This is a genomic window from Streptomyces sp. NPDC002669, assembly GCF_042889165.1.
GTDB lineage: Bacteria > Actinomycetota > Actinomycetes > Streptomycetales > Streptomycetaceae > Streptomyces.
Genome location: NZ_JBIAQQ010000043.1, coordinates 1 through 49260, shown reverse-complemented (window position 1 = coordinate 49260; position 49260 = coordinate 1). Strand labels below are relative to the sequence as shown.

The 49260-nt window shown below is 73.9% G+C and carries 19 protein-coding genes and 1 pseudogene; 16 read left to right on the top strand and 4 right to left on the bottom strand.

The window, feature by feature from the left end; all coding sequences use genetic code 11:
- The 11 genes from ACFYW1_RS36715 to ACFYW1_RS36665 form a co-directional block, all read left to right on the top strand.
- Nucleotides 1–4765 (top strand): amino acid adenylation domain-containing protein (locus ACFYW1_RS36715; protein WP_389003674.1); only part of this gene is annotated, 4765 nt, incomplete at its 5' end.
- Nucleotides 4762–24048 (top strand): non-ribosomal peptide synthase/polyketide synthase, encoded by a 19287-nt coding sequence (locus tag ACFYW1_RS36710; RefSeq protein WP_389003671.1) that lies wholly within the window; start codon nt 4762–4764, stop codon nt 24046–24048. The genes ACFYW1_RS36715 and ACFYW1_RS36710, both read left to right, overlap by 4 nt.
- Nucleotides 24049–24098: 50 nt before the next feature.
- A complete protein-coding gene (locus tag ACFYW1_RS36705; protein WP_389003668.1) occupies nt 24099–25406 on the top strand; it encodes a cytochrome P450 in 1308 nt (435 codons plus the stop codon).
- Nucleotides 25403–28942 (top strand): amino acid adenylation domain-containing protein, encoded by a 3540-nt coding sequence (locus ACFYW1_RS36700; RefSeq protein WP_389003665.1) that lies wholly within the window; start codon nt 25403–25405, stop codon nt 28940–28942. Before ACFYW1_RS36705 ends, ACFYW1_RS36700 begins: the two co-directional genes overlap by 4 nt.
- The gene (locus ACFYW1_RS36695; RefSeq protein WP_389003662.1) at nt 28939–32103 is read left to right on the top strand and encodes an amino acid adenylation domain-containing protein; all 3165 of its coding nucleotides are present in this window, start codon (nt 28939–28941) and stop codon (nt 32101–32103) included. The genes ACFYW1_RS36700 and ACFYW1_RS36695 overlap by 4 nt, the downstream gene beginning before the upstream one ends.
- A 28-nt stretch (nt 32104–32131) precedes the next feature.
- Nucleotides 32132–32926, top strand: coding sequence for an ABC transporter permease (locus ACFYW1_RS36690; protein WP_389003658.1), 795 nt, complete (start codon nt 32132–32134; stop codon nt 32924–32926).
- Nucleotides 32927–32933: 7 nt separating this feature from the next.
- Entirely contained in the window at nt 32934–34325 is a 1392-nt protein-coding gene (locus tag ACFYW1_RS36685; protein WP_389003655.1) for an MFS transporter, read from the top strand.
- A gap of 7 nt (nt 34326–34332) precedes the next feature.
- Nucleotides 34333–35652 carry a cytochrome P450 gene (locus tag ACFYW1_RS36680; RefSeq protein ID WP_389003652.1) on the top strand — a complete coding sequence of 440 codons (1320 nt, stop codon included), beginning with the start codon at nt 34333–34335 and terminating at the stop codon, nt 35650–35652.
- A 6-nt stretch (nt 35653–35658) separates the two neighbouring features.
- Nucleotides 35659–36621 carry an ATP-binding cassette domain-containing protein gene (locus ACFYW1_RS36675; RefSeq protein WP_389003649.1) on the top strand — a complete coding sequence of 321 codons (963 nt, stop codon included), beginning with the start codon at nt 35659–35661 and terminating at the stop codon, nt 36619–36621.
- Nucleotides 36622–36634: 13 nt separating this feature from the next.
- Nucleotides 36635–37870, top strand: coding sequence for a cytochrome P450 (locus tag ACFYW1_RS36670; RefSeq protein WP_389003646.1), 1236 nt, complete (start codon nt 36635–36637; stop codon nt 37868–37870).
- Nucleotides 37871–37947: 77 nt separating this feature from the next.
- Complete coding sequence (locus tag ACFYW1_RS36665) at nt 37948–38403, top strand: YbaK/EbsC family protein (protein ID WP_389003643.1); 456 nt, start codon at nt 37948–37950, stop codon at nt 38401–38403.
- A 34-nt stretch (nt 38404–38437) separates the two neighbouring features.
- Here the strand turns inward: ACFYW1_RS36665 and ACFYW1_RS36660 are convergent, their stop codons facing one another.
- Genes ACFYW1_RS36660 through ACFYW1_RS36650 form a run of 3 tightly spaced genes read right to left on the bottom strand, consistent with a single transcriptional unit; the run spans nt 38438 to nt 41291 of the window.
- A complete protein-coding gene (locus ACFYW1_RS36660; RefSeq protein WP_389003640.1) occupies nt 38438–39097 on the bottom strand; it encodes a response regulator in 660 nt (219 codons plus the stop codon).
- Nucleotides 39094–40287 carry a sensor histidine kinase gene (locus ACFYW1_RS36655; protein WP_389003637.1) on the bottom strand — a complete coding sequence of 398 codons (1194 nt, stop codon included), beginning with the start codon at nt 40285–40287 and terminating at the stop codon, nt 39094–39096. The genes ACFYW1_RS36660 and ACFYW1_RS36655 overlap by 4 nt, the downstream gene beginning before the upstream one ends.
- Nucleotides 40287–41291, bottom strand: a complete 1005-nt coding sequence (locus tag ACFYW1_RS36650) for a hypothetical protein (RefSeq protein ID WP_389003634.1) — start codon at nt 41289–41291, stop codon at nt 40287–40289. Before ACFYW1_RS36650 ends, ACFYW1_RS36655 begins: the two co-directional genes overlap by 1 nt.
- Before the next feature lie 302 nt (nt 41292–41593).
- On the opposite strand from ACFYW1_RS36650, the gene ACFYW1_RS36645 reads away from it, so the two are divergent.
- From ACFYW1_RS36645 to ACFYW1_RS36635, 3 genes are all read left to right on the top strand, one after another.
- On the top strand, nt 41594–42664 hold the full coding sequence (locus ACFYW1_RS36645; RefSeq protein ID WP_389003631.1) for a methyltransferase: 1071 nt from the start codon (nt 41594–41596) through the stop codon (nt 42662–42664).
- Nucleotides 42661–44601 (top strand): ABC1 kinase family protein, encoded by a 1941-nt coding sequence (locus tag ACFYW1_RS36640; RefSeq protein WP_389003628.1) that lies wholly within the window; start codon nt 42661–42663, stop codon nt 44599–44601. The genes ACFYW1_RS36645 and ACFYW1_RS36640 overlap by 4 nt, the downstream gene beginning before the upstream one ends.
- 97 nt (nt 44602–44698) lie before the next feature.
- Nucleotides 44699–45223 (top strand): PadR family transcriptional regulator, encoded by a 525-nt coding sequence (locus tag ACFYW1_RS36635; RefSeq protein WP_389003625.1) that lies wholly within the window; start codon nt 44699–44701, stop codon nt 45221–45223.
- 359 nt (nt 45224–45582) lie between these two features.
- On the opposite strand, the gene ACFYW1_RS36630 is transcribed toward ACFYW1_RS36635, so the two are convergent.
- A complete protein-coding gene (locus ACFYW1_RS36630) occupies nt 45583–47742 on the bottom strand; it encodes an MMPL family transporter (RefSeq protein WP_389003622.1) in 2160 nt (719 codons plus the stop codon).
- Nucleotides 47743–48035: 293 nt separating this feature from the next.
- Here ACFYW1_RS36630 and ACFYW1_RS36625 point away from each other — a divergent pair, with 293 nt between their 5' ends.
- Nucleotides 48036–49058 (top strand): polyprenyl synthetase family protein, encoded by a 1023-nt coding sequence (locus ACFYW1_RS36625; RefSeq protein ID WP_389003619.1) that lies wholly within the window; start codon nt 48036–48038, stop codon nt 49056–49058.
- A gap of 29 nt (nt 49059–49087) precedes the next feature.
- Nucleotides 49088–49260, top strand: a pseudogene (locus ACFYW1_RS36620) (methylmalonyl-CoA carboxyltransferase); the annotation flags it as partial.

The window sequence follows — 49260 nt, the reverse complement described above, 5'->3', positions numbered from 1 at the left end:
GACGGTGGCCGCGCTGGACCGGGTGCTGGACGAGGCCGCCCGCGCCCGCACCGCCCTGGTGCCCGTGCCCCGGCCGGAGACCGTTCCGCTCTCCTCCGCCCAGCGCCGGCTCTGGTTCCTCAACCGGTTCGAGGAGAACTCGGCCGCGTACAACGTGCCGATGGCGGTCCGGCTCTCCGGCGACTTCGACGTGCAGGCGCTGCGGCTGGCCCTCGGCGACGTCGTGGCCCGCCACGAGGCGCTGCGCACCCTCTTCCCCGACGAGCAGGGCCAGCCGCGGCAGCAGATCCTGCCGCCGCTGGTGCCGGAACTGCCCGTCCGGACCGTCGAGGAGCAGGAGCTGTCCGGCGAACTGGCCTCGGCCGCCAACGCCGGCTTCGACCTGGGCCGCGAACTTCCCCTGCGCGCCCAGGTGTTCCGGCTGGGCGAGCGGGACCACGTCCTGCTGGTCGTGCTGCACCACATCGCGGCCGACGGCTGGTCGCTGGCCCCGCTGGCCCGGGACCTGTCGGCCGCGTACACCGCCCGTGCGGCGGGCGACGCCCCCGAGTGGGAGCCGCTGCCGGTCCAGTACGCGGACTACACCCTGTGGCAGCGCGAGGTGCTCGGCGACGAGACCGAGCCCGACAGCTCGCTGGCCCGCCAGCTCTCCTACTGGCACGAGGCGCTGGCCGAGCTGCCGGACGAGATCACGCTGCCCGTCGACCGGCCGCGCCCGCAGCTGCCGAGCCGTCGCGGCGAGAGCGCCGCCGTGCGCATCCCCGCCGCGCTCCACCGGGACCTGGCCGAACTGGCCAAGGAGTCCAACGTCAGCCTCTTCATGGTCATGCAGGCCGGTGTCGCCGCCCTGCTGACCCGGCTCGGCGCGGGCACCGACATCCCGGTCGGCTCGCTGATCGCGGGCCGCACCGACGAGGCGCTCGACGAACTGGTCGGCTTCTTCGTGAACACCCTGGTGCTGCGCACCGACACCTCCGGCGACCCGGGCTTCACCGAGCTCCTGGACCGGGTCCGGGAGACCGACCTGGCGGCGTACGCCCACCAGGACGTGCCGTTCGAGCGGCTGGTCGAGGTCCTCAACCCGACGCGTTCGCTGGCCCGGCACCCGCTGTTCCAGGTGATGCTGTCGTTCCAGAACGCGGAGTCGACCGAGCTGACGCTGCCCGGACTGGACGTCACCACGCTCCAGATCGGCCTGGACGCCGCCAAGTTCGACCTCTCGTTCAACCTGGAGGAGCGGCAGACCGCCGACGGGGAACCGGACGGCATCGGCGGCATGATCGAGTACGCCGTCGACCTGTTCGACCCGGCGACGGCCGAGATGATCGCGGACCGCCTGGTCCGGCTGCTGGCCGCCGCCGTGGCCGGCCCCGACCGGCCCATCGGCGACCTCGCGGTCGCCGTGCCCGGCGAACTCGAACGGGTGCTGGACGACTGGGGCCGGGGGCGCGGCGGAACCACCGGGGCCCCGACCCCCGCGGAGCTGTTCGCGGAGCAGGCCGCCAGGACCCCCGGCGCCACGGCCGTCGTCGCGGCGGACGACACCCTCACCTTCGCCGAGCTCGACGCCCGCGCCAACCGGCTGGCCCATGTGCTGACCGCGCGTGGAATCGGCGCCGAGTCCCTGGTGGGGCTGGCCATGCCCCGGTCCGCGGCGCTGGTGACGGCGATCCTCGCGGTGCTCAAGGCGGGCGGCGGCTACGTGCCGCTCGACCCCTCGTACCCGGCCGGCCGGCTGACGTACATGCTCGGCCGCACCCGCCCGGCCCTGGTGCTCACCGGCGCCGACGGCCTGCCCGGCGTGGACACGGCCGGCAGCGCGCTCCTCGGACCGGACGAACTGGCCGCGGCGACGGCCACCGCCCCCGACCACGCGCCGCACACGGCGCAGGTCCCGGGCGCGCCCGCCTACGTGATCCACACCTCCGGCTCCACCGGCCGCCCCAAGGGCGTCCTGGTGAGCCACGGCTCCATGGCCGGACTGTTCCGCGCCATGCGCGAGCGGGTGTACGCACCGGCGGCGGACGGGGCCCGGCTGCGCGCCGCGCACTTCGCCTCGTTCTCCTTCGACGCCTCCGTCGACCAGCTGCTGTGGCTGCTCGACGGGCACGAGCTGCACGTCCTGGACGACGAGCTCCGCACCGACCCGGACGCGCTGCTGGGCTACCTGGCCGAACGGCGCGTGGACGCCCTGAGCACCACGCCGTCGTACGCGGCGCAGCTCGTGGCCCGCGGTCTGCTGGACGGCACGCACCGGCTGCGGGCGCTGGCCCTGGGCGCCGAGGCGGTGCCGGAGCCGCTGTGGCGCCGGCTCGCCGAGACCCCCGGCCTGGCCGCGTTCAACCTGTACGGCCCCACCGAGTGCACGGTCGACTCCGTCGTCGTACGGATCGGTCCGGGCCGCCCGGTCATCGGCCGCCCGGTGCCCGGCACCACCGCCCGGGTGCTCGACGAGCGGCTGCGGCCGGTCCTGCCCGGCGTGCCCGGCGAACTCCACCTGTCCGGGCCCGCGCTGGCCCGCGGCTACGTGGCCGACGCCGCGCTGACGGCCGGCCGGTTCGTGGCGGACCCCTACGGCCCGCCCGGCACCCGGATGTACCGCACCGGGGACCTGGTGCGCTGGCGCGACGGCGTGCTGGAGTACCTCGGCCGCACCGACGACCAGGTGAAGATCCGCGGCTTCCGCATCGAACTCGGCGAGATCGAGTCGGCGCTGTCCGGACAGCCGGGCGTCGCCCAGGCGGCCGTCGTCGTGCGCGAGGACCGGCCCGGGGTGCGCCAGCTGGTCGCCTACACGGTGCCCGCGCCCGACGCCCGCCCCGACCCCGACGAGCTGCGGGACCGGCTCGCGGCCGACCTGCCCGACTACATGGTGCCGGTCGCCGTGGTGGTGCTGGACGCCTTCCCGCTCACCCCGAGCGGAAAGGTGGACCGGCGCGCCCTGCCGGCCCCGGACCTCTCCGGCGGCGCCGGACGGATCCCGCACACCCGGCGCGAGGAACTGCTGGCCGGACTCTTCGCCGAGGTGCTCGGCCTGGACGAGGTCGGCGTGGACAGCAGCTTCTTCGACCTGGGCGGCGACAGCATCGTCTCCATCGAACTGGTCAGCCGGGCCCGCGCCCGCGGCCTGGTCTTCAGCCCCCGGGACGTGTTCCGGCACAAGACCGTCGCGGCCCTCGCCGCGGCGGCCGAGGAGCGCGGCGGCGAGGGGACGAAGGACCCGCAGGACGTGGCCGTCGGCGAGGTGGTGACCCTGCCCATCGTCGACGAACTGCGCGAACGCGGCGGCCCGAGCGACGGCGTCAACCAGGCGACCCTGCTCACCGTCCCGGCGGAGCTCGGCGAGCAGCGGCTCGTCACCGCCCTGCGGACCCTGCTCGACCACCACGGCGCGCTGCGCCTGCGGCTCGAACGGGGCGAGAGCTGGCGGCTGGAGGTGGCCGCCCCCGGCGCGGTCGACGCCGCCCGGCTGGTGCGCCGCGTCGACGCGGCCGGCACGGACGGCGACCGGCTGGCCGCACTGATCCGCACGGAGGGCGAGGCGGCCCGCGACCGGCTCGACCCCGAGGCGGGCGTCATGGCGCAGGCGGTCTGGTTCGACGCCGGCCCGCAGGAGTCCGGCCGACTGCTGCTGGTCCTGCACCACCTCGCGGTGGACGGCGTGTCCTGGCGCATCCTGGTCCCCGACCTGGTCGAGGCGTGGCGGGCCGCGGGGGCGGGCGAACCGGCCGCCCTGGCACCGGAGGGCACCTCCTTCCGGCGCTGGACGCAGCACCTGGCCCGGCTCGCCCACGAGCCGCTGCGCCGGGCCGAACTCCCCTTCTGGCAGCAGATGCTGACCGGCCCCGACCCGGAGCTGGGCAGCCGTCCGATGGACCCGGAGCGGGACACCGTGGGCGCGCTGCGCTCGGTGACGGTCGAACTGCCCGCCGGACGGGCCGAGGCCCTGCTGACGACGGTCCCCGCGGCCTTCCACGCCGGGGTGAACGACGTCCTGCTCACCGGGCTGGCCCTGGCCCTGGCCGACTGGCGCCGCCGCACCGGCCGCGGCCGGGACACCGGTGTGCTGCTGGACCTGGAGAGCCACGGCCGGGAGGACATCGTCGAGGGCGTGGACCTGTCCCGCACCGTCGGCTGGTTCACCAGCAGCCACCCGGTGCGGCTGGACCCGGGCCCGGTGGACGTGGCCGAGGCGATGGCCGCCGGCGAGGCCGCCGGACGCGCGCTCAAGCGGATCAAGGAACAGCTGCGGGCGGTGCCCGACCACGGCATCGGCTACGGGCTGCTGCGCCGCCTCAACGCGGAGACGGCCGTCGAGCTGAGCGGCCGGCCGGCCCCGCAGATCGGATTCAACTACCTGGGCAGGTTCGGGGCATCGGCCCCGGCCGGCCAGTGGACGGCGGCACCGGAGACCGGTGCGCTGCCCGGACACGCCGAACCGGGCGCGCGGCTGCCGCACGCCCTGGAGATCAACGCCGCTGCCCACGAGAGCGATGCGGGAACCCTGCTCTCGGCGACCCTGTCCTGGCCGGACGGACTGCTGTCCGAGGCCGAGGTCCGGGATCTCGCCGAGACCTGGCTCCGGGCCCTGGAGGCCATCGCCACGCACGCGGAGAACCCCGACGCCGGCGGGTGGACCCCGTCGGACGTCGCACTGACATCACTGACGCAGAGTCAGATCGATCAAGTCCTCGCCGCGGACGACGAGGACGACGAAGAGGATGAAGAGGACGACATGGACTCATTCTGGGGGGACGCACGGTGAACGCTCGGATCGAGGACATCCTGCCGCTCTCACCTCTCCAGGAGGGGCTGCTCTTCCACGCTCTCTACGACCACCGGGCCCCCGACGTCTACACCGTCCAGATCGTCCTCGACATCGAGGGCGAGGTCGACGCGGCGGCCCTGCGCGCCGCAGCCGAGACGCTCCTGCGCCGCCACGCCAACCTGCGTGCCGCGTTCCGCTACGAGGGCCTCGACCGGCCGGTGCAGGTCATCCGGCGCAAGATCAGGCTGCCCTGGTACGAGTTCGACCTGCGCGAGCGCACGGACGAGGACCGGGAGGGCGAACTCGCCCGCATCCTGGAGCTCGACCGGTCCCGGAAGTTCGACCTCGGCAAGGCCCCGCTGATCCGCTTCCTGCTGATCAGGCTCGGCGACGACCGCTACCGGTTCGTGGTGAGCAACCACCACATCCTGCTCGACGGCTGGTCCACCCCGCTGCTGTTCTCGGAGCTGTTCGCGCTCTACCTCAGCCGCGGCGACGACAGCGCCCTGCCGCGCGTCACCCCGTACCGCGACTACCTCGGCTGGCTCGCGGCCCAGGACCGGGGCGCCGCCGAGGACGCCTGGCGCCACGCGCTGGCCGGGGTCGACGAACCGACCCTGGTCGCGCCCGCGGACGCGGCGGCCGCCCCGGCCCGTCCCGACCGCTTCCTCTTCGAGCTGGACGAGGGGCTGACCGCCCGGCTCAACGCCGTCGCCCGGCAGCACGACGTCACCCTGAACACCGTCGTGCAGACCGTGTGGGGGCTGCTGCTCTCCACGATCACCGGCCGCGACGACGTCATCACCGGCACCACCGTCTCGGTGCGCCCGCCGGACCTCGACGGCGTCCGCAGCATGGTCGGCCTGCTCCTCAACACGCTGCCCCTGCGGCTGCGCATCGACCCGGCCGAGCCGCTGTCCGCACTGCTCTGCCGGGTGCAGGACGAACAGGTCTCGCTCATGCCCCACCAGCACCTGGGACTGGCCGAGATCCAGGCGCTGACCGGCGCCGGAACGCTCTTCGACACCTCCGTCGTCTTCGAGAACTACCCGGTCGACCCGGACGCGGTGAACGCGCCCATCGGCGGGCTGCGCATCCGCGACGTCGAGGGCCGGGACGCCAACCACTACCCGCTCGGCCTGACCGTGGCGCCCGGCGCCCGCATCCTGCTCAAGCTCGACTACCGGCCCGACGTCTTCGACGAGGGGCTCGTGGCCCGCCTGGGCGCCCGGATGCGGCAGCTCTTCGAGCAGGTCGCGGACGACGCCGGCCGCCCGGTCGGCCGACTGGCCCTGCTGACCGACGACGAGCACCGGGCCGTACTGGCCCGCAGCACGGGCCCGCGCCGCGAGGTGCCGGCCGCGACGCTGCCCGACCTCTTCGAGGCCCAGGTCGCGCGCACGCCCGACGCGCCCGCCGTGGCGTTCGAGGACACCGAGCTGACCTTCGCCGAGCTCGACGACCGGGTCAACCGCCTGGCCCGGCTGCTGATCGAACGCGGCGCCGGCCCCGAGCAGCTGGTCGCCGTGGCCGTGGAACGCTCGGTGGACCTGGCCGCCGCCGTCCTCGCCGTCGTCAAGACCGGCGCCGCCTACCTCCCGATCGATGTCGAACAGCCCGCGGAGCGCCTGGAGTTCGTGCTCGGCGACGCCGCGCCGACGCTGCTGCTCGCCACCTCGGCGACCGCCGGCCGGCTGCCCGCCGGGGAGCTGCCCGTCCTGGTCCTCGACGATCCCGCGACCACGGCCGCCCGGGAGGCCGCCGCGCCCGTCGCGCCCACCGACGCCGACCGCCCCTGCCCGCTGCGCACCGACCACGCGGTGTACGTCATCTACACCTCCGGCTCCACCGGCCGCCCCAAGGGCGTCGTCGTCGACCACGCCTCCCTCAGCGCCTACCTGGCCTGGGCGCGGGAGCACTACGACGCGGGCGACGGCCGCTGGCTGGTCCACTCGCCGATCTCCTTCGACCTGACGGTGACCGGCCTCTTCGTCCCCCTGACCACGGGCGGCTGCGCCCACCTGGTCGAGCTGCGCGAGGGCGCCCCCGACGGGCCGCCCACCCGGCGCCCGGCCCTGGTCAAGGGCACGCCCAGCCACATCCCGATCCTCACCGAACTGCCCGAGGAGTTCTCGCCGACCGAGCAGCTCGTCGTCGGTGGCGAGCTGCTGACCGCGGACGCCGTACGGCTGTGGCGCGAGGCCCGGCCCGGCATCACGATCGTCAACGAGTACGGCCCGACCGAGACGACCGTCGGCTGCACCGAGTTCCGGGTCGGCCCCGACGACGACCTCCCGGAGGCCGCCGTCCCCATCGGCCGGCCCTCCTGGAACACCGGCATCCTCGTCCTGGACAGCGCCCTGCGCCCGGTGGGCCCGGACGTCCCCGGCGAGGTGTACATCAGCGGCACCCATGTGACCCGGGGCTACCTGAACCGGCCCGGACTCACCGCGAGCCGCTTCGTCGCCGACCCGTTCGCCGCCGACGGCTCGCGCATGTACCGCACCGGCGACCTGGCCCGCTGGGGCACCGACGGCGAACTGCGCTTCGTCGCCCGCGTCGACGACCAGGTCAAGGTGCGCGGCTACCGCATCGAACTGGGCGAGATCGAGACCGTCCTCACCGCCCATCCCGACGTGGCCCGCACCCTGGCCGTGGTGCGCGAGGACCGGCCCGGGGACCGGCGGATCGTCGCCTACCCGGTCCCCGCCGAGGGGCGCCCCGCCCCCCGCGCCGAGGACCTGCGCGCCCACGCCGCCCGGTCGCTGCCCGACTACATGGTCCCCGCGGCCTTCGTCGTCGTGGACGACTTCCCGCGCACTCCCAACGGCAAGCTGGACCGGGCCGCGCTGCCCGCCCCCGAGCTGGGCGCCGGCACCGGCGGCCGGGCCCCGCGCGGGCCCCGCGAGGAGCTGATGTGCGGGCTGTTCGCCGAGGTGCTCGGCGTCCCGCGGGTCGGCATCGACGAGAGCTTCTTCGACCTCGGCGGCCACTCGCTGCTGGTGACCCGGCTGGTCGGCCGGATCCGCTCGGTCATGGGCGCCGAACTGCCCATGCGCGCCCTGTTCGAGACCCCGACCGTGGCCGGGCTCGCCGCCCGGCTGGACGGCGCCGAGACCGCCCGCCCGCCGCTCGTCCCGCAGACCCGCCCCGAGCGGATACCCCTGTCCCTGGCCCAGCGGCGGCTCTGGTTCATCAACGAGGTCGACGGCCCCGGCGGCGCGTACACCGTGCCGCTCGCCGTACGGCTCACCGGCGAACTGGACACCGAGGCCCTGCACGCCGCGCTCGGCGACGTCGTCGAACGCCACGAGACGCTGCGCACCCTCTTCCCGGCCGAGGACGGCACCCCGTACCAGCAGGTCCTCGACGCGGCCGCGGCCGCTGCCCGGCCCGCGCTGCCGGTCGTGGACGTCACCGAGGACGGGCTCACGGCCGCGATGACCGCCGAGGCGGCCCGCGGCTTCGACCTGGCGGCCGCGGCCCCGCTGCGCGCCACCCTGTTCCGCACCGGACCCGACGCGCACGTCCTGCTGCTGCTGTTCCACCACATCGCCACCGACGGCTGGTCGCTCGCCCCGCTGGGCCGGGACCTGTCGCAGGCGTACCGGGCCCGCCTGGACGGCGAGGCCCCGCAGTGGCAGCCGCTGCCGGTGCAGTACGCCGACTACACCCTGTGGCAGCAGGAACTCCTGGGCGACGAGGGCGACCCGGAGAGCCTGATCTCCGGCCAGCTGGACTTCTGGCGCACCACCCTGGCCGACCTCCCGGACCAGCTGGAACTGCCCACCGACCGGCCGCGGCCCGCCGTGGCCGGACTCGGCGGGGACACCCTGTCGTTCCGGCTCGGCCCGGAGCTGCACCAGCAGCTCACCGAGCTGGCCCGCGAGGCCAACGTCAGCCTGTTCATGGTGCTCCAGTCCGCCGTCGCGGCCCTGCTGACCCGGCTCGGCGCGGGCACCGACATCCCGCTGGGCAGCCCCGTCGTCGGCCGGTCCGACGACGCCACCGCGGAACTGGTCGGCTTCTTCGTCAACACCCTGGTGCTGCGCACCGACACCTCCGGCGACCCCACCTTCCGCAAGCTCCTGGAGCAGGTCCGGGAGACCGACCTGGCGGCGTACGCCCACCAGGACGTGCCGTTCGAGCGGCTGGTCGAGGTGCTCAACCCGGCCCGTTCGCTCTCCCGCCACCCGCTGTTCCAGGTGATGGTCACCCTCCAGAACAACGAGACGGCCGAACTCCGGCTGCCCGCCCTCACCGCACGCCCGGTGGAGGTCGGCACCGGCGTCGCCAAGTTCGACCTGTTCTTCGCGTTCGCGGAGGAGCGGGCGGCGGACGGCCGGGTGGGCGGCCTGGAGGGCACCGTCGAGTTCAGCACGGACCTGTACGACCGGTCGACGGTCGACACCCTGCTGGCCCGGCTGATCCGCCTGCTGGAAGGGGCGGCCGGCGACCCGGACCGGTCCATCGGCAGGATCGAGATCCTCACCCCCGAGGAGCGCCACCAGGTGCTGGAGGGGTGGAACGACACGGCGCGCCCGCTCGCGCCGGTCACCCTGCCCGCGCTCTTCGAGGCGCAGGCGGCCCGCACCCCGGACGCCACCGCGGTGCTCGCCGAGGACGGCGAGCTGGACTACCGCGAGCTCAACACCCGCGCCAACCGGCTGGCCCGGCTGCTGGCCGGACGGCAGGTCGGACCGGAGAGCCTGGTCGCCCTCGCCGTACCGCGCTCGACGGACCAGATCGTCGCGCTCCTCGCGGTCCTCAAGGCCGGTGCCGCCTACCTGCCGCTCGACCCGGACTACCCCGCCGAACGACTGGCCCACATGGTCACCGACGCGGCGCCCGCGCTGCTGCTGACCACGTCCGCGACGGCCGGCCGGCTGCCGGACGAGTGCGCGTCGGCCACCACCCGGGTGCTGCTCGACGAGCTGTACGGGCTCGACGCGTACGACGGGAACGACCTGACCGACGACGAGCGGACCCGCCCGCTGCGGCCGGAGCACCCCGCGTACGTCATCTACACCTCCGGCTCCACCGGCCGTCCCAAGGGCGTCGTCATGCCCGGCTCGGCCATGGTCAACCTGATGGCCTGGCACGCCGGGGCGGTACCGGGCGGCGAGGGCACCAGGACGGCGCAGTTCACCGCCCTCAGCTTCGACGTGTCGGCGCAGGAGATCCTCTCCACGCTGCTGCACGGCAAGTGCCTGGTCGTCCCGGACGACGCCGTGCGCCGCGACCCGGCCGGTTTCGCCGACTGGCTCGGCCGGCACCGGGTGCAGGAGCTGTACGCGCCCAACCTGGTCATCGACGCGCTCTTCGACGCCCTCGGACCGGACGGCGAACTGCCCGCGCTCACCCATGTGTCGCAGGCCGGCGAGGCCCTGGTGCTCGGCGACCGGCTCCGGGCCGCGCACCGGCGCGGCAACTGGCGGCTGCACAACCACTACGGGCCCACCGAGACCCACGTGGTGACCGGCTGCACCCTGCCCGCCGACACCGACGAGTGGCCCGCCACCGCGTCCATCGGACGGCCGGTCCACAACACGCGTGCGTATGTGCTGGACGCGCGGTTGCGGCCGGTGGCTCCGGGTGTGGCGGGAGAGCTCTATCTCGCGGGTGCGGGTGTGGCGCGTGGTTATCTGAACCGTCCGGGTCTGTCGGCGGAGCGGTTCGTGGCCGATCCGTTCGGTGCGGCCGGTGCGCGGATGTACCGTACGGGCGACCTGGCGCGTTGGGCGGGTGACGGGAACCTGGAGTACCTGGGGCGTACCGACCACCAGGTGAAGATCCGTGGTTTCCGCATCGAGCCGGGGGAGATCGAGGCCGTACTGGCCGCGCACCCCGACGTCTCCCGCGCCGTCGTCCTGGCCCGCCAGGACGGCCCCGGCCGCACCCGGCTGGTGGCCTACACGGTCCCCGCCGACGGCGCCGGGACGGACACCGCCGCCCTGCGCCGGGCCGCGGCCGACGCGCTGCCCGACCACATGGTCCCGGCCGCGTTCGTGACCCTGGACGAACTGCCGCTGACCCCCAACGGCAAGCTCGACCGGCGCGCGCTGCCCGACCCCGAGGTGGGCGGCGGCCGGGCCCCGGCCACCCCCGAGGAGGAGCGGCTGTGCGCCCTGTACGCCGAGATCCTGGGCGTGGACACGGTGGGTGCCGAGGACGGCTTCTTCGAGCTGGGCGGCCACTCGCTGCTCGCCACCAAGCTGGTCAGCCGCATCCGCACGGAGTTCCGCGTCGAACTCCCGGTGCGCGCCCTGTTCGAGGCTCCCGTCGTGGAGCAGCTGGCCGCCCGCATCGGCGGGGCGGACACCGCCCGCCGGGCCCTGCGGCCCATGGAACGCCCCGCGCTGCTGCCGCTCTCCCCGGCCCAGCGACGGCTCTGGTTCATCAACCGGATGGACCCGCAGGACGCCCGGTACAACCTCGCGCTGGCCGTGCGGCTGACCGGCACCCTGGACACCACCGCCCTGCGGGCGGCGCTCGCCGACGTCGTGGCACGCCACGAGAGCCTGCGGACCGTCTTCCCCGAGATCGACGGCGAACCCCGCCAGCAGGTGCTGGAGCAGTGGCGCCCGGAGCTGGACACCGTCCGCCCCGACGCCGCCGACCTGCCCGCGGCCCTGGCCGCCGAGGCCGGACGCGGCTTCGACCTGGCATCCGAACCGCCGCTGCGCGCCACCCTGTTCGAGCTCGGCGAGGACACCCGCGTCCTGCTGCTCGGACTGCACCACATCGCCGGTGACGGCTGGTCGCTCGCCCCGCTGGGCCGGGACCTGTCGCAGGCGTACGCGGCCCGCCTGGACGGCGACGCCCCCGCGTGGGAGCCGCTGCCGGTCCAGTACGCCGACTACACCCTGTGGCAGCGCGAGGTGCTCGGCGACGAGGACCACGCGGACAGCGAGATGGCCCGCCAGCTCGCCCACTGGAAGACCGAACTGGCCGGGCTTCCCGACCAGTTGGAACTTCCGACCGACCGCCGCCGGCCCGCCGTCGCGACCTTCCGGGGCGGGCGCGCCCCGCTGCGGATCGACGCGGAGCTGCACCGGCGCCTGGCCCGGCTGGCCCAGCAGCGCTCCACCAGCCTGTTCATGGTGGTGCAGGCGGGCCTCGCGGCCCTGCTGACCCGGCTCGGCGCGGGCACCGACATCCCGGTCGGCACCGCCGTCGCGGGCCGCACCGACGAGGCGCTCGACGACCTGGTCGGCTGCTTCATCAACACCCTGGTGCTGCGCACCGACACCTCCGGCAACCCGGCCTTCGGTGAACTCCTGGACCGGGTCCGGGAGACCGACCTGGCGGCGTACGCCCACCAGGACGTGCCGTTCGAGCGGCTGGTCGAGGTGCTCAACCCGGCCCGTTCGCTCTCCCGCCACCCGTTGTTCCAGGTGATGATCACCCTCCAGAACAACGAGACCGCCCGCCTCGGGCTGCCCGGACTCGACGTCCGGCCCGAGGACATCGGCGGCGGCGCGGTCCGCTTCGACCTGCTGCTGGACCTCTCCGAGCGGTTCACCGCCGACGGGACGCCGGACGGGCTGACCGGTGCGCTCGACTACAGCGCCGACCTGTTCGACCAGGCCACGGCGGAACGCGTCGTCGAGCAGTTCGTCCGCGTCCTGGAGGCCGGCGCGGCCGACCCCGCGGCCCGCATCGGCGACATCGACGTGCTCGGGGCGCGGGAGCGCCACCGCGTGCTGGAGGAGTGGAACGACACCGCCGCCGAACTGTCCGGGGCGACCCTGCCCGAACTCTTCGAGGCGCGGGCGGCCCGCACCCCGGACGCCGTCGCCCTGCTCACCGAGGACGGGCCGGACGCCTGCGCGGAGCTGACCTACGCGCAGCTCAACACCCGCGCCAACCGCCTGGCGCACCGGCTGCTCGCGGCCGGTGCCGGACCGGAGCGGTTCGTCGCCCTGGCCCTGCCGCGCTCGCAGCAGCTGATCGTCGCGATGCTGGCCGTGCTCAAGACCGGCGCCGGCTACCTGCCGGTCGACCCGGACTACCCGGCCGACCGGATCGCGCACATGCTCGACGACGCCCGCCCGGTGCTCGTCGTCACCGACACCGAGGAGAGCGCCACCGGCGGTGTGCCGCGCCTGGTCCTCGACCCGGCCGACGACTCGTACGGCGCCGGGGAGACGCTGCCCGACACCGACCCGACCGACCGGGACCGCCCGGTGCCGCTGACGCCCGCCCACCCGGCGTACGTCATCTACACCTCGGGCTCCACCGGCCGCCCCAAGGGCGTCGTGATCCCGCACTCCGCCCTGGTCAACTTCCTCACCGCGATGACGGACCGCTTCCCGGTCGGGGCGGCGGACCGGCTCCTCGCCGTGACCACGGTCGCCTTCGACATCCACACCCTGGAGATCCACGCCCCGCTGCTCGGCGGCGCGGGCGTGGTCCTGGCGGACCGCGGGACGGTGCGCGACCCGGACGCCCTGTCCGCGCTCGCCGTCCGCACCGGCACCACCCTGATGCAGGCCACCCCGTCGCTGTGGCAGGAACTGGTCACCGCCCACCCCGAGCGGATGCGCGGACTGCGCATGCTCGTCGGCGGCGAGGCGCTGCCGCCCGGCCTCGCGGCCGGGATGCGGGAGCTCGCCGTGGAGGTGACCAACCTCTACGGGCCCACCGAGACGACCGTGTGGTCCACCGCCCTCGCGCTCACCGACCGGCCCGGCGCCCCCGCCATCGGCACCCCCGTGCGCAACACGCGTGCGTATGTGCTGGACGCGCGGTTGCGGCCGGTGGCTCCGGGTGTGGCGGGAGAGCTCTATCTCGCGGGTGCGGGTGTGGCGCGTGGTTATCTGAACCGTCCGGGTCTGTCGGCGGAGCGGTTCGTGGCCGATCCGTTCGGTGCGGCCGGTGCGCGGATGTACCGTACGGGCGACCTGGCGCGTTGGGCGGGTGACGGGAACCTGGAGTACCTGGGGCGTACCGACCACCAGGTGAAGATCCGTGGTTTCCGCATCGAGCTGGGGGAGATCGAGGCCGTACTGGCCGCGCACCCCGACGTCTCCCGCGCCGTCGTCACCGTCCACGCCCAGGGCTCGTCGCAGGCCCGCCTCGTGGCGTACCTGGTGCCCGCGGGCGACCGGACGCCCCAGCCGGCCGCCGTCCGTGAACACGCGGCCGACGCGCTGCCCGACCACATGGTCCCGGCCGCCCTCATGGTCCTGGACGAACTGCCGCTGACCCCCAACGGGAAGGTGGACCGGGCGGCCCTGCCGGACCCGGAGTTCCAGGCCGCCGAGGAGGGGCGCGCACCGCGCACGCCCGCCGAGGAGATCCTGTGCGGACTGTTCGCCGAGATCCTCGGGGCACCCCGGGTGGGCATCGACGACAGCTTCTTCGACCTGGGCGGGCACTCGCTCCTCGCCACCCGGCTGGTCAGCCGCATCCGGTCGGCCTTCGGCGTCGAACTGCCCGTCCGGGCCCTGTTCGAGGCGCCCACGGTGGCCGGGCTGACCGTCCACCTGGACGAGGCCGCCGCCGCCCGCCGCGCCCCGGCCGTCGTGCCCGACCGGCCCGAGCGCATCCCGCTCTCCTTCGCCCAGCGGCGGCTCTGGTTCATCAACCGCTTCGACGAGCAGAGCAGCACGTACAACATGCCCTTCGCGGTGCGGCTGCGCGGCGCCCTGGACGCGTCCGCGCTGCGCACGGCCCTGGCCGACGTGGTCGAACGGCACCAGAGCCTGCGCACCACCTTCCCCGAGGTGGACGGGGTGCCCTGCCAGCACGTCCTGCCCGTCGACGAGGCCGCGCCGGCGATGCCCGTCGTCGTGACCACCGAGGAGAGCCTGCCCCAGGAGCTGGCCGCCGCGGCGGCCGAGGGCTTCGACCTGGCGGCCGAACCGCCGCTGCGCGCCACGCTGTTCGCGCTCGCGCCCGAGGAGCACGTGGTGCTGCTGCTGGTGCACCACATCGCCGGTGACCGCTGGTCGCTGGCCCCGCTCGCCGGCGACCTGGCCGCGGCGTACGCGGCCCGGAGCGCGGGCGAGGCCCCCGGCTGGGCGGACCTGCCGCTCCAGTACGTGGACTACACGCTGTGGCAGCACCGGGTGCTCGGCTCCGACGAGGACCCGGACAGCGTGATCTCCCGTCAGCTGGACTTCTGGACCCGGGCGGTGGAAGGACTGCCCGAGGAACTGGACCTGCCCACGGACCGGCCCCGCCCGGCCCGTACCGAGTTCCGCGGCGACGAGATCACCTTCGAGCTGGGCCCCGAGCTGCACACCCGGCTCGCGGAACTGGCCCGCACCCACCAGGCCAGCCTCTACATGGTGCTCCAGGCCGGACTCGCGGCCCTGCTCACCCGGCTCGGCGCCGGCACCGACCTGCCGATCGGCTGCGCGGTCGCCGGACGCGACGACGAGGCCCTCGACGACCTGGTCGGCTTCTTCGTCAACACCCTGGTGCTGCGCACCGACACCTCGGGCGACCCCGGCTTCGCGGAGCTGATCGACCGGGTCCGGCGCACCGACCTGGCCGCCTTCGCCCACCAGGACCTGCCCTTCGAGCTGCTCGTCGAGAAGCTGAACCCGGAGCGGGTGGCGGGCCGGCACCCGCTGTTCCAGATCGCGCTCGGGCTGCAGAACGCCACGCCCGAACCGCGCGACCTGACCGGCCTGGACACCCGGGCCGAACCGCTGGGCGTCAAGGTGTCCCGGTTCGACCTGCTGTTCAACCTGGTCGAGAAGCACGACGCCGAGGGCCGGGCGGCCGGCCTGTTCGGGGTCGCCGAGTACAGCACCGACCTGTTCGACGCCGGCACCGTACGCGGCCTGGCCGAGCGGCTGGAGCGGCTGCTGACGGCGGCCGCCGCCGACCCGGAGCTGCCGATCGGCGCCCTCGACCTGCTGGCCCCCGAGGAGCGGCACCGGGTCCTGGTCGAGTGGAACGACACCGGCCGGGAGGTCCCGGCGCTGCCGGTGCCCGCCCTCTTCGAGGCCCAGGTGTCCCGTGCCCCCGGCCGCACCGCGCTGGTGCACGAGGGCCGCACCCTGACGTACGCCGAGCTCAACGCGCGGGCCAACCGACTGGCCCGGGTCCTGGTGGACCGGGGCGTCGGACCGGAGCGGATCGTGGCGCTGGCGCTGCCCCGCGGCATCGACCAGGTGGTCGCCGTCCTCGCCGTGCTGAAGGCGGGCGGCGCCTACCTGCCGGTCGACCCGGACTACCCGGCCGACCGGATCGCGTACATGCTGGCCGACGCCCGGCCCACGCTGCTGATCGGTCACGAGGCGACCGCCGCCGCGCTGCCCGGCCACGACACGCCCGTGCTGCTGCTCGACGCGCCGGGGACCGGCGAGGAGACGGCCGCGCGCGCCGACGGCGACCTCACCGACGCCGAGCGCCTGGGCGGGCTGCTGCGCGCCCACCCGGCGTACGTGATCTACACCTCGGGCTCCACCGGCCGCCCCAAGGGCGTCGTGGTGTCCCACGAGGGACCGGCCAGCCTGGCCTTCGGGCAGATCGACCGGTTCGCGGTCGGCGAGGACGCCCGGGTGCTGCAGTTCGCCTCGCCCAGCTTCGACGCCGCGTTCTCCGAGCTGTGCATGGCCCTGCTGTCGGGCGCCGCGCTGGTGCTCGCGGAGCGCGACCGGATGCTGCCCGGCGCCCCGCTGGCCGAGCTGATGGACACGGAGCGGATCACGCACGTGACCCTGCCGCCCGTCGCGCTGACGGTGCTGCCGCCCGAGGCCATGACCACGGTCACCACCCTGGTCGTCGCGGGCGACGCGGTCTCCCGCGAATCGGTCGCCCGGTGGGCGCCCGACCGCAGGATGATCAACGCCTACGGGCCCACCGAGACGACGGTGTGCGCCACCATGAGCCGGCCGCTCGCGGCCGGGGACGGCGCACCGCCCATCGGCCGCCCCATCGACAACGCCAGGGTGTACGTCCTGGACGGCCGGCTCGCCCCGGTCGCCCCCGGCGCGGTCGGGGAGCTCTACGTGGCGGGCGCGGGCCTGGCCCGCGGCTACCTGGGCCGCCCCGCGCTGACCGGCGGACGCTTCGTCGCCGACCCGTTCTCCGCGTCCGGCGGCCGGATGTACCGCACCGGCGACCTGGTGCGCTGGGGCGAGGACGGCGAACTGCGGTTCGTCGGCCGCGCCGACCACCAGGTCAAGGTCCGCGGCTTCCGCATCGAGCCGGGCGAGGTGGAGTCCCTGCTGGTCGGCCACCCGGACGTGGCCCAGGCCGCGGTGATCGTCCGCGAGGACCGGCCCGGCGACCGCCAGCTCGTCGGCTACGTCGTCCCCGCCGAGCGCTCCGGGAGCGCCGACGGCGCCCGTGACGCGGCCGACGCCGTGGAACAGGTCGACGAGTGGCGCGAGGTCTACGACACGCACTACCGCCAGGAGGCCGAGGTCGGGGAGTTCGGCGAGAACTTCTCCGGCTGGTTCAGCAGCTACGACGGCGCGCCCATCGAGCTGGAGCAGATGTGGCAGTGGCGGGCCGCCACCGTCGAGCGGATCCTCGCGCTGAAGCCGTCCCGGGTGCTCGAACTCGGCGTCGGCAACGGCCTGATCCTGTCCAAGGTCGCCCCGCACGTCGAGACGTACTGGGGCACCGACTTCTCCTCGCAGGCCATCGAGGCGCTGCGCGCCCAGGTGGACCGGGAGGAGGCCCTCGCCGGACGGGTGGAGCTGAGCACCGGAGCCGCCCACGAGACGGACGGGCTGCCCCGGGACTTCTTCGACCTGGTGGTCGTCAACTCGGTCGCCCAGTACTTCCCCAACGCCGACTACCTGGAGGACGTCGTCCGCAAGGCCGTCGACCTGGTGGCGCCGGGCGGCAGCGTCTTCGTCGGCGACGTGCGCAACCTGCGCACCCTGCGGGGCTTCGCGGCCGGTGTGATGCTGAACCGCTGGACGCCCGGGGAAGGAGTGGCCGCGCTGCGCCGCGGCGTCGAGCAGAGCGTCGTGATGGAGAAGGAGCTGCTGGTCGACCCGGCCTTCTTCAGCGCCCTGGCCGACACCGTCCCCGGCCTGTCCGCGGACATCGCGGTCAAGCGCTCCACCTGGAGCAACGAGCTGACCCGGCACCGCTACGACGCGATCCTGCGCACCGGCGGGTCCTCCGAGGACCCCGCCCCCGAACCCCGGGAAGCGGCGTGGGACACCCTCGCGGACGGTCTGGACACCCTGGCCGCCCTGCTGGAGTCCCCGGACGCGCTGCGGGTGACCGGAGTGCCCAACGCCCGGCTCGCCGGCGAGTTCGGCGCGCTGCGGGCCATGGAGGCCGAGGCGGAGCCGTCCGCCGTCATCGAGGCGTGGACCCGGCCGGAACGGGCCGGGGTGGAGCCCGAGGAACTGTGGCTGCTGGCCGACCGGCTGGCCCGGCCGGTGGCCGTGACCTGGTCGGACAACGCCGGTGAGGGCGCCGTCGACGTGGTGTTCGGCGCCCCGGGCGAAGCGACGCCCGTGGTGTGCCCGAAGGTCCGCCCCGGCGCCCCGATCGGCTCGTACACCAACGACCCGGTGGGCAACCGCGAGGTCGGCAGCCTGGTTGCCGCGCTGCGCACGCACCTCGCCGGACGGCTGCCCGACTACATGGTCCCCGCGGCGATCGTGCCGCTGGAGGCCCTGCCGGTCACGCCCAACGGAAAGCTGGACCGCAAGGCGCTGCCCGCACCGGACTTCGACGCCGCCTCCGGCGGACGCGCCCCGGGCACCGAGCGCGAGGAGCGGCTGTGCGCCCTGTTCGCCGAGGTCCTCGGACTGTCCTCGGTGGGCGCCGAGAGCAGCTTCTTCGAGCTGGGCGGCGACTCCATCCTCTCCATCCAGCTGGTCAGCCGGGCCCGCCGGGCGGGCCTGGTCATCACGCCGCGGGAGGTCTTCGAGCACAAGACCGTCGAGGCGCTGGCCCTGGTGGCGGGGAGCGTGGACACCGCGCGGCAGACGGAGCCCGACGTCCCGGTGGGCGAGCTCCCGTTCACCCCGATCATGCACTGGCTGGCCGGACTGGGCGGCCGGAGCGACGCGTTCAGCCAGTCCATGCTGGCGCCCGTGCCCGCGGGCAGCGACCCCGCCGCGGTGAGCGCGGCCCTGGACGCGCTGCTGGACCACCACGACGTCCTGCGGGCCGTACTGGACCCGGCCCCGGCCCGCTCGATGGAGATCCGCCCGGCCGGCGCGGTCACCTCCGCCGACGTGCTGCGCCGGGTGGACGTGACGGGCCTGGACGACGCCGCGGTGCGCGCCGCCGTCGACGAGCACGCGGCACGCGCCGTGCGGCTGCTCGACCCGGAGGGCGGCGTCATGCTCCGGGCGACCTGGTTCGACGCGGGCGCCGGAGCCCCCGGCTGCCTGCTGTTCACCGCGCACCACCTGGTCGTCGACGGGGTGTCCTGGCGCATCCTGCTGCCCGACCTGGACCAGGCGCTCGCGGCCGCGGGCGCCGGGCGCGAGATCGTCCTGCAACCGGTGGGCACCTCCCTGCGGTCCTGGTCGAAGTGGCTCGCCGAGGAGGCCGTGCGCCCCTCCCGGACCGCCGAACTGGCCCACTGGAAGCAGACGCTGACCGGGCCGGACGGACGCCCGGACCCGCTGTTCGGCTCCCGCCCGCTGGACCCGCGCCGCGACGTGGCGGACACCCTGCGCCGCTTCACGCTGCGGCTGCCCGCCACCGGCCTGCTGGACGCCGTTCCCACGGCCTTCCACGCCGGGGTGTCCGACGTGCTGCTGACCGGCCTGGCGCTGGCGGCGACCCGCCGCCGTGAGGCGGACGGCCACCGCGACACGGTGCTGGTGGACGTCGAGGGACACGGCCGCTACGAGCCCGAGGGCATCGACCTGTCCCGTACCGTCGGCTGGTTCACCACCCTGTACCCGGCCCGGCTCGACCCGGGCACGCCCGACTGGGACGAGGTGCGCAGCGGCGGACCGGCCGTCGGCCGGGCGCTCAAGCGGGTCAAGGAACAGCTGCGCGCGGTGCCCGGCGACGGGCTCGGCCACGGGCTGCTGCGCCACCTCAACCCGGAGACCGCCGAGGAGCTGTCCCGGTTCGACGCCCCGCAACTGGCGTTCAACTACCTGGGCCGCGTGCCCGGTTCGGGTTCCGCCGACGCGGCGGACGAGGGCGTGGTCACCACGGGCAGCGGCGGCTTCGACCCCCGCATGCCGCTGGGGCACGCGCTGGAGGTCAACTGCCTGGTCGAGGACGGCCCGGACGGTCCGTGGCTGTCGGCCACCTGGTCCTGGCCCGGCGAGCTGATGACCGATCAGGAGGTGCGGGCGCTGGCCGACGACTGGTTCGCCGCGCTGGAGGGCCTGGTGGCCCACGCCGGACAGCCGGGCGCGGGCGGACGCACCCCCTCCGACCTGCCGCTGGTCCCGATGGCCCAGGACGAGATCGAACGGCTGGAGCGCGCCTGGCCGCTGCTGGACGAGGTGCTTCCCCTGGCCCCGCTCCAGGAGGGCCTGCTCTTCCACGCGCTCTACGAGACGGACGCGGACAGCTACACCGTGCAGCTCTCCCTGGACATGACCGGGGAACTGGACGGCGACGCGCTGGCCGCCGCCGCCGGACAGGTGCTGCGCCGCCACGGCAACCTGCGGGCCGGGTTCTGGCACGAGAGCGGCGGGAAGCCGGTGCAGTTCATCCCCGCCGAGGTCGAACTGCCCTGGTTCTCGTACGACCTGACCGGGCACGCCGAGGAGCTGCGCGGGGCCGAACTGGAACGGATCCTGGCCGCGGAACTGGCGGCGGGCTTCGACCCGGCGCGCCCGCCGCTGATCCGCTTCGCCCTGGTCCGGCTCGCCGCCGACCGCTACCGCTTCGTCGTGACGAACCACCACATCCTGCTGGACGGCTGGTCGATGCCGGTGGTGCTGGCGGAACTGGCCGCCTGCTACTCGGGCGCGGGCTCCGCCCTGCCCCGCGTCACCCCCTACCGGGACTACCTCGGCTGGCTGGCGGAGCAGGACCGTTCGGCGGCCGAACTGGCCTGGGGCCGGGCGCTGGAGGGCCTGGAGGAACCGACGCTGCTCGCGCCGGCCGGCAGCGAGCCGGCCGTCGCCGAACGCATCGAGCTGGACCTGCCCGCGGACTTCACCGCGGAACTGACCGCCGCCGGACGGCGGCTCGGGGTCACGCTCAACACCCTGGTGCAGACGGCCTGGGGCGTGCTCCTGGGCCGGCTGACCGGCCGTGACGACGTGACCTTCGGTGCCACCGTGTCGGGCCGGCCCCCGGAGATCTCCGGGATCGAGACCATGGTCGGGCTCTTCATCAACACCCTGCCGGTGCGGATCAGGCTCCGGCCCGAGGAGACGCTCGCCGAACTCCTGGACCGGGTCCAGTCCGAGCAGCTCGCGCTGCTGCCGCACCAGTACCTCGGCCTCGCCGACATCCAGCGGATCGCCGGCGTCGGCGAACTCTTCGACACCGCGACCGTCTTCGAGAACTACCCCACCGCACCGGGCGGCCTGGCGGCCCCCGACGGTTCGGCACCCGCCGTACGGGTCTCGGCGACCGATCTGCGCGACGCCACGCACTACCCGCTGAGCCTGGCGGCGGCCCTCGTGGGGGACCACCTCCACGTGCGGCTCGACCACCGGCCCGACGTGCTCGGCCGGGAGGAGGCCGGGCAGCTCGTCGACCGGCTGCGCCAGGTGCTGCGGACCATGGCCGAGGACCCCGCCACCCGGGTCGGCCGGCTGGACCCGCTGTCCGCGGGCGAGCGGCAGCGGCTGCTCGCGGCGGGCGACGACCGCGGCCTGGCGGCCGCCGGCGCCACCCTGCCGGAACTGTTCGAGGCGCAGGTCGCGCGCACCCCGGACGCCCTCGCGGTGATCGCGGACGGCACCCGGCTCGACTACGCGGAGCTGAACGCCCGCGCGAACCGGGTGGCCAGGCTGCTGGTCTCCCGGGGTGCCGGCCCCGACCGGCTCGTGGCCGTCACCGGCCCCGCGTCGGTGGACTGGCTGGTCGCCCTGCTCGGGGTGGCCAAGGCGGGTGCGGGATACGTCCCGCTCGACCCCGCCCTGCCGGCCGACCGGATCGCCTTCCTGCTGGAGGACGCCCGGCCGATGCTGGTGCTGGACACCGGGTCGGGGGCCGTGCTGTCGGGACCGGTGGTCGGACGCGGTGAACTCGCCGCGGTCGGCGCCCGGTTCGAGGACCGGAACCTCGACCGGGACGAGCGCATCGCCCCGCTGCACCCGGGCCACCCGGCGTACGCCGTCTACACCTCCGGTTCCACCGGGCAGCCCAAGGGCGTCGTGGTCACCCACGAGAGCCTGACCAACCTGGCCGCCGACCACATCGGACGGTTCGGGATCTCGGCGGGCAGCCGGGTCCTCCAGGCCGTGTCGACCAGCTTCGACCCGTCGCTCGCCGACGTGACGATGGCCCTGCTCTCCGGCGCCGCCCTGGTGCTGCCGCCGGCCCCCGGGCTGAACGGCGAGCAACTGGCCGACGTGCTGGAGCGGGAGGCCGTCACGCACGTGATGCTGGCCGCTCCCGTCGCCGCGACCCTGCCGGAGCGGCCGCTGCCCGCGCTGCGGGCCCTGGTGCTGGGCGGCGAGTCCCTGAGCCGGGCGCTGGTGGCCCGGTTCGCCGCCGGACGCCAGGTGTTCAACGCCTACGGGCCCACCGAGACGACCGTGGCCGCGACCGTCAGCACCCCGCTCGGACCGGTGGGCGGCGTGCCGCCGATCGGCCGTCAGGTCAGGGGAGCGGCGGCGTACGTCCTGGACGGGGCGCTGCGGCCGGTACCGGAGGGCACCGTCGGCGAGCTGTACGTGGCGGGCGCGGGCGTCGCCCGCGGCTACCTGAACCGGCCGGCGCTCACCGGACAGCGGTTCGTCGCCGACCCGTTCGCGGGCGACGGCGCACGGATGTACCGCACCGGCGACCTGGTGCGCCGCCACACCGGCGGCGACCTGGAATTCGTCGGCCGCGCCGACCAGCAGATCAAGCTGCGCGGCTTCCGCATCGAGCTGGGCGAGATCGAGTCCGTGCTCGCCGGCTGCCCCGGCGTGGACCGGGCGGCCGTGGCGCTCAGGGAGGACCGGCCGGGCGTCCGCCGCCTGGTGGCCTACCTGGTGCCGGAGGAGGGCGACGGGCCCGCCGACCCGCGCGCCCACGCCGCCGCCGCGCTGCCGCAGTACATGGTGCCGTCCGTGTTCGTGACGCTGGAGCGGCTGCCGCTCACGGCGAACGGCAAGGTGGACCGGGCGGCCCTGCCCGAGCCCCGCACGGAGCAGTCGGCGGGCCGCGGCCCGCGCTCCCCCCGCGAGGAGGAGATGTGCCGGCTGTTCGCCGAGGTCCTCGGCGTCGACCGGGTCTTCGTGGACGACGACTTCTTCGAGCTCGGCGGCGACTCCCTCGCCGCGACCCGGCTCACCGGCCGGGTGCGGGCGGTGTTCGGCGTCAGGACGAGCATCAGCACCCTGTTCCGGTCACCGACTGTCGCCGAATTCACCGAACGCATCGGCACGGAGAACGAACAGGACCCGTTCGACGTCCTGTTGCCGCTGCGTACCGGCCAGGACGGCCCCGCACTGTTCTGCGTGCACCCCGCGGCCGGAATCAGCTGGACCTATTCCGGATTGCTCCGTCATATCGACCCGCAGTATTCCGTCTATGGAATTCAGGCCCGCGGCCTTTCCGGTCCCGCGGAACTCCCGGAAACCATTTCGGAAATGGCGGCCGACTATCTGGAGCAGATTCGCACGGTGCAGGCGAGCGGCCCGTACCGGCTGCTCGGCTGGTCGATCGGCGGGGTGATCGCGCACGAGATGGCCGTCCAGCTGGAGGAGGCCGGCGAGCAGGTCGAACTGCTGGCCGCGCTGGACTCCTACCCCGAGGCCGTCACCGACGACCGGGTGGCCGCCGAGGAGGCGGACGTGCTGGCGGCCCTGCTCCAGTTCACCGGGATCGACCCGGCGTCGGTCACCGGGGAACTCACCGCGGAGCTGGTCGCCGGACTCGTGGCCGGGACCGGGAGCGCCCTGTCCGGCCTGGACGAGGAGCGCATCGCGGCCCTGGTGGCCGCATGCAGGAACATGCAGCTGGCCACCCATCGGCCTCGTCTTTTCCGTGGCGACCTCCTAATGTTCGTCGCAACGCGAAACAAGAATTCCGGGTCGCCGAATCCGCAGGCATGGTCGCCCTATACGGGCGGTCGCATCCACACCGTGAACATCGACTGTGACCACGACGACATGACGAATCCCGAACCGATCGGACAAATCGGCCGGGTGCTCGCAGAGAAACTTGGTGCCATGAAGGTCACGGGCCCCGCGTCCTGAATTCAGAAGACCGAATCCTGACATCCCTGATTTGAGGAGGCACCCGACCCATGTCCGAAACTCCCCCGTTCGAAGGCCGGCCTGCGGCCCCCCCGGCGGCTCCCGGACAGCCCATCAACGGCAGCGGTCCGGGCGTGTGGGACCCGGAGTTCTTCCAGAACCCGTACCCCACCTACGCCTGGCTCCGGGAGAACGACCCGGTCCGCGGCATCACCTGGCCCGGCCCGCCCGGCCACGCCTGGCTCGTCACCCGCTACGAGGACGTCCACGCGGGGCAGGCCGACTCCCGGCTGCGCCACGACCTGACCGCCTTCATGGCCGAGCTCGGCATACCCGAGCCGCCCGCCATCGGCGGTGACGTGGCGCGGCTGCTCGGCCGCAACCTGACGCTGCTGGACGCGCCGGACCACCCGCGACTGCGCGCGGTGCTGTCGCGGTTCTTCACCAAGCGGCGCATCGAGGGCATGCGGCCCCGCATCGAGGTCCTCGCCGACGGGCTGCTGGACGACCTCGCCGAACGGGCCGGCGACGGCCCCGTCGACCTGATCCAGGACTTCGCCTGGAAGCTCCCGCTCACCGTCGTGTGCGAGCTGCTGGGCGTCCCGGCCGAGGACCACGAGCTGTTCGGCTACGGCACCGACGCCTCCCGCGACCAGGGCGCCACCGGCGAGTACGCGGCCGGGGCCGTCGTGGCCGTCGAGCGGCTGCGCGCCCTCATCGGCGAGAAGCGGGCCAACCCCGCCGACGACGCGTTCACCTCGTTCGTCCGGGCCCTGGACGCGGGGGAGTTCCTCGACGAGGACGAGGTGATCGCCCAGGCCATGCTGTTCGTGGTCGCCGGTCACGAGACCACCGTCGACCTGCTCGGCAACGGCATCCACGCCCTGCTGAGCAACCCCGACCAGCTCAAGCAGCTCACCGCCGACCCGTCGCTGGTGACGAACACGGTCGAGGAGGTGCTGCGCTACTACCCGCCGACCGACATCGTCACGCCGCAGTACACCGCGGAGCCCATGGCCTTCGGCGACGTCGAGGTGGACCGCCACCAGATCGTCATCCTGTCCCGGGCCTCCGCCAACCGCGACCCGGAGCGCTACCCCGACCCGGAGCGCTTCGACATCACCCGCAACACCGCCGGCCACCTGGGCTTCGGCCACGGCCCGCACTACTGCGTCGGCGGCATGACCGCCCGCATCGAGGGCCAGACGGTCTTCAACCGGATCTTCGAGCGCTTCCCGGACCTGCGGCACGCCGGGGACCCCGGGCAGGTCCGCTGGAAGTCCAACCCGGTCGCCCGCGGCCTGGTCTCGCTTCCCGTGGAGCTGGGCACGCCCCGCCGGCCGGGGAAGACCGCATGACCGGGCCCGCCGCCGGACCGGGGAACCTCACCCCCGACGAGCTCCACCGGCTGCTCGTCGAATGGAACGACACCGACCACAAGGTGGTCGAGGCCACGCTCACCGAGCTCTTCGAGGCCCAGGCCGCCCGGACCCCGGACGCGCCCGCGGTCGCGCACGGCTCCACCGAGCTCCGTTACGCGGAGCTCGGTGAGCGGGCCAACCGGCTGGCCCGGCTGCTCGTCGGGCGCGGGGCGGGGCCCGAGCGGTTCGTCGCCGTCGCCCTGCCCAAGTCCGTCGACCTCGTCGTCGCCCTGCTGGCCGTGATCAAGGCCGGTGCCGCCTACCTGCCGCTGGACCCCGGCCACCCCGCCGAGCGGATCGCCGGCATGCTCGCCGACGTGGCCCCCGTGGCGCTCGTCACCGACGCCGCGACCCTCGGCGCGCTGCCGGAGACCGCCGCCGCCCGCGTCGTCCTGGACGACCCGGCGACCGCGGCGGAGCTGGCCGGGCAGGCGACGGGAGACCTCACCGACGCCGAGCGGACCGCGCCGCTGCGCCCCGCCAACCCGGTCTTCGTCATCCACACCTCCGGATCGACCGGCCGCCCCAAGGGCGTCGTCGTCGAGCACCGCTCGCTCAACGTCTACCTGGCCTGGGCCAGGCAGGCGTACGGCGCGGTCACCGGACGGGCCCTGGTGCACTCGCCCGTCGCCTTCGACCTGACGGCCACCGGCCTGTACGCGCCGCTCACCGCGGGCGGCTGCGCGCACCTGGTCGAGCTGCACGAGGGCACGGCACCGGACGCCGCCGAGCTGCCCGAGGCCACCTTCGTCAAGGCCACCCCGACCCACCTCGCCCTGCTCGCGGCCCTGCCCGACGCCTACTCGCCCACCGGGCAGCTGGTGCTGGGCGGCGAGGCCCTGCTCGGCGAGGCGCTGGACGAGTGGCGCGCCCGCCGGCCCGACGCCACCGTCGTCAACGAGTACGGGCCGACCGAGACCACCATCGGCTGCATGGAGTACCGCATCGAGCCGGGCGACGCCGTCCCGGCCGGCGTGGTCACCATCGGCCGCCCCATCTGGAACACCCGGCTCTACGTGCTCGACGAGCGGCTCGCCCCCGTGCCCACCGGCACGGTGGGGGAGCTCTACATCGGCGGCGAGCTGCTGGCCCGCGGCTACCACGACCGGCCCGCCCTCACCGCGGGACGGTTCGTGGCGAGCCCGTTCGCCCCCGGCGCGCGCATGTACCGCACCGGGGACCTGGTGCGGCGCCGGGACGACGGACAGCTGGACTTCATCGCGCGGACCGACGACCAGGTCAAGGTCCGCGGCTTCCGGATCGAGCTCGGCGAGGTCGAGGCCGCGCTCACCGGCCTGCCCGCCATCGCCGCGGCCGCGGTCTCCGTGCACGAGGAACGCCCGGGCACCAAGCGGCTGGTGGCCCATGTGGTGCCCGCCGACGGCGCGGACGCGCCGGTGGACGCCGAGGCGCTGCGCACGGCCCTGGCCGCCCGGCTGCCCGAGTACATGGTGCCCACCGCCTTCGTCGAACTGGCGGCGCTGCCGCTCACCCCGAACGGCAAGCTCGACCGCAAGGCACTGCCCGCGCCCGGCGCCGCCGCCCCGGTGGGCGGCCGTGCGGCGCGCGGGGAGCACGAGCGACGGCTGTGCGAACTGTTCGCCGAGGTGCTCGGCGAGCCGGAGATCGGCGCCGACACCAGCTTCTTCGCCGCGGGCGGGGACAGCGTCGGGGCGTTCACCCTGGTCAAGAAGGCCCGCCTGGCCGGGATCGGCTTCGGCACCAAGGACGTCTTCACCTCGCCCACCCCCGCGGCCCTGGCCGCGCTCGCCGTACCGGTGCCCACCGGTGACGGGGAGGGCCGGACCGAGGCCGCCACCGCCCGCACCGACCTCGCCGGCCTCGCCGACGGACTGCCGGACGGGACCGAGGCGCTGGCCGTCTCGCCGCTGCAGGACGCCATGATCCGCCGGGCCGCCGCGGGCACGGGCCCCGGCCCGTACACCGACCAGTTCAGCTTCCCGCTCTCCGGGGCGTTCGACCCCGAGGTGATGCGCCGGACGCTGGCCGTGCTGCTGCGCCGCCACCCCGCGCTGCGCGCCGTCTTCCGCACCGGCCCGGACGGCAGCCCCGTCCAGCTCGTCGCGGGCGCGGCCGAACCGGTCCTCCACGAGGTCGACCTCTCCGGCACGGAGGGGGAGGAGCAGCAGCGGGAGCTGGAGCGGCTGCTGCGACAGGACCAGGACACGCCCTTCGACCTGGCCGAGCCGCCGCTGGTGCGGTGCACCGCGGTCAAACTGGCCCCGGACAGCTGGCGGTTCGTGCTGAGCCTGGCCCCGCTGCTGCTGGACGGCTGGTCGCTGCCCCTGGTCATGGGCGAGCTGTGGATGACCTACATGATGGGCGGCGACGAGGCCATGCTGCCGCCCGTACCGCAGGACCCGCCGCAGCGCGAGTACGCGGGCTGGCTGGCCGGCCGGGACACCGCCGCGACGGAGGACGCCTGGCGCGTCGTCCTGGAGGGGCTGCCCGCCCCGGCGCCGCTGGTCCCCGCCGCACCGGCCACGGGCCGGGTCACCGTCGTGGAGACCACGTCCCTGCTGCCCGAGGACGTCACCACCGCGCTGGTCGCCCGCGCCCGCGCCCACGACCTGACCCTCAACACCCTCGTGACGGGTGCCTGGGCACTGCTCCTGGGCCGGCTCACCGGCCGCGAGGAACAGGTCTTCGGCGTGACCGTGGCGGGCCGCCCCGCCGAGCTGCCGGGCATCGACCAGGCGGCCGGGATGTTCATGAACAACCTGCCGGTACGGCTCGGCTGGCACGGCGGCGAGCAGGTCCTCGACGTGCTCACCCGGCTCCAGCGCGGCCAGGCCGGCCTGATGGCGCACCAGCACATCAGCCTCGCCCGGCTCATGGACATCGCGGGAACGGACGCGCTGTTCGACACCCTCGTGGTGTTCGAGAGCCAGCCGACCACCACGACCCCGCCGCCCCCGCCGATGCCGGCGGGCGCACCGATGCCCGGTGGCCCCGGCGCCCCGGAGGGAATGCCGCCGATGCCCGGCGGCCCCGAGGGAATGCCGCCGATGCCCGAGGGCATGCCCGCCGGGCCGCCGATGCCGATGGGGCCCGGTGCTCCCGGCGCCCCGGAGGGGATGCCGCCGATGCCGGGCGGTCCCGCGGGGCCCGGCATGCCGCCGATGCCCGAGGGCGCTCCCGGTGCGGACCTGCCCGCCGGGCCGCCGATGCCCATGGGCCCGCCGATGCCCGGCGCCCCCGGCATGCCGCCGCACCTGGTGCAGATCCTCGGCATGGAGGCGCACGACGCCGCCCGGGTCCCGCTGCGCTTCGCGGTGGCGCCCGGACCGGAGCTGGGCATCCTCGCCCAGTACTGGAGCGAGGCGTTCGAGCCGGGCCGGATGGACCGGGTACAGGCCCAGTTCCTGGAGGTGCTCACCGCCTTCGCCGAGGGCCTCGAACGGTCCGTCGACGACACGATGACCACAGTGACCGGAGGCACCGGAAGATGATTCCTCCCCTGTGCGTACCCGAACTGTTCCAGCTGCGGGCGGCGGCCGATCCCGAGGCCGCCGCCGTGGTGGGGGAGGACGGCGTCCTCTCGTACGCGGAGCTGAACGCCCGCGCCAACCGGCTGGCCCGGCTGCTGATCTCCCGCGGCGCCGGACCGGAGAGCTTCGTCGCCGTCGCCGTGCCGCGCGGCAGCGACCTGATCGTCGCGCTGCTCGCCGTGGTCAAGGCGGGCGCCGCCTACCTGCCGGTGGACCCGAACTACCCCGCCGACCGGATCGCGTACATGCTCGACGACGCGCGGCCCGCCCTGGTCGTCACCTCGGCGGCCGTCGCCGGACGGCTGCCGGTGCAGGACCCGCTGGTGCTGGACGACCCCGGGACCGCGGCGGACCTCGCCGGGCAGGGCGCCGACGACCCGACGAACGAGGACCGGCTCGGGCCGCTCCACCTGCCCTGCCCGGCCTACCTCATCTACACCTCGGGCTCCACCGGCCGCCCCAAGGGCGTCGTCGTCACCCACATGGGAGTGGCGAGCCTGCTGACCGCCCAGATCGACGCGTTCGACCTCGGGCCGGGCAGCCGGGTGCTCCAGTTCGCCTCGCCCAGCTTCGACGCGGCGTTCTGGGAGCTGTGCATGGCGCTGCTGTCCGGCGCCGCGCTCGTGGTGGCCCCGGAGGAGCGCCTCGCCCCCGGCGAACCGCTCACCGAACTGCTCACCGAACGGCGGGTCACCCACGCGACCCTGCCGCCCGCGGTGCTCGCCGCTACCTCGCCCGAGAGCCGGGCCCTGGCGGGCGGCTGCCTGATCACGGCGGGCGAGGCGTGCTCCGGCTCGCTGGTGGCCCGCTGGGCGCCGGGCCGGCGGATGTTCAACGCCTACGGCCCCACCGAGTCCACGGTGTGCGCCACGATGACCCGGCCGTACTACCGCACCGACCTCGGCAACCCGCCGCTGGGCTCCGCGATCGTCAACACCGAACTGCTCGTGCTGGACGCGCGGTTGCAGCCCGTCCCGGCGGGCGGCACCGGTGAGCTGCACCTCGCGGGCCCCTCGCTGGCCCGCGGCTACCTGGGCCGCCCCGGGCTCACCGCCGAACGCTTCGTCGCCCACCCGACCGGCCGCCCCGGCGAACGGATGTACCGCACCGGGGACCTGGTGCGCCGCGGGCACGACGGCACGCTGGAGTTCCTCGGCCGCGCCGACCACCAGGTCAAGGTCCGCGGCTTCCGGATCGAGCTCGGCGAGATCGAGGCGGCGCTCTCGGCCCATCCCTCCGTCGCCCACGCCGTGGTCGCGGCGCGCGAGGACCGGCCCGGGGTGCGGCGGCTGGTCGGCTACGTGGTGCCCGCGCAGGGCAGCACGGACTCCGCGGAGCTGCGCAGGCACCTGTCGGCCGGGCTGCCCGCCCACATGGTGCCGACCGTCTTCGTCGAGCTCGAATCCGTACCGCTGACGCCGAACGGCAAGGTGGACCGGGCGGCACTGCCCGCCCCGGACCTCGCCGCCGCCGCCGCGGAGGGAATCCTGCCCCGCACCCCCGCCGAGGAGCAGCTGTGCGGCCTCTTCGCGGAGGTGCTCGCACTGCCGGAGGTCCGCGCCGACAGCAACTTCTTCGCCCTGGGCGGGGACAGCATCTCCGCCTTCACCCTGGTCCAGCAGGCCCGGACCGCGGGACTGGCGCTGACCGTCCAGGACGTGTTCCGGTACGGCAGCCCCGAACAGCTCGTCGCCCGCACCGAGCCGACCGACCGCACCGCCCGCGAGGAGTTCGCACCGCCCGCCGCCGACCTGGCGAAGGTCGCCGAGGGCTGGCCCGGCCACACCGCCGTCCTGCCGGTCACCCCCATGCAGCACTCGCTGCTGGCGGCCGCCCGCCGCGAGACCGGCACCGGCCGCGTCCTCCAGGACTGCTGGTACTTCTGGCTGGAGTTCGAGGGAGAACTCGACGCGGACACCATGCGGCTGGCCGCCGAGGCCCTGCTGCGCCGCTACCCGGAGACGACCGCCGCGTTCGCCCACGAAGGGCTGCGCCGCCCGCTCCAGGTGGTGCCCGGCGAGTTCGAACTGCCCTGGTCCGAACACGACCTGGGCGACCTGCCCGAGGACCAGCAGGACGAGGCGTTCGAGAAGCTCGCGGCGGCGGAGCAGGACCGCCCGTTCGACGTGGCACGGTCCCCGCTGGTGCGTTTCGCCCTCGTCCGGTTCGGGGAGCGGCGCCACCGGCTGCTCATCGGCTTCAGCCAGCTCCAGATGGACGGCTGGTCCTTCCCCGTCTTCCTGGACGACCTGTGGGTGCTCTACCAGCACCGGGCCGACGACTCCGCGATGCCCCCGGCGAAGACCGGAGGACCGTACACCGACTGGCTGACCGGACGGGACCGCGCGGCGGCCGAGGACGCCTGGCGCACCGCGCTGGAGGGCCTGCCGGGCCCCACCCTCGTACGGGAGAGCGACCCCGGCCACCACGAGGGCGCACCGCACGTCCAGGACCTGGTCCTGCTGCCCGCCGACGTGACCCGGGCCCTGGGCGAACGCGCCCGGGAGCACGGCCTGACCCTCAACACCCTGGTCCTGGGCGCCTGGGGCATCGTGCTGGGCGGTCTGACCGGCCGGCAGGACACCGTCTTCGGCTACACCGTCTCGGGGCGCGCCCCCGAGGTGCCCGGCATCGAGCACGCGATCGGCAGCTACGCCAACCTGCTGCCGGTCCGGGTCCGCTGGAGCCCCGGGGCGCCGCTCACCGAGGTGCTCACCCGGCTCCAGGCCGAACAGGGCGCGCTCATCGCGCACCAGCACCTCAGCCTCACCGACATCGAACGGACGGTGGGCCTGCCGGAGCTGTTCGACGCCACCGTCGCGGCCCAGAACTACCCGGTCAACCGCCCGGCGTCCGAGGCGCTGGGGGCGGCCGCGCTGCCGCCGGAGGGCGCGGCCCGGATCGTCGGTGTACACACCCACGAAGTCACCCCGCACACCCTGCGGTTGTCCTTCCGCGTCGACGAACAGCTCTTCCTCGCCCTGGAGTACCGGGGTGACCAGGACGTCCTGGCCCGGATAGCCGGACAGGTGCGGGAGCTGCTCACGGCAGCCGCGGCGGACCCCGCCAGGAGCGTGGAGGAACTGCTCGCGAGCGGCTCCTCCGAAGGACGGAACCCATGAGCCAATCGCGTACCGAAAGGTCGATCCGATGAGTAGTGCTGACATGCTGATGGACACCCGGCTGCTGGTCGGCCGGCAGATGCGGCACCTCAAGCGCGGGCCGGAGCGGGTCGTCCCCGTCATCATCACCCCGCTGATCCTGGTCCTGCTCAACGGACTGCTGATCGGCAGCGCGATCGTGGTGCCCGGGGACGGCAGCTACAAGGACTTCATGATGGCCGGGGTCTTCGCCCAGGTCGCCATGCTGGGCATGTCCAACGCCCAGAACGGCCTCAAGGAGGACCTGCGCAACGGCCTGGTCGACCGCTTCCAGTCGCTGCCGATCGCCCGGTCCGCCGCCGTCGTCGCCCGGTCCGTGGCCGAGCTGCTGATGATGTTCGTCGGCTGGCTGGTGATCGCCGGGGTCGGCCTGCTGATCGGCTGGCGGATGCACGAGGGCTTCCTGCGGGGCATGGCCGGCATCGGCCTGATGCTGCTGTTCGGCTACCTGTTCATCTGGCTCGGCATCCTGGGCACGGTCTCCGGCCGCAACCCGCAGTCCTCCGGCATCGGTTCGATGATCGTCATGCCGATGCTGTTCCTGTCGCCGGCCTTCTTCCCGATCGACAACCTGCCCGGCTGGCTCCAGACGGTCTGCGAGTGGAACCCGTTCAGCTCGGTGGTCGTGGCCTGCCGTGAGCTGTGGGGCAACCCGAACCCGATCGTGACCGGCGCCTTCCCGGTCGAGCACCCGGTCCTCGTGGCGACCCTCCTGCCGATCGCGCTGCTGATCCCGGTCATCCCGCTGGCCGTCCGCCGCTACCACTCCGTGGTCGGGCGGTGAACCTGACATGAGGGTGTCCTCCCCGGTCGGCCGCTGGTCGGCGGCCACACTGGCCTCCCTGCTGGGCGCGCAGATCTTCCACGTCGTGCTGGCCTGGTCCGTGCTGCGGGTGTCCGGCCCGATGTCCGCCGCGGTGGTACTGGCCCTGGGAACGCTGCCGCGCATCGCGATGATGACCGGCCTGACCGCCGGTCTGGCGGCCCGGTTCGCCCCGCTGCGGCTGGCCCCGGGCGGCGAACTCGTCCGGGCCGTACTGGCCCTGGGCGCCGCCGCGGTACTGGCCGCCGGCACCCTGGACTTCACGGCACTGCTCGTGGCGAGCGTGGCCTTCGGTCTCGTGGAGGCCGTCACCGAACCGGGGACCGGCGGCCTGCCCGCCCTCGTGGCGGGCCCCGCCGACCAGCAGCGGATGCAGACGCTGCGGACCACGCTGTTCCGCGCCACCGTCGTCCTCGGCGGTCCCCTCGCGGGCCTGAGCGCGCTCCTCGGCCTGTCCACCGCGCTGATCGTCAACGCCGCGGTGTTCGTGGTCTCCGCCGCCGTGTTCGCCCTGCTGCGGCCGCTGCCCGCGGACCCCTCCGCACCGGCCGGTGCCATGCCGGGCCCCGGCGGCATGCCCGGCATGGCCGGCCCGCCCGGACCGGACTCCCTGAAGCTCGGCGAGGCCCTCGCCCTGCCCGGTGTGCGGGCGGCGCTGATCTGCACGGTCCTCATCGAGCTGGGCTGCCCCGGCGCCTTCAACGTCGGCACCCTGCTGCTGGCCGACCACCGCGGCTGGGGAGTGACCGGGTTCGGCGTGCTCGTCGGGGCCGTCGGCCTCGGCACGGTGGCCGCCGCGCTCGCCCCGTCGTTCGCCCGGCGGCTGCGGGGGAGCGGCATGGGCCTGATCCTGGCCTGCCTGCTCACCGCCGCGGCCATGGCCGGGTTGTCCTGGGCGCCGAACCTGCCGGTCGCGGCCGTGCTCACCGTCGTGATGGCGCTGACCGCGGCGGCCGCCTCGGCGGCCACCCTGGGCGTCCTGTTCAGCGGCCCCCGGCCGGAGGCCATGGGCATGGTGATGGGCACCGTGATGGCGGCCGGCGCGCTCGCCGCACCGCTGTCCTACCTGGCCGTCGGCGCCGTCGCCCGCGGCTGGGGCCCGGCCCCGGCCCTCCTCGGCTGCGCCGGCGCGCTGACGGCCGCCGCCCTGGTCGGCCTGGCCGACCGCTCCCTGCGCACCGCCACCGCGCCGGAGATGCCCGCGGGCCCCCCGATGGGTCCGCCGCCCTCCGGCCCGGACGACCCGGCCGGAACCGCCCCGGCGGACCCGGCCGCCGCGACCTCCCCGACGGGCGAGGCCCCCGCGGCCGACCCGTCCCTTCCCGACGACACGGGCCACCTGTCCGCGAAAGGAGCGTGACCCCGACGTGTCCGACACGACCCCCGCGACGAACCCCGGCCCGGCCCCCGAGCCGCCCGTCGCCGGCCGGCGCGCACCGCACCCCGACATGCCCACCGACATGCCCGACGAGCAGTCCCTCGTCTACGGGGAGGCCATGCTGGCCGACCCGCACGCCGTCTTCGCCCGGATGCGGGAGGAGAGCCCGCTGCACCAGGACGTGATCCAGGGCGGCGGCAAGGTGTACGTCCCCACCCGCTACGAGGACGTACGGGCGCTGCTCGCCGAACCCGGGCTGCTGCGCAGCTTCGCCGTCGAGGACCCGGACGCGTTCCAGGGCCACATCGGCAACAGCGACCCGCCCCGGCACACCCGGCTGCGCAAGCTGACCGGCAAGGCCCTCACCCCCAAGCGGGTCGAGCGGCTGCGCCCCGCCGTGGAACGGCTGGCCGACGAACTGCTCGACGGCCTGGCGGGCCGCGAACAGGCCGACATCGTGCAGGAGTTCACCCACCCGCTCGCCGAGCTGGCCGGGGCCGAACTCCTGGGCATCGACGCCGAGGACGCCGAGGAGTTCCGCACCTACTGGGACGACATGGCGGCCTTCCCCGACAGCACCGGTTTCCCCGAGTTCCAGGCGGCGACCGAGAGTCTCGGGAAGCTGTTCGCGAGGATCGTCGAGGCGCGCCGCGCCACCCCGACGGACGACCTGGTCTCGGCGCTGGTGCACGCCCGCGTCGGCGAGGACCGGCTCAGCGACGCCGAACTCGTGCAGACCAGCATCTTCCTGGTGATCGCGTCCAACAAGACCGTCTCCGCCATGCTGGGCAACGCGGTGCTCGCCCTGCTGGACCACCCCACCCAGCTGGAACTCCTGCGCTCCCGGCCCGACCTGCTGCGCGGCGCCATCGAGGAGTGCCTGCGCTACGAGGCCCCGGTGTCCCTCACCAACCCGCTGCGCGCGGGCGAGGCGCTGTGCACCCGGGGACTGGACCTGGCCCCCGGTGACCTGGTGCAGCCCGCGCTCACCGCGGCCAACCGCGACCCGCGCCGCTTCCCCGACCCCGAGCGCCTCGACATCACGCGCCCGGTCGGCGGCCACGTCTCCTTCGGGCACGGCATCCACATGTGCCTGGGGGCCCAACTGTCCCGGATGACCGGCGAAGTGGCCCTCGGGCGCCTCGTGCGGCGCTTCCCGGAACTCCGGCTCGCCCATGGCGACCACGACCGGGACGTCCGCTGGTCCCGGGAACACATCATGCGGCGGCTCACCTCGCTGCACGTCGGCCTGGGCGCGCCCGCGCCGGCCGGTGGCACCACTCCAACCGAGACATCCGACGGGAGCTGAAGCGACGTGAACGCCGCCATCGAGGCGCAGGGACTGCGCAAGCGTTACAAGGGCCACCAGGCCCTGGACGGTGTGGACCTGACGGTCGAGTCCGGCACCGTCTTCGGGCTGCTCGGCCCCAACGGCGCCGGCAAGACCACCACGGTGCGCATCCTCACCACCCTGCTGCGCGCCGACGAGGGCCGGGCGAGCGTGGCCGGGTACGACGTGGTGCGCCAGGCCAACGACGTACGCGCGCGGATCGGCCTGACCGGCCAGTACGCCGCGGTCGACGAGCGGCTCACCGCCCGCGAGAACCTCATCCTCGTCGGCCGGCTCTACCGGCTCGGCAAGCGCGTGACGGCCGAGCGGACGGAGGCCCTGCTGGAGCGGTTCGAACTCACCGAGGCCGCCAACCGGCCGCTGCGCACCTACTCCGGCGGCATGCGGCGCCGCCTCGACCTCGCCGCGAGCCTGATCGGCCGGCCGCCGCTGCTCTTCCTCGACGAGCCGACCACCGGTCTCGACCCCAGCAGCCGGCTGGCCCTGTGGGACATGATCCGCGAACAGGTCGCCGCCGGGGTGACGATCCTGCTCACCACCCAGTACCTCGACGAGGCCGACCAGCTCGCCGGCCGCATCGCGGTCCTCGACGAGGGCAAGGTCATCGCCGACGGCACCCCCGACCAGCTCAAGCGCAAGGTCGGCGGCGAATGGCTGGAGGTGACCGTCAACACCCCGGCCGAGGCCCACGACGCGGTGCGCGCGCTCTCCTCGGCCATCGCCGGGGAACCGACCGTCAGCGAGGACGGCCTGAAGATCTCCGCGCCGGTCGCCGACGGCATGCGCTCCATCGCCGCCATCGCGGAACGGCTGGACTCCGCGGGCGTCGAGGTCGCCGACTTCGCGCTGCGCCGCCCGTCCCTGGACGACGTGTTCCTCACCCTGATCGGCAAGACGGCTGCGGTGCGCGAACCGCAGCCCGCGTGAGCGGGAGAACGACATGGCACTGGACATCGAGAAGCAGAAGAAGGACGAGACCGGGGCGCGGTCCGCGGAGAGCCTGATCGACCAGGACTTCGTGCGCAACCCGCACGCCACCTACGCGTGGATGCGGGAGGAGGGCCCGGTCAAGCTCCGGCAGCAGAGCGGCTCGGTACTGTGGATGATCACCCGGTACGAGGACGCCCGCGCCGCGCTCGCCGACCCGAAGCTGCACAAGGACCCGCGCAGCTTCCCCAACCCCGCGGGCGGTACCGGGATGGGGCCCGAGGAGCCCGGCATGGAGCTCCTGTCGCGGCACATGCTCAACAGCGACCCGCCGGACCACACCCGGCTGCGGAAGCTGACGACCAAGGCGTTCACCGCCCGCCCGACGGAGATGTTCCGCCCCCGGATCGAACAGCTCGCCGCGGGCCTGCTGGACGGCTTCGCGCCGGGCCAGAAGATCGACGTCGTGGACGACTACGCGATGCCGCTGTCCACCCGGGTGATCTGCGAACTCATCGGCATCCCGGCCGCGGACGGCGAGGTCTTCCGCGACTGGTACACCACGATGACCGGGGTGCACGCCCCCGAACAGGTCACCGAGGCCCGGCAGTCGCTGATCAGCTACCTGAGCGCGCTGATCGCCGACAAGCGGTCCCACCCCGCCGACGACCTCATCAGCAACCTGCTCCAGGCCCGCGACGCCGACGACCTGCTGACCGAGACAGAGGTCATGTCGATGGTGTTCCTGCTGCTGGGGGCGGGCCACGAGACCGCGATCAGCTTCATGGGCACCGCGATGCTCTCCCTGCTGTCCGAACCGGACCAGCTGGCGGCGCTCCAGAACGACCTGTCGCTGCTGCCCGGCGCCGTCGAGGAACTGCTGCGCTTCGAGAGCCCGATCAACATCGCGACGTTCCGCTACGCGGCCGAAGCCGTGGAGATCGGCGGGGTGACCATCCCGGCGGGCGACTCGGTCTTCGTCTCGATCGGCGCGCTCAACCGCGACCCCTCCCGGTTCGAGGAGCCCGACCGGCTGGAGATCACCCGCCCGGCCACCGGCCACCTGGCCTTCGGCCACGGCCTGCACCACTGCCTGGGCGCACCGCTCGCCCGGGTCGAGGGCGCGGTCGCCATCGGCCAGCTGATCACCAGGTTCCCGAAGCTGTCGCTCGCCGTCGACCGCGACGAGCTCCAGTGGCGGTTCAGCCTGATGCTGCGGTGCCTGGAGTCCCTCCCGGTGGTGCTGTGACCGAACGGTTCGGCACGTCCGTCTCGCGGCGGCCGGCAACGTCGCCGGCCGCCGACGACACGACGTACCACCGGCTGATGTCGATGCTCGCACGGTCCTCGGCCACCTACCGGATCATCGATCACGCGCCCGAGGGCCGTACCGATCTGGCCAGTGAACTGCGCGGTCACCGGCTGGAGATGGCCGCCAAGTGCATGGTGGTCAACGTGCGCAGAAAGCAGGACGGGGGCCACCACGCCCTCGTCGTGGTCCCCGGTCACCGCCGGGTCGACCTGCGCAGCGTCAGGAAGCTGTTCGGTGGCAACGACGCCACCCTGGGCGACCGGGACGAGGCCGAACGCCTCACCGGCTGCCGCACCGGCTCCGTCATCCCGTTCTCCTTCGACGAGGCACTGCCGCTGGTGGTCGACGCCGGCCTCCTCGTCCACGACGAGATCTTCTTCAACGCCGCCCGGCTCGACCGGTCGATCGCGCTGCGGACCGCGGACTACGTCTCGCTGGCCGACCCGCGCGTGGCCGACGTCGCCAAGTAGCGGACGGCCCCCGCACGGCCCGCCGCCCCGGCCCTCACCGGCCGGGGCGCACCAGCCGGTGCTCGTAGGCGAAGATCACCAGCTGCACCCGGTCGCGCATGCCGAGCTTCGACAGCAGCCGGCCGACATGCGTCTTCACCGTGCCCTCGGAGAGGAACAGCTCCTTGGCGACGGCCGCGTTGGAGGCGCCGCGGGCGATCAGCAGCAGCACCTCGCGCTCGCGCTCGGTGAGCGCCTCCAGCGGATCGGGGCCGGAGACCGGCGTCGGCAGGTCCGGAGCCACCTCGGCCAGCAGCCGCCGGGTGGTGGTCGGGGAGATCACCGCGTCGCCGCGGTACACGGTGCGGATCGCCGACAGCAGGTCCTCGGCGGGCGCGTCCTTGACCAGGAAGCCGCTGGCCCCGGCCTGCAACGCGGCGAAGGCGTGCTCGTCGACGTCGAACGTGGTCAGCACGATGACCTTCGGCGGGTCGGTCCCGCGCAGCAGCCGCCGGGTCGCCTCGACCCCGTCCATCCGGGGCATCCGCACGTCCATCAGCACCACGTCGGCGGCGGTCGCCTCCAGCAGCTCCAGGGCCTGCGCACCGTCCCCGGCCTCGCCGACGACCGTCATGTCGTCCTGCGCCTCGACGACCATGACGAACCCGGCCCGCACCATCGCCTGGTCGTCGACGAAGAAGACCCGGATCGTCATGCCGTCTCCCGCCCCTCCCCGGCGAGCGGGGTCCGGAGGGGCAGCCGGGCGCTCACCAGGAAACCTCCTCCCGGCGCCGCACCCGTGGTGACGGAGCCGCCGGCGACGGCCATCCGCTCCCGCATCCCGACCAGCCCGTGGCCCGCCCCGTCGCTGGGGCCGGGACCGTTCCCGTTGTCGCGCACCTCGATCTCCACCCTGTCGTCCGACCACTGGAACCGTATCCCGCAACGGGCACCGGCACCCGCGTGTTTCAGGGTGTTGGTCAGGGCTTCCTGCACCAGCCGGTAAGCGGCCAGTTCGGCGGCCGGGGTGAGCGGGCCGGGCGTGCCGGTCTCGGTGAAGTCGACGGTCAGCCCCGACTCCCGTACCCGGTCCAGCAGTTCGGGCAGCCGGGAGAGGTCGGGCTGCGGGCCGAAGCCGTCGCTGCCGTCGCCGCTGCGCAGCACGCCCAGCAGCCCGCGCATGTCCGTGAGCGCCTGGCGCCCCGCCTCCTCGACGGTGCGCAGCACCTCCGCGGCGCGCTCCGGCCGGGCCCGCGCCGCGTACCGGCCGCCCTGGGCCTGGCTGACGATGACGGAGAGGGAGTGCGCGACCAGGTCGTGCATCTCCCGGGCGATCCTGGCGCGTTCGTCCAGCGCGGCCCGGTGGGCCCGCTCCTCGCGCTCGGCCTCCGCCCGGGCCGTACGGTGCTCCAGCTCGCCCACGTACGCCAGTTGGATGCGGCGGAACAGACCGAGGCTGAAGGCCACCAGCACGATCGCCAGCAGGAAACCGGCCAGGAACGCCGGCGGCAGCTGCGTCTGCGAGGACAGGGCGGTCCGCAGCGCGACCGCGCCCGCCCCCACCGCACCCACCACCAGCGCCGTCTGCGGGGCCCGCCGGCCGCCGTGCGCGCAGTACGCGAACAGCGACAGGGGGAAGGCGAGCAGCGAGGGCAACAACGGGAAACCGCCGGGCAGTACGGCGGCCTGCACCGCGCAGGCCACACTCGTCACCACGAAGGACCCGGTGGGCGCGGAACGCCGCCACGCCCCCGCCGCGTGGCCGACGACCACCGCGGGGGCGAGCAGCGGAGCCCACACCCCCGGCAGCGCCAGCCACAGCAGCAGCAGCGTCCAGCCGCCGACCGGAACGGCGACGACCAGGGTGAGCAGGACGTCCGGCCGGGCCGGCCGGACCGCGGACATCACTCCCCGCACAGCCGGCACACGGCCCGGGTGCGGCGCTGGTACGTGCGGGTGGCGCCGAGCAGCGCGAGCCCGAACAGGGCCCAGCCGCCGTACACCGCCAGGATCACCCAGGAGTTCGCGCTGCCGGAGTCGAAGGGCAGGTCGGGGCCGCCGAGCAGGTGGTTGACCGAGGCGAACACCGGGATCAGACCCTGGAGCAGCAGGGCCGCCGACAGGCCCCAGCCGCAGGAGACCAGCAGCATGCGGGGCACCCTGCGACGGGCCAGGAACGGCACCCAGAACGGGTAGACGCGCCCCCACGAACTCACCAGGGCCAGGGACAGCACTCCGCCCCCGACCAGCAGCATGGTCTCCATGACCGGGAATCCCTCGGTGTATTGGCCGGGACGGCCGATGCCGCCCCCCGCCCACCAGTAATACTTCACGCCCGGGTAGATGAAGGCCAGTCCGAACGCCGTGTACCCGAGCCAGTCCGCCGGCCGGTCCCGCTCGCCGGGGCGCAGCCCGCACAGGTCGCAGCCCTCCCCGGTGCGGCGCTGGAAGGCGAGGGTGGAACGGGCCAGCAGCAGCGTCGCGGCGAAGGCCACGGCACGGGTGAGGAAGCCCGGCCAGTCCACGGTCGCGAAGTCCCCGGCGGGAATCCCGGTGACCCAGAAGAACGAGCGGAACGCGTCGAAGATGATGCCGACGGCCGACCACAACAACAGCACGCAGGCGGTCCAGCCGACGAACAGCAGCACCGGGCGGGCACCCTTGCCGGCCCGCTGCGACGAGGCGGCGAGCGCCGCGACGACACCGGCCCCCGCACCCGCCCAGGCGGCCCACGACGGCACGATGCCCAGCGAGCTGATGTAGTCCGCCGCGCCCGGCAGATGGGGCTCCAGGGCCTTCGTCGCGAGCACCCCCGCGGTGGCCGCCAGCACCGGCCACAGCCGGGTGCGCCGGGGGGCGGCGGTGGGGGGAGCCGTCCTCTCGGTCAGTGGAATGACGCCCTCGGGCATCTCGGACTCCTCTCCCAGCGGTGCTGCGACCGGACTCTGCGGCGCATGCGGTCGTGAACCACCCTGACAGCAGTGCCCCGGCCGCCGCGTCTGCCTCAGGTCTTGCGCGGATGTGACCTGCGGATGATTACCCGCCCCCCGGGGGTGCCCCGTACGGTCGTTGCCGGTACCGGCAATCCGTCCGGTCACCGGCCTCCCCCTGGCTAGCGTGCGGATGCCAACCGCACGCGGCCCACGGCGTCCCCGGAGAGCCTCTCGGAGCCGGAAGCGGCCACCGTCCATCAGCGTCAAGGAGCCGATGCATGTCCCGACCGACCGACCAGGCAGACCAGGCCCCCGATGCCAACGGCGCCTACGCCGCGCCGTCGCACGACCCCGTCGCCGAACGCTTCATGGCGATGACCGACGTGATCACCCCGAACGCCGTCCGGGTCGCCGCCACCCTGGGCCTGGCCGATCTGGTGCGCCAGGGGGTGAACCGGCTGGACGACCTGGCCGACCGCACGTCCACCGACCGCGACGCGCTCGGCGAGATGATGCGCCACCTGGCCGTCCAGGGCCTGTTCGAGCAGCCCGAGCCGGGCGTCTACGCGCCGACGGAGCTCTCCCGCTGGATCGAGAGCGACCACCCCGTCGGGATGCGCGAGTTCCTCGACCTGGACAGCCCGATGGGCCGCCCGCAGCGCGCCTTCGCCAGCCTGCTGCACAGCATCCGCACCGGCGGTCCCGCCTACGCCGAGGTGTACGGCAGGACCTACTGGGAGGACCTGGACGCCCACCCCGAGCTGAGCCGGGCGTTCAACGCGAAGATGGCCAAGCAGGTCTCCGAGATCTCCGCGGACGTCGCCAAGACCTACGAGTGGGACCGGGTCGGGCACGTCGTCGACGTCGGCGGCGGCACCGGCACCCTGCTGTCCGAGGTGCTCGCCGCGCACCCCGCGCTGCGCTCGACCCTCGTCGACCTGCCCGCCGCGTCCGGCGGCGCCGGACAGCTGCTGGCCGCCGCGGGCGTCGCCGACCGGTGCGAGATCGTGCCCGGCAGCTTCTTCGAGCCGCTGCCCGCGGGCGCGGACGTGTACGTGCTGTCGACGATCCTGCACGACTGGAGCGACGACGCCTCCCGCAGGATCCTGCGCCGCTGCGCCGAGGCCGCCGGGGACCACGGCAAGGTCCTCGTCGTGGAGCACCTGATCCAGCCCGAGATCCGGCAGGGCATCTCCACCCTCAACCTGATCCTGCTGGCCACCCTCGGCGGCAAGGAACGCTCCCTCGACGAGTACGGGGAGCTCGCCACCACCGCGGGCCTGGAGGTCCTGAGGACCATTGAGCTGCCCTCCGGACGCTCGCTGCTGGAGCTCGGCCGCCGCGCATGAACGATCTGGTGTTCGCGCTGGCCGGGACCGTCGGGGTGGTGACGCTGGCCATAGGCATGGCCGTCGGCGCACGCCGGCTGCTCGGCCTGCGCGTCGGCACCCTGCGCATGGTCCTGGCCGCGCTGGTCGGTTTCACCACCGCCGTGTTCTTCGGGAACATGGTCCAGCCGCCGATGGAGCGGGGGGTGCTCGCCACCGTCATGGTGGGCATCTCCGTCTTCGTCACGATGGCCTTCCTCGTCCTGGCCGAGGTCGTCATGCCGGACCGCTCGCGGCCCGTGGCCTGGACCAGGCGACTGCGCAGACGCGTCATGCGCACCCACCGCTACGCGCAGATCGGGGTGATCCTGGCCCGGCACGGCCTGGCCCCCTTCCTGCGGCGCAAGGACCGCAGCCGGTCGGGCCGGCTCGCCTCCCACCGGCTCGCCCGCTCCCTGCGCCTGGCCATCGAGGAGGGCGGGGTCACCTTCGTCAAGCTCGGGCAGCTCATGTCGACCCGGCCGGACGCGATCCCGCGGGAGTTCACCGAGGAACTCAGCAAGCTCCAGTGCCAGGTGCCGCCGTCGCCCTGGGCCGACGTCCACCAGGTGCTGATCGACGAACTGGGCGACCTGGTGGACTCGGAGTTCGCCGAGTTCGACCCCGAGCCGATGGCCGCCGGCTCGATCGCCCAGGTGCACGTGGCCCGGCTGCGCTCCGGCGCCAAGGTCGTGATCAAGATCCAGCGGCCCGGCATCCACCAGGTCGTGGAGCGCGACCTGGACATCATGAGCCGGATCGCGGCCAAGCTGGAGGACCGGGCCGACTGGGCGCGGGCCATCGGAACGGTCACCCTGGCCGCCGGGTTCGCCACGGCCCTGCGCGAGGAGCTCGACTTCCAGGTCGAGTCCCGCAACATGACGGCCATCAAGGCCGCCGCGGCCGAGGCCGGCACCGAGGTGTGCGTGCCCGGCCTGCACGAGAAGCTCTGCACCAAGCGGGTCCTCGTCATGGAGTGGCTGGACGGGGTGCCGCTGGGCGAGGCCGGTCCCGCCATCGAGGAGCGGGGACTGGACCGGGAGAAGCTCGCGGGCGTCCTGCTCGACTGCATGATGCGCCAGACCATGATGCACGGCGTCTTCCACTGCGACCCGCACCCCGGCAACGTCCTGCTGCTCGACGACGGGCGGCTGGCCCTCCTGGACTTCGGCGTGGTGGGCCGGCTCGACGCCAAGGCCCGCGGCGCGCTGCGCGACCTGCTGCTCGCGGTCAAGCGGGAGGACCGGGAGGCGCTGTGCGACGCGCTGCTCGACCTCGTCGTGCGCCACGACGACCTGGACGAGCAGGAACTGGAGCGTGAACTCGGCGATTTCGTCGCCCTGTTCCTCACCGCGGGCTCCGCCCCCGACCTGGAGATGTTCGCGGGCCTGTTCCGGCTGATCGCCTCGCACGGGCTGTCGGTGCCGCCCCAGATCGCCGGGGTGTTCCGGATGCTCACCACCCTGCACGGCACCCTGATGCAACTGGCGCCCGGCTTCGACGTCATCGCCGAGTCCCGGGAAGTGGTCGCCGGGTACTACACCGAGCGGCTCCGCCCCTCCTCGCTGCGCGCCTCCGCGGGCGAGAACCTGCTCAGCATGATCTCGATGCTGGGCAAGGTGCCCAGACGCCTCGACCGGATCACCGGGGCGCTGGAGCAGGGCCGGCTGGGCGTCACCGTCCGGCTGGGCGCCCGGGAACGGGACCGCAGGCTCGTCACCGGGCTGGTGCACCTGACGCTGCTCACGGTGCTCGCCGCGGCCTTCGGGATCATGGCGGTCATCCTGCTCAACACCAACAACGGCCCGCTCATCACGCCCACCCTGAGCCTGCTGCACGTCTTCGGCTACAACCTGCTGGTCGTCAGCTCCGTACTGGGCCTGCGCGTCCTCGTGCGGGTGTTCCGGGGCGAGTCCTGACCCCCGCGCGCACCGCCGCGCCCTCCGTACCGCCGTTCCCGAACGAACCGAAGCGAACCGAACCGTATCCGAGCGAACCTCTGACTGGAGGCGTCCCATGAAGTCGACCGACCGCAAGCGCTGGGGAGTTCCCGGCGGTCCCGATCTCCTGGACCTGGTACCGGACCTGCTGGACCAGTTCGCGGACGGGCTGTACCGGCCCCACGGCCAGGGGCTGCGCGGAACGGTGCTGCTGCTGCTCGCCGACGGGCCGCGCACCGGGGCCGCCCTGATCGAGGAGGCCGCGCGCCGGCCGGGCGTGCGGCCCACCGCCGACGAGGTGTACCCGCTGCTCCAACAGCTCGCCGACGAGGGCCTGGTGACGTCCGAGGGGCAGGACGGGCCGCGCACGTACACGCTCACCGAGAAGGGCCGGGCGGCCGTGCCGGACGGGAAGTCCGATGCCACCACCGGCCGGCCCGGCCCCGGCGGCCGGACCATGGAGGCGCACCGGCTGATGGGCGATGTGGTCATGGCCGCGGGGCGGCTCGCGTGGTCGGGCGACGAACGGAAGATGGAGCGCGCGTCCGAGGTGCTGGCCGAGGCGCGCCGCAAGCTGTACGCGCTGCTGGCCGAGGACTGACGGCCACCGGACCCACCGTCGCACGAAGCCACCGGAGCGGCCGGAACGCGGGAACCCCCGCGCTCCGGCCGCTTCCCGCTGTCCGGGGCCTTCCGGAGGCCCCGTGAGCCCGGCGCACCCCGGCGCACGAAGGGGCGCACAGCGGCTGTACGGGTACGGCCCCCGCCGCCCACGTACGTACGGCGAGGAGAGCCGCCCCGGCCCGTGTAGGCCCCGCTCCCGGTTCGTGCCTGCCCCGCGCCCGCCCCGCGCACGGCAAGGGCCGCCGTGCGGCGCCCGGGATCGGGTGCGCCGCGCGGCGGCCCTTGCGTGGCGGCCGTGACAGCGAGTCGGCTGTCACGGCCGGCCGTCGGGCACGGTCAGCCGGAGGTGCCGACGGACTCCTTCGCGCGAGGCGTCTCGTCCGGGGCGGACGACTGGTCGTGGTCGCGGTCCCGGCCGCTGGGCCACCATGCCTTGCGGCCCAGCAGCGCGGTGAGCGCGGGTACCAGGAGCATCGCCATGACGAACGCGGTGAGCAGGATGCCGAAGGCCACCGCGAAGCCCATCTGCTGGAGCATGGTGTTCTCGGCCAGCAGCAGCACCCCGAACGTGCCCGCCAGGATGACGGCGGCGGCACCGATCGTCGACGCGGAGCTGACGATGGCGTGGCGGGTGGCCTCGGCCGGGCTGACGCCCCGCCGGACCTCCTCGCGCAGCCGGGCGATCATCAGGATGTTGTAGTCCGTCCCGATCGCCACGACGAACAGGTAGAGGATCACCGGCAGGGTGAACAGCAGCCCGCTCTCGCCCTTGAGGTCCTGGAAGAGCCACACGGTGGACCCCAGGGTCGCGGCGAAGCCCAGGCCGACGGCGAGCATCAGGTACCAGGGGGCCACGACGCTGCGGAGCAGCAGGCCGAGGATGATCATGATGGCCAGTCCGGCGGCCGGGAAGACCAGCGAGTAGTCGTGGTTCACGGCGGCCTGGACGTCGGCCATCACCCCGCTGGTGCCGCCGACCAGTGCCTCCGTGCCCTTGGGCGCCGAGGAGTGCGCGGCGTCGCGCAGCGGACCCGAGACCAGCTCGATGGCCTGGTCACCGGTCGGCCGGTAGTCGATCATCACGGCGATCTGGGCGACGTCGCCCTTCGGGCTCGTCACCGGCGGTGCGACCGTGCCGACGCCGTCGACCGCGGCCAGCTCCTTCGCGTACGCACCGAGCCCGGCCTGGTCCAGCTTGCTGCCGTCGTCGGTGTGGACCAGCACCCAGACCGGGTCGGTCTGGCCGGCGGCGAAGCCGCGCTGGAGGTCCTCCATCGCCCGGACCGACTCCAGCTCCTTCGGCAGCGAACTGCCGCTGTCGAAGATCGGGTTGAAGCTGAGGGAACCCACCGCCAGAACGGCGAGCAGCCCGGCCGAACCCGCGGCGACCACACCGGGACGGCGGCCGATGAGCGTCCCGACGCGCTGCGAGAGCCCGTGCTCGGGCTGCTTGCGCCACGCCTTGGAGGGCCAGAACACCTTGGTGCCGAGCAGCGAGAAGACCGCGGGCACGAGGGTCAGCGCCGCCACGAGGGTCACGCCGACGGAGATCGCCAGGGCGGGACCCATGGCGCGGAACATGCCCAGGCTGGACAGCAGCAGGGCGAGGAACGCGACGATGACCGCGCCCGCGGCGGAGGCGATGGTCTCGCCGACCTTGCCGACCGCGTCCGCCATGGCCTGCTTCGGCTCCTGGCCGGTCCGCAGGTGTTCCCGGTAGCGGAAGAGCAGGAACAGCAGGTAGTCGGTCCCCACCCCGAACAACACGACGATCAGGATGGACGAGATCGACGCGTCGGTCTTCAGACCGCCGAGCTCGGACACGGTCGCGATCAGGCCGTTGGCGACCATGAAGACGACCGAGATCACGATCAGCGGCAGGAACGCGATCAGCGGGCTGCGGAAGATGGCGAGCAGCAGCACCACGATGAGCGCCATCGTCGCCATCATGATCATCGCGTCGGTGTTGCCGGAGGAGTGCATGGTGTCCACCGCGGTGGCCGTCTGGCCCGTGATGCCCATGCTCAACGAGGTCGACTTCAGAAGCGGCTTGACCTGCTTGCGCAGCTCCTCGACCGACTTCATCAGATCCGCGTCGTAGGGGTCCTTCGAGGTGGCCAGGATGCTGGCCAGGGCGATCTTCCCGTTGGCGGAGACCGACTGCGGATTGGTCTCGATCCGCTTGATCTTCTTCAGACCGGCCTTGTCCAGACCGGCCACGACCTCGACCACGTCGGCCTTGTCGGCAGCAGTCAGAGGAGCCTTGTCCTTGCGCTGGAAGACCGCGATGGAGGCGGGCTGCTCCTGCTGCGGGAAGGCGCGTTCCTGCACCTTTCCGACCTGGACCGACTCATAGTGCGACGGCAGGAAGTCGGCCTGGTCGTTGGTCGGCTTCAGCTGGGGAGCGAGGGATATCAGGGCGGCGGCCACAATCACCCAGGCGAGAATGGTCAGCCATGGATGCTTGACGGCGGACTGCCCGATCCTTCCGAACATGAGACTCCTTCGGTGCGTCTTTCCAGGGGGCCCTTGATTCTCGGTGCGCGGCGTTCCCCGCCTCCTGCCGCGCGGATACATGTGGCAGCAACCTGCCGCATGAATCCGGAACACGCGGGAGGGCCGTCCCTGCGCACACCGGCGGAACCGCCCTGGCAGGAAGATGACAGGGGATGCATCAAGTGGCCAGCGGTGTTGCCGGGGCCGGAGCGGGAATCGGATGCTCGTGTGATGAACTCGCACCCCTGCTCGTACCGGTCCGTGGCCGCCCGTCCGACGGGCGCGGTGAGGGCATGACCGTCACGGTGCCGGCGGGATCCGAAATGCTCGCCCATCTCGCCCTCGGCGAGCCGGAGTTCGAGAACAGGATCGCCGAGTCGCTGGCCGCCGCCGAGAAGCGGCTGCTGGACTGCGTGGCGAGTGCCCCCGACCCGAGGGTCGCCGCGCTCACGAGCCATCTCGCCGCCGCGGGCGGCAAGCGGCTGAGGCCGTTGCTGGTGCTGCTCGGCGCCGAGTTCGGCGAACCGTTCCGCGACGGGGTCACCGAGGCCGCCGTCATAGCCGAACTCGTCCACATTTCCTCGCTCTACCACGACGACGTGATGGACGGGGCGACGATGCGGCACGGAGTGGACAGCGTCAACGCGCGCTGGGGCGAACGGCTCGCGGTGGCCGGCGGGAACTGGCTGCTCGCCCGCGCGGCCCGGCTCGCCTCCGAACTGGGCCCGGAGGCCGTGCGCTACAACGCCGAGGTCGCGAGCAGGCTGGTCGCGGGACAGCTGGGGGAATTGACCGGGCCGGCCCCGGACGAGGACCCGGTCGCGCACTTCTTCGAGGTGACCGAGGGCAAGACCGCCGCGCTGTTCTCCATGGCGACGGCGATCGGCGGGCTCCAGTCCGGGGCCCCGGACGGGTTCGTGCGCGCACTGGCGGAGTACGGCAACCAGCTCGGCGTCGCGTTCCAGATATCCGACGACCTGCTCGACCTGGCCGCCCCCGCCGCTCTCACCGGCAAGGAGCAGGGCAAGGACCTCGTGGCGGGCGTGCCCAGCCTGCCGGTGCTCCTGGCCCTGGAGGACGACAGCCCGGAGGGCGCCGAACTGCGGGCGCTGCTGGTGGACGGCCCGGTCGAGGAGGACGGGGCCCGACGCCGCGCCCTGGAGCTCTTCCGGTCCTCCTCCGCGCCCGCCCGGGCGCGTGACCTCCTGCACCGGCGACTGGATCTGGCCAGGGCGGCGCTGGAGTCGCTGCCGCGGTGCCCGTCCCGCCGGGCGCTCGACGCGCTGTGCGGTTACGTGGCCCTGCGCACCGGCTGAACAGGGCAGATACGACAAAGGAGTTGGTCATGCCGCAGGACACCGCTGCCCATTTCGACCGCGTCGGCGAACTCGCCGCCATCCGTGAAGAGGTACTCCGGGGCCCCGACCGGGCGACCGAGGCGCAGCATGCCAAGGGGAAGCTGACGGCGCGTGAGCGGATCGGTCTGCTGCTGGACGAGGGTTCGTTCCGTGAGGTGGA

What these genes read in the sequence shown, in the direction of transcription:
- ACFYW1_RS36670 (WP_389003646.1), top strand. Translation starts at nt 36,635, where the DNA reads ATGGCACTGGACATCGAGAAGCAGAAGAAGGACGAGACCGGGGCGCGG.
- ACFYW1_RS36685 (WP_389003655.1), top strand. Translation starts at nt 32,934, where the DNA reads ATGAGGGTGTCCTCCCCGGTCGGCCGCTGGTCGGCGGCCACACTGGCC.
- ACFYW1_RS36660 (WP_389003640.1), bottom strand. Translation starts at nt 39,097, where the DNA reads ATGACGATCCGGGTCTTCTTCGTCGACGACCAGGCGATGGTGCGGGCC.
- ACFYW1_RS36700 (WP_389003665.1), top strand. Translation starts at nt 25,403, where the DNA reads ATGACCGGGCCCGCCGCCGGACCGGGGAACCTCACCCCCGACGAGCTC.
- ACFYW1_RS36655 (WP_389003637.1), bottom strand. Translation starts at nt 40,287, where the DNA reads ATGTCCGCGGTCCGGCCGGCCCGGCCGGACGTCCTGCTCACCCTGGTC.
- ACFYW1_RS36635 (WP_389003625.1), top strand. Translation starts at nt 44,699, where the DNA reads ATGAAGTCGACCGACCGCAAGCGCTGGGGAGTTCCCGGCGGTCCCGAT.
- ACFYW1_RS36695 (WP_389003662.1), top strand. Translation starts at nt 28,939, where the DNA reads ATGATTCCTCCCCTGTGCGTACCCGAACTGTTCCAGCTGCGGGCGGCG.
- ACFYW1_RS36645 (WP_389003631.1), top strand. Translation starts at nt 41,594, where the DNA reads ATGTCCCGACCGACCGACCAGGCAGACCAGGCCCCCGATGCCAACGGC.
- ACFYW1_RS36625 (WP_389003619.1), top strand. Translation starts at nt 48,036, where the DNA reads ATGACCGTCACGGTGCCGGCGGGATCCGAAATGCTCGCCCATCTCGCC.
- ACFYW1_RS36705 (WP_389003668.1), top strand. Translation starts at nt 24,099, where the DNA reads ATGTCCGAAACTCCCCCGTTCGAAGGCCGGCCTGCGGCCCCCCCGGCG.
- ACFYW1_RS36640 (WP_389003628.1), top strand. Translation starts at nt 42,661, where the DNA reads ATGAACGATCTGGTGTTCGCGCTGGCCGGGACCGTCGGGGTGGTGACG.
- ACFYW1_RS36690 (WP_389003658.1), top strand. Translation starts at nt 32,132, where the DNA reads ATGAGTAGTGCTGACATGCTGATGGACACCCGGCTGCTGGTCGGCCGG.
- ACFYW1_RS36650 (WP_389003634.1), bottom strand. Translation starts at nt 41,291, where the DNA reads ATGCCCGAGGGCGTCATTCCACTGACCGAGAGGACGGCTCCCCCCACC.
- ACFYW1_RS36665 (WP_389003643.1), top strand. Translation starts at nt 37,948, where the DNA reads ATGTCGATGCTCGCACGGTCCTCGGCCACCTACCGGATCATCGATCAC.
- ACFYW1_RS36630 (WP_389003622.1), bottom strand. Translation starts at nt 47,742, where the DNA reads ATGTTCGGAAGGATCGGGCAGTCCGCCGTCAAGCATCCATGGCTGACC.